The sequence below is a fragment of the Terribacillus saccharophilus genome (assembly GCF_002272745.1).
GTDB lineage: Bacteria > Bacillota > Bacilli > Bacillales > Amphibacillaceae > Terribacillus > Terribacillus saccharophilus_B.
In genome coordinates this window covers 1-47,144 of sequence record NZ_NPBD01000017.1, presented here as the reverse complement: position 1 = coordinate 47,144, position 47,144 = coordinate 1, and the positions used below count along the sequence as shown (strand labels likewise).

The 47,144-nt window shown below is 41.2% G+C and carries 51 protein-coding genes, 5 tRNA genes and 1 pseudogene; 38 read left to right on the top strand and 19 right to left on the bottom strand.

The genetic code is table 11. The features are described 5' to 3' along the window. Positions 1–59: 59 nt before the first annotated feature. Together CHH58_RS16170 and CHH58_RS16165 are read left to right on the top strand one after the other, a co-directional pair. Positions 60–134 (top strand) — tRNA-Asn (locus tag CHH58_RS16170). A 2-nt stretch (positions 135–136) separates the two neighbouring features. Beyond that, positions 137–209: transfer RNA gene (locus CHH58_RS16165), tRNA-Thr, on the top strand. A 107-nt stretch (positions 210–316) separates the two neighbouring features. Here the strand turns inward: CHH58_RS16165 and CHH58_RS16160 are convergent. The 4 genes from CHH58_RS16160 to CHH58_RS16145 all read right to left on the bottom strand — a co-directional run bounded on the left by CHH58_RS16160 (position 317) and on the right by CHH58_RS16145 (position 2,793). Next, positions 317–1,480 (bottom strand): tyrosine-type recombinase/integrase, encoded by a 1,164-nt coding sequence (locus tag CHH58_RS16160; protein WP_095262847.1) that lies wholly within the window; start codon positions 1,478–1,480, stop codon positions 317–319. Positions 1,481–1,494: 14 nt separating this feature from the next. Continuing rightward, positions 1,495–1,983, bottom strand: coding sequence for an ImmA/IrrE family metallo-endopeptidase (locus CHH58_RS16155; RefSeq protein ID WP_095262846.1), 489 nt, complete (start codon positions 1,981–1,983; stop codon positions 1,495–1,497). A 71-nt stretch (positions 1,984–2,054) separates the two neighbouring features. Continuing rightward, on the bottom strand, positions 2,055–2,429 hold the full coding sequence (locus CHH58_RS16150; protein ID WP_095262845.1) for a hypothetical protein: 375 nt from the start codon (positions 2,427–2,429) through the stop codon (positions 2,055–2,057). 1 nt (position 2,430) lies between these two features. After that, on the bottom strand, positions 2,431–2,793 hold the full coding sequence (locus CHH58_RS16145) for a helix-turn-helix domain-containing protein (protein ID WP_283162825.1): 363 nt from the start codon (positions 2,791–2,793) through the stop codon (positions 2,431–2,433). Between CHH58_RS16145 and CHH58_RS16140 the strand changes: the two genes are divergently transcribed. Then, complete coding sequence (locus tag CHH58_RS16140; RefSeq protein WP_095262843.1) at positions 2,788–3,291, top strand: Holliday junction resolvase RecU; 504 nt, start codon at positions 2,788–2,790, stop codon at positions 3,289–3,291. The two genes, CHH58_RS16145 and CHH58_RS16140, sit on opposite strands and share 6 nt — an antisense overlap. Positions 3,292–3,307: 16 nt before the next feature. Here the strand turns inward: CHH58_RS16140 and CHH58_RS16135 are convergent, their stop codons facing one another. Continuing rightward, positions 3,308–3,685: a hypothetical protein gene (locus CHH58_RS16135; protein WP_095262842.1), complete on the bottom strand. Its 378-nt coding sequence runs from the start codon at positions 3,683–3,685 to the stop codon at positions 3,308–3,310. 97 nt (positions 3,686–3,782) lie between these two features. Here CHH58_RS16135 and CHH58_RS16130 point away from each other — a divergent pair, with 97 nt between their 5' ends. From CHH58_RS16130 to CHH58_RS16110, 5 genes are all read left to right on the top strand, one after another. Beyond that, positions 3,783–3,989, top strand: a complete 207-nt coding sequence (locus tag CHH58_RS16130) for an XtrA/YqaO family protein (RefSeq protein ID WP_095262841.1) — start codon at positions 3,783–3,785, stop codon at positions 3,987–3,989. An 83-nt stretch (positions 3,990–4,072) separates the two neighbouring features. Then, positions 4,073–5,059: a DUF6731 family protein gene (locus CHH58_RS16125; protein ID WP_095262840.1), complete on the top strand. Its 987-nt coding sequence runs from the start codon at positions 4,073–4,075 to the stop codon at positions 5,057–5,059. A 50-nt stretch (positions 5,060–5,109) separates the two neighbouring features. Further along, complete coding sequence (locus CHH58_RS16120) at positions 5,110–5,748, top strand: hypothetical protein (protein ID WP_095262839.1); 639 nt, start codon at positions 5,110–5,112, stop codon at positions 5,746–5,748. Positions 5,749–5,794: 46 nt separating this feature from the next. Further along, a complete protein-coding gene (locus tag CHH58_RS16115) occupies positions 5,795–6,178 on the top strand; it encodes an ArpU family phage packaging/lysis transcriptional regulator (RefSeq protein WP_095262838.1) in 384 nt (127 codons plus the stop codon). 144 nt (positions 6,179–6,322) lie between these two features. Further along, positions 6,323–6,628 (top strand): hypothetical protein, encoded by a 306-nt coding sequence (locus CHH58_RS16110; protein WP_095262837.1) that lies wholly within the window; start codon positions 6,323–6,325, stop codon positions 6,626–6,628. Positions 6,629–6,705: 77 nt separating this feature from the next. On the opposite strand, the gene CHH58_RS16105 is transcribed toward CHH58_RS16110, so the two are convergent. Next, positions 6,706–7,299, bottom strand: a complete 594-nt coding sequence (locus CHH58_RS16105) for a hypothetical protein (RefSeq protein ID WP_095262836.1) — start codon at positions 7,297–7,299, stop codon at positions 6,706–6,708. 541 nt (positions 7,300–7,840) lie between these two features. Here CHH58_RS16105 and CHH58_RS18500 point away from each other — a divergent pair. The 12 genes and pseudogenes from CHH58_RS18500 to CHH58_RS16050 all read left to right on the top strand — a co-directional run bounded on the left by CHH58_RS18500 (position 7,841) and on the right by CHH58_RS16050 (position 16,392). Next, on the top strand, positions 7,841–8,008 hold the full coding sequence (locus CHH58_RS18500) for a hypothetical protein (RefSeq protein ID WP_170937668.1): 168 nt from the start codon (positions 7,841–7,843) through the stop codon (positions 8,006–8,008). A gap of 45 nt (positions 8,009–8,053) precedes the next feature. Continuing rightward, on the top strand, positions 8,054–8,527 hold the full coding sequence (locus tag CHH58_RS16100) for a hypothetical protein (protein ID WP_095262835.1): 474 nt from the start codon (positions 8,054–8,056) through the stop codon (positions 8,525–8,527). A 173-nt stretch (positions 8,528–8,700) separates the two neighbouring features. Further along, on the top strand, positions 8,701–9,438 hold the full coding sequence (locus CHH58_RS16095) for a hypothetical protein (RefSeq protein ID WP_095262834.1): 738 nt from the start codon (positions 8,701–8,703) through the stop codon (positions 9,436–9,438). Positions 9,439–9,519: 81 nt separating this feature from the next. Next, positions 9,520–10,389 carry a phage terminase small subunit gene (terS, locus tag CHH58_RS16090; RefSeq protein WP_095262833.1) on the top strand — a complete coding sequence of 290 codons (870 nt, stop codon included), beginning with the start codon at positions 9,520–9,522 and terminating at the stop codon, positions 10,387–10,389. Then, the gene (locus tag CHH58_RS16085) at positions 10,386–11,693 is read left to right on the top strand and encodes a PBSX family phage terminase large subunit (protein ID WP_095262832.1); all 1,308 of its coding nucleotides are present in this window, start codon (positions 10,386–10,388) and stop codon (positions 11,691–11,693) included. Before terS ends, CHH58_RS16085 begins: the two co-directional genes overlap by 4 nt. A gap of 6 nt (positions 11,694–11,699) precedes the next feature. After that, positions 11,700–12,602 (top strand): annotated as a pseudogene (locus CHH58_RS16080) (phage portal protein); the annotation flags it as partial. Positions 12,603–12,919: 317 nt separating this feature from the next. Next, entirely contained in the window at positions 12,920–14,029 is a 1,110-nt protein-coding gene (locus CHH58_RS16075) for a pyocin knob domain-containing protein (protein WP_095262830.1), read from the top strand. A 3-nt stretch (positions 14,030–14,032) separates the two neighbouring features. Next, a complete protein-coding gene (locus CHH58_RS16070) occupies positions 14,033–14,521 on the top strand; it encodes a hypothetical protein (RefSeq protein ID WP_095262829.1) in 489 nt (162 codons plus the stop codon). Between the two features lie 2 nt (positions 14,522–14,523). Continuing rightward, complete coding sequence (locus CHH58_RS16065; RefSeq protein WP_430980850.1) at positions 14,524–14,691, top strand: XkdX family protein; 168 nt, start codon at positions 14,524–14,526, stop codon at positions 14,689–14,691. 60 nt (positions 14,692–14,751) lie between these two features. After that, positions 14,752–15,294, top strand: coding sequence for a phage holin family protein (locus tag CHH58_RS16060; protein ID WP_095262828.1), 543 nt, complete (start codon positions 14,752–14,754; stop codon positions 15,292–15,294). Between the two features lie 2 nt (positions 15,295–15,296). Beyond that, complete coding sequence (locus CHH58_RS16055) at positions 15,297–15,566, top strand: holin (protein WP_095262827.1); 270 nt, start codon at positions 15,297–15,299, stop codon at positions 15,564–15,566. Between the two features lie 40 nt (positions 15,567–15,606). Next, entirely contained in the window at positions 15,607–16,392 is a 786-nt protein-coding gene (locus CHH58_RS16050; protein ID WP_170937667.1) for an N-acetylmuramoyl-L-alanine amidase, read from the top strand. A gap of 32 nt (positions 16,393–16,424) precedes the next feature. On the opposite strand, the gene CHH58_RS16045 is transcribed toward CHH58_RS16050, so the two are convergent. After that, positions 16,425–17,126 (bottom strand): YiiX/YebB-like N1pC/P60 family cysteine hydrolase, encoded by a 702-nt coding sequence (locus CHH58_RS16045; RefSeq protein ID WP_095262826.1) that lies wholly within the window; start codon positions 17,124–17,126, stop codon positions 16,425–16,427. A 129-nt stretch (positions 17,127–17,255) separates the two neighbouring features. Between CHH58_RS16045 and CHH58_RS16040 the strand changes: the two genes are divergently transcribed. Next, positions 17,256–17,618, top strand: coding sequence for a DUF3139 domain-containing protein (locus tag CHH58_RS16040; RefSeq protein WP_095262825.1), 363 nt, complete (start codon positions 17,256–17,258; stop codon positions 17,616–17,618). 47 nt (positions 17,619–17,665) lie between these two features. Here CHH58_RS16040 and CHH58_RS16035 read toward each other — a convergent pair whose 3' ends face one another. Further along, positions 17,666–17,905: a hypothetical protein gene (locus CHH58_RS16035; protein ID WP_095262824.1), complete on the bottom strand. Its 240-nt coding sequence runs from the start codon at positions 17,903–17,905 to the stop codon at positions 17,666–17,668. Positions 17,906–18,216: 311 nt separating this feature from the next. Between CHH58_RS16035 and CHH58_RS16030 the strand changes: the two genes are divergently transcribed. The 5 genes from CHH58_RS16030 (at position 18,217) to CHH58_RS16015 (ending at position 20,320) form a co-directional block, all read left to right on the top strand. Beyond that, positions 18,217–18,561, top strand: coding sequence for a hypothetical protein (locus CHH58_RS16030; protein ID WP_095262823.1), 345 nt, complete (start codon positions 18,217–18,219; stop codon positions 18,559–18,561). Next, positions 18,561–19,277: a hypothetical protein gene (locus tag CHH58_RS16025; RefSeq protein WP_095262822.1), complete on the top strand. Its 717-nt coding sequence runs from the start codon at positions 18,561–18,563 to the stop codon at positions 19,275–19,277. The genes CHH58_RS16030 and CHH58_RS16025 overlap by 1 nt, the downstream gene beginning before the upstream one ends. Before the next feature lie 112 nt (positions 19,278–19,389). After that, positions 19,390–19,662, top strand: a complete 273-nt coding sequence (locus CHH58_RS16020; protein ID WP_095262821.1) for a hypothetical protein — start codon at positions 19,390–19,392, stop codon at positions 19,660–19,662. 121 nt (positions 19,663–19,783) lie between these two features. Further along, on the top strand, positions 19,784–19,918 hold the full coding sequence (locus CHH58_RS18810) for a hypothetical protein (RefSeq protein ID WP_255220718.1): 135 nt from the start codon (positions 19,784–19,786) through the stop codon (positions 19,916–19,918). A gap of 186 nt (positions 19,919–20,104) precedes the next feature. Next, positions 20,105–20,320, top strand: coding sequence for a hypothetical protein (locus CHH58_RS16015; RefSeq protein ID WP_095262820.1), 216 nt, complete (start codon positions 20,105–20,107; stop codon positions 20,318–20,320). Between the two features lie 318 nt (positions 20,321–20,638). Here the strand turns inward: CHH58_RS16015 and CHH58_RS16010 are convergent, their stop codons facing one another. Together CHH58_RS16010 and CHH58_RS16005 are read right to left on the bottom strand one after the other, a co-directional pair. Next, on the bottom strand, positions 20,639–21,361 hold the full coding sequence (locus CHH58_RS16010) for an SDR family oxidoreductase (RefSeq protein WP_095228310.1): 723 nt from the start codon (positions 21,359–21,361) through the stop codon (positions 20,639–20,641). A 55-nt stretch (positions 21,362–21,416) separates the two neighbouring features. Further along, a complete protein-coding gene (locus tag CHH58_RS16005) occupies positions 21,417–21,665 on the bottom strand; it encodes an Atu4866 domain-containing protein (protein WP_095228312.1) in 249 nt (82 codons plus the stop codon). A gap of 129 nt (positions 21,666–21,794) precedes the next feature. Here CHH58_RS16005 and CHH58_RS16000 point away from each other — a divergent pair, with 129 nt between their 5' ends. Further along, on the top strand, positions 21,795–22,706 hold the full coding sequence (locus tag CHH58_RS16000; RefSeq protein WP_095228314.1) for an AraC family transcriptional regulator: 912 nt from the start codon (positions 21,795–21,797) through the stop codon (positions 22,704–22,706). Between the two features lie 46 nt (positions 22,707–22,752). On the opposite strand, the gene CHH58_RS15995 is transcribed toward CHH58_RS16000, so the two are convergent. The 3 genes from CHH58_RS15995 to CHH58_RS15985 are packed head-to-tail and all read right to left on the bottom strand — an operon-like array spanning position 22,753 to position 26,066. Continuing rightward, positions 22,753–24,390 (bottom strand): FAD-dependent oxidoreductase, encoded by a 1,638-nt coding sequence (locus CHH58_RS15995; RefSeq protein ID WP_095262819.1) that lies wholly within the window; start codon positions 24,388–24,390, stop codon positions 22,753–22,755. 13 nt (positions 24,391–24,403) lie between these two features. Beyond that, positions 24,404–25,702 carry an arsenic transporter gene (locus tag CHH58_RS15990; RefSeq protein WP_095235134.1) on the bottom strand — a complete coding sequence of 433 codons (1,299 nt, stop codon included), beginning with the start codon at positions 25,700–25,702 and terminating at the stop codon, positions 24,404–24,406. A 19-nt stretch (positions 25,703–25,721) separates the two neighbouring features. After that, a complete protein-coding gene (locus CHH58_RS15985) occupies positions 25,722–26,066 on the bottom strand; it encodes an ArsR/SmtB family transcription factor (protein ID WP_095262818.1) in 345 nt (114 codons plus the stop codon). A gap of 118 nt (positions 26,067–26,184) precedes the next feature. Between CHH58_RS15985 and CHH58_RS15980 the strand changes: the two genes are divergently transcribed. Beyond that, a complete protein-coding gene (locus CHH58_RS15980; protein WP_095228322.1) occupies positions 26,185–26,397 on the top strand; it encodes a hypothetical protein in 213 nt (70 codons plus the stop codon). A 150-nt stretch (positions 26,398–26,547) separates the two neighbouring features. Continuing rightward, positions 26,548–27,264 (top strand): YebC/PmpR family DNA-binding transcriptional regulator, encoded by a 717-nt coding sequence (locus CHH58_RS15975; RefSeq protein ID WP_095228324.1) that lies wholly within the window; start codon positions 26,548–26,550, stop codon positions 27,262–27,264. Positions 27,265–27,310: 46 nt separating this feature from the next. On the opposite strand, the gene CHH58_RS15970 is transcribed toward CHH58_RS15975, so the two are convergent. From CHH58_RS15970 to CHH58_RS15955, 4 genes are all read right to left on the bottom strand, one after another. After that, positions 27,311–28,756, bottom strand: a complete 1,446-nt coding sequence (locus CHH58_RS15970) for an SLC13 family permease (protein ID WP_095262848.1) — start codon at positions 28,754–28,756, stop codon at positions 27,311–27,313. Continuing rightward, positions 28,734–29,939, bottom strand: a complete 1,206-nt coding sequence (locus tag CHH58_RS15965) for a glycerate kinase family protein (protein ID WP_095228346.1) — start codon at positions 29,937–29,939, stop codon at positions 28,734–28,736. The genes CHH58_RS15970 and CHH58_RS15965 overlap by 23 nt, the downstream gene beginning before the upstream one ends. A gap of 332 nt (positions 29,940–30,271) precedes the next feature. Then, positions 30,272–31,018: an SDR family NAD(P)-dependent oxidoreductase gene (locus tag CHH58_RS15960; protein WP_170937666.1), complete on the bottom strand. Its 747-nt coding sequence runs from the start codon at positions 31,016–31,018 to the stop codon at positions 30,272–30,274. Positions 31,019–31,295: 277 nt separating this feature from the next. After that, complete coding sequence (locus tag CHH58_RS15955) at positions 31,296–32,960, bottom strand: sigma-54-dependent Fis family transcriptional regulator (protein WP_095262816.1); 1,665 nt, start codon at positions 32,958–32,960, stop codon at positions 31,296–31,298. A gap of 227 nt (positions 32,961–33,187) precedes the next feature. Between CHH58_RS15955 and dapA the strand changes: the two genes are divergently transcribed. From dapA to CHH58_RS15925, 6 genes are all read left to right on the top strand, one after another. Continuing rightward, positions 33,188–34,075: a 4-hydroxy-tetrahydrodipicolinate synthase gene (gene dapA, locus CHH58_RS15950; protein ID WP_095235142.1), complete on the top strand. Its 888-nt coding sequence runs from the start codon at positions 33,188–33,190 to the stop codon at positions 34,073–34,075. A gap of 20 nt (positions 34,076–34,095) precedes the next feature. Next, the gene (locus tag CHH58_RS15945; RefSeq protein ID WP_095228334.1) at positions 34,096–35,262 is read left to right on the top strand and encodes an iron-containing alcohol dehydrogenase; all 1,167 of its coding nucleotides are present in this window, start codon (positions 34,096–34,098) and stop codon (positions 35,260–35,262) included. A 14-nt stretch (positions 35,263–35,276) separates the two neighbouring features. Then, positions 35,277–36,569, top strand: coding sequence for a four-carbon acid sugar kinase family protein (locus CHH58_RS15940; protein WP_095233721.1), 1,293 nt, complete (start codon positions 35,277–35,279; stop codon positions 36,567–36,569). Next, positions 36,547–37,539, top strand: a complete 993-nt coding sequence (gene pdxA, locus CHH58_RS15935; RefSeq protein WP_095262815.1) for a 4-hydroxythreonine-4-phosphate dehydrogenase PdxA — start codon at positions 36,547–36,549, stop codon at positions 37,537–37,539. Before CHH58_RS15940 ends, pdxA begins: the two co-directional genes overlap by 23 nt. Before the next feature lie 328 nt (positions 37,540–37,867). Continuing rightward, the gene (locus CHH58_RS15930; protein ID WP_095262814.1) at positions 37,868–39,232 is read left to right on the top strand and encodes an Nramp family divalent metal transporter; all 1,365 of its coding nucleotides are present in this window, start codon (positions 37,868–37,870) and stop codon (positions 39,230–39,232) included. 542 nt (positions 39,233–39,774) lie between these two features. After that, complete coding sequence (locus CHH58_RS15925) at positions 39,775–44,097, top strand: S8 family serine peptidase (protein ID WP_095262813.1); 4,323 nt, start codon at positions 39,775–39,777, stop codon at positions 44,095–44,097. A gap of 199 nt (positions 44,098–44,296) precedes the next feature. On the opposite strand, the gene CHH58_RS15920 is transcribed toward CHH58_RS15925, so the two are convergent. After that, a complete protein-coding gene (locus CHH58_RS15920) occupies positions 44,297–44,842 on the bottom strand; it encodes a DUF4334 domain-containing protein (RefSeq protein ID WP_095262812.1) in 546 nt (181 codons plus the stop codon). A gap of 250 nt (positions 44,843–45,092) precedes the next feature. After that, the gene (locus CHH58_RS15915; protein WP_095262811.1) at positions 45,093–46,481 is read right to left on the bottom strand and encodes an NAD-dependent succinate-semialdehyde dehydrogenase; all 1,389 of its coding nucleotides are present in this window, start codon (positions 46,479–46,481) and stop codon (positions 45,093–45,095) included. Between the two features lie 330 nt (positions 46,482–46,811). On the opposite strand from CHH58_RS15915, the gene CHH58_RS15910 reads away from it, so the two are divergent. The 3 genes from CHH58_RS15910 (at position 46,812) to CHH58_RS15900 (ending at position 47,137) form a co-directional block, all read left to right on the top strand. Beyond that, positions 46,812–46,883, top strand: a tRNA-Glu gene (locus CHH58_RS15910). Positions 46,884–46,890: 7 nt separating this feature from the next. Beyond that, a tRNA-Val gene (locus CHH58_RS15905) sits at positions 46,891–46,966 on the top strand. Positions 46,967–47,061: 95 nt separating this feature from the next. After that, positions 47,062–47,137: transfer RNA gene (locus CHH58_RS15900), tRNA-Thr, on the top strand. Positions 47,138–47,144: the final 7 nt, after the last annotated feature.

Genomic DNA, 47,144 nt, shown 5'->3' with positions numbered 1-47,144 from the left:
CCCCGTGAGAGTAGGACACTGCCAGGCAGTTCTTTTTTTGTATACATATTTATTACTTTTCCACAGTAGCTCAGTGGTAGAGCTATCGGCTGTTAACCGATCGGTCGCAGGTTCGAATCCTGCCTGTGGAGCCATTGCTTCCTTAGCTCAGTCGGTAGAGCACCACCATGGTAAGGTGGGGGTCAGCGGTTCAAGTCCGCTAGGAAGCTTAAAAGAAAAACCCCGGAAACTCAGTGTTTCTGGGGTTTTTTCATGTGTTCTTTTATAATCAAGGTGGTGCATTGGAGCAAGCAACCGACCATACAACCGACCAAACTCAAGATTTGTGTGCGCGGACGTCCAAAAATGCGTTTCCTGTATCCTTCTCCATCTTCTTTGTAACATGAGCGTAAGTGTTCATTGTAGTCTTGTAATCCTTGTGACCCAACCGCTCTTGGATAGCCTTCATGTTAAAACCTTTGCTCAGTAAATAAGTAGCCGAGGAGTGGCGGAGGTCATGGAAGGAAATCTTTTTCAATTCATATTTGTTAACTATCCTCCGCCAGAATTGAGAAACTGTATGGGGTGCGTAAGGTGTTCCATCAATATGAGCGAATAGTAGATTCACTACCTTGCCATTAACGTCTCTATATCCCTTGTACTCATCACGAATTTGCATTATTTCTTTCTTACGTTCTCTGCGGTATTCGTGAATTTCTTTCATTGTTATCTCATCAAAAGTGACTGTACGTTCTTCCTCATTCTTAGTGGACTTAATACGAAGCCCGTGTTGTTTTGTGTACTGTACAGAGCGGCTAATGTAGATACAATTATTCTCAAAGTCAATATCTTCATCCATATCGATGCCCATTACTTCACCACGCCGCAGCCCCCCAGTTAAGGCTAAAGTAATCATTAGTTTCTGGCGCTTATTCACGTTATTTTTCTCAAGCAAGTCAAAGATATAAGCAATTTCCTCAGAATCATAAACCTCTTTTTTACGGGGCCGAATCTTAGGCTTAGGAACATCAAGTGACACGTCTTTACTAATGTAGTCGTACTTAACAGCATATTTAAAGATGCTGCGTATACATCTATGTCGTCTCTCGATTCCATATTGCCCATCACCGCGTTTTATACCTTCATCTAAGAAACGAATGATATCTCTCGCTTTTATATCCTTTACAGTAGCCTTTTTAAATTGAGGTAATATGTGAGCCTCAAAGACATATTCATATCCCTCTTGGGTAAGCGGATCAAGAGTAGCAGGCGCATATTCCTTCTTCCAGTTTTCATAAAGGGTACCGAACTTAATATTATCATTATCAAAATAATTCTCATCTGAAAATTCAACTTCCAGACGAGCAGCTATTTTCTTTGCTTCTCGTTCACCTTTACAAGGCAGGGTTCTATATTTTCTCAAACGTCTTCCGAGTGAATTATATCCTAATTCGATACAAAATTCGAAATATCCAGGTCTTATGGGTCTATATGTTGCCATATTGTATCTCCTTTCTAGCAATAAGCAAATAAGTGCGCCTTTTTTTTATTTAAAAAATCTATGTATCTTTTTTCTGCAAACTTATAATCCACTTTAAAGAGATTAGCTAAATAAAAGATTGTCTCTTTAAATGTTGGCAAGGGATCAATTTGTAATAGCATGAAACTTGGCATACAAAAGTGATACATGAACCGGTTAGCATCCATTTCTTGATACTCTCTGAACAAATAATGCATTCTATTCTGATCTCCGACGTGTTTTAATGTATGCCTTAGCTCATGAGCAAAGGTTGTCCAGACCTCTTCCAATGTCATGCCCTCCTGTAAGAATATTGTTCTTAACCCCTTAATATTTATATTTCTACTTTCTCCAGGCCAGTAATCAATCCAGATATCAAAGTATCGAGGTATTTCCACCATATTTATATCTGTTGGTTCCCTAAATCCAAGTCTTTGGTATATCTTCTGAACCTCTTCTTCAAGATGTGAGTAATAATAAACCATAAGTGCCCCCTAGCTAAAAAAAGAGAATGTATGTTCGTTTTCTGGCTAAAAATAAAAACCACAAGTGGTCTTTATCTATGTACTCCTCTATCCTTTTCTTGCCAATCTTCTTTAGCGTGATCATAGCTCATACCGTTTAAACCGCCAAAAATGATTAGAGATATAACGAAAGTAATAACTGCTCCTATAATGCCTGTGCCTATGAAGAATAGACCGGCGATAGCTATCGAAGTTGCAATAGTAAGTATAAATGCAGCAATTAAACGAGCTTTCCTTAGTGTGTGGATGGTCACTAAGAAAATAAAAACTATGATAGATGCAATCCAATGCCCAACTGGAACCATGGAAAATGCTGATACGAATAGGATTTGAAGAACTAACCATCCTCCCGCATTTCTGCGATTTTCATGTTGTTCAATACCTTTTCTCACTTCTTTAGCATTCATATTATTCCTCCTGCTTGCCTTGGCCATTGCGTGGCTGCCGCTGTCCGGGTTTCCTGCCCTTTTGTTTTTGCATGACGTACTCAATAAAGTTGAGCACCTCTTCCTTGCTTTCCTGGTCCATGCCATTCAAGCTTCTCATAGCATATTGGAAATCAGGATCATTATAAGCTTGTTCAGCTTGTTTTTTAATGGGGTCCTCTTTTCCTGTAATTAAATAATCTGTAGTTACATTATAAAGTTCTGCGATTCTAGCAAGCATATCTTTATCGGGCTCTCTAGTACTGTATTCCCAGTTAGCATAAGTGGAGACTGTCTTGATATTTAATTTTTTAGCTACCGTGGTCTTAGACCAACCTGAATGGATTTCGAGAACGTGCTGGAATATACAAACAACTTATATCAGACCAAAGGTAAGGCGTTAATCAATAAACGACCAACCCCTATGACGATCATACGCAATGCAGGTCCTGGTAAGTACGTATGTGTGTTTGCTGATAAGAGTACGGTTGATTATGACGGGACTTACAAAGGTCGTTCAATTGTCTTTGAAGCAAAGTCAGTGAAGATGAAGAAGAGTTTTCCGTTGAGTAATGTAACTCATTCTCAAGTTAAATATCTTGAAGCGGCAGAATCAGCAGGAGCAATTAGTTTCCTGATTGTTGAAATGACAATTACTCGTGAGGTCTTCTATATTCCGAATAAGATGCTGCAGCATTACATAAAGCAGGCAGCGAAAGGCGGACGGAAATCGATCCCTATCGATGAAATGCAGGTTTATGGATATGGCGTGAAGAGTACTAATGGAGTGCCGCTGGACTATCTTTCGGTAGTTGACCAATTATTAGCTGCTGGTGCAGCTTAAAAAAAGACCGGCATGATTATAACCATGCCGGCAAATTTTGTGGAACTGGCAGGTTCGTAAAGACCTCCATTAGGATATCTGTTGTAATCTGCTTCAGTTCTGCTGAGGTATATGTAATCTCTTCACTTTGATGACGAGACATCCATTTGAAGGTCGTGTAATCAGCCTCTCTGCGAACCACAGTTACGTTTAATCGATGCTTTGAGTACAATTCCTCGCGAACACCGTTAAACATGGCTTGTAGGCTCTCTATGGCTAAATCTAAACGAGCTAAATGGAATCTTTTAAGTTTGAAAGGTTGAGTTTGGAATTCAATGATATCTAGTTTAGTCACCTTTATTGCATATGGTATGCAAATGTACTGTTGGACCAAGTTTTCCATTCCTTTATCCATACTATCACCGCCTTTGTGTGATAATTATATTACGAACATACGTTCTTGTATATGGCAGGAATTTGTATTAAAATGAAACATCTAGGAGGTAACTCAGTTGAGGTTAAAACAAATAGACATTAATTTGAGACACGGAGCAATGAGCTTGGATATACCAGCTAAATATGGTGGAATTCCTTTCTGTATTATTTATGGATCTGGAAAAGCAAAAATCCTTGAGTTGCCGGCACATGGAGAAACAAAGATTATTACTCACCAAGGGAAACTTAAAAGAGTTAGGTTTGAGGAGGGGGAAGATTTCTAAGATAATATTTCCATTGTTACCTTATATTAGTCTGATAGTTGTGGTACTTTATAAGTAATTACTATCAGGAGGAAGATTCAAATATGAGTATATCGATTCAATTTTACAATGTATTTATTACACATAACGGTTTAAAGACCGATATTTCTATAAGCGATTATATAGATCAAATCAGAGATTTAGATGAAGAAGACAGGTACAAGGAAGGTAGGAAAAGTTCGTATTCATTATTGTACATGGCACAGCCTGATCCCAATGATTTCAACACCTTTGATGATCGTAAGGTAACCTTTGGAGATTATAGAGAAAGAAAACCTTTTTTAGGTAACCGCAGAACTGACAGAATTGATGACATTACAGATGATGTTGTGGAATTGACCTCTGCTGTTTTTATACCTAGGAGTTTTCAAATGGTAGTACAATATAATCATTTTGGAGCACGTTCAAATAACATTGAAGAATATCTATCGAAGTTTTTGCCACGAGACGATGAGCAAAATAGTTGGGGTATAGAGGTAATTGAAATCTCAACCAGTAATGCCATGAATAAAATTAGACGGACTAACAGAATTAAAAGTGTTGAAGTCACTTTAAATATTAGATCAGAAGAGATGCGGAATATTATTGCAAATATGGATGAGGAAGAGATGGGATTAATAGAAACTCTACAGTACAATGCATTTGGGGTAAGTAGGGAATACAACGCTAGTACTGCTAGTTTTAGTTTTGGTCAAGGTAGATATCGCAACGATACTATGGATACTGCGGCCTTAATTCAAATACTTGAGGATTTAGATTTTGAAAGCGAAGCATATGCAGCTATATATGTCGATTATGTAAATCCGGATACCAATAAGCCTGAAAAAGTGAACTTAAAGAATGAGGGCGTTCTAAAAAGAGAAATTCTTGATGATCCTTTACTTGATTTGACTGCCCATGAGATCATAGCTGACACCATATCAGATAGCTATTATCAACAATGGCAAAGGCTTGGACGACATTTTTATCAAGGATATGAATTAGTTCCTGTAGATTTTCCAGGTATATATGTACCTGAATTGTTACGGTAAATTTTATATAGGGAGGAGGAAAGACTCTGACCGGTAAAAAGTTTTTATTTATGATTGTGGAAAAATTTCTAGCATGGTTACTTGTCATCTTATTCAGTGCAACTTGGACTGTTAGTCTTTTTTGGGATACTAGCTTCATCGGAAAATTCCATGAATATACAAATGAGACTTGGATGCCAGAGATTTTATCAAAAGATTCAGCAATAGTAACAATTGCTACAGTATTTATAGGTATATATTTTACAATCTATACTCTATTAGGTAGCACTCAATCTGACTCAGCTGTAGCAGTTCTTACAGAAAAGAATTTTGGAACACTACTAAAAATACTAGGTAATGCTTTCGTAAGCTCCTTTTTATATGTATTCCTGTCATTGTTTAGCAGCACGCTATACAAACACTTTGAGGATATAACTTCCTTTGTAGTTATAAATCTATTAATATTCTTATTAAGTAGTGCATTGCAATTTGGTATTGTAATATATTATATATTTAAAGCAGATCTCAAAAATGTAAAAAATAGAATTACTGAACAAGAAAAAAAAGACAAAGAAATGGATAAGCTTAGGGTAGAATTGCAAATATTTCTAAGGAAACAAAAAGAGAAAGAAGCTAAAGAACGAGCTGAAAAGATGTCTCAGAAATTAAAGAATGATAGTTCTACCAGCAAACTGGAGGACACTGAATGACGCATTAGCGTTGTTTGGTGTCCTTTTTTAGTTAGGGGGATAAGAAATGAATGCTAAGCAACTGACACTCCTTCCGGAGATAGATGAAAAAGAAGTACAGCAGATTGTAATAAAAGAGCTAAAAGCGTATCGGGCCTTGAAGGTTCAGATTCAGAATAGGAGAGAGCAGCAAGAGGAAGGCGTAGTGGGATTGTTTCCATCTTTGAGGCATTCGGATCGACTAAATGAGATTAAGGTGCGACAGGTGGAGCGGGCGCTGGAGGGATCTTTGGATTTTATTGAGAGGCAGATAGTTGAAATGAAGTATCTTAATCCAGAGCAAATTAAGGATATAGAAATCTACTTAGAATTAAGAATTAAGAAGAATAAATACTATAATTTAAAAAGGATAGCATTAAATAAATTGGCAACTAGTCTCTTAATCATATAACACTTTAATATATAAAATATGGTTTTCATAAGAAGGAAAATATGGTAAAAATGATATATACTCTGTTGAGTATTATATCAGCTAGTGTCATTCTAATATAATTACGATACAGTAAATTAAATAATTCTAAGATGGAGCATTGATATGAAAAAGAAAATAATAATACCTGTTATTATAATAGTGATACTATTAATTCCAACAACCATATGGGGATATATCTCATTCAAGAAGAACAGCGTTGAGGACTCCGTGCACGATTATCTAATTGATAGCGGAAAACAAGAAAGCGACATAGTTGAACTAGAGCCTTTTGTTGCGAATTTAAGCGGCAATAAAAATTACATGGTTTCTGTTAAAATCAAAGGCGACGAGAAAACTTATTTTTATTACAAGAATGAATCGGGAGATGTTATTCTAGAATCAACTAAAACTGGGGATCATGTAGAGTAATAGGTCAAAAATAAGATGCGATAAAAGATAAACCGTATGAAAAGGACTTAATCCATTTTCATACGGTTTGTTTATTTTTAGAATTTCTTATCAACCCATGTAAAGCCAACGTGCTTGAGTACTTGCTCACTTTGAAAGTCATAAGGCATCCAAACTGTTGGTCTATACCATGTTAATTTACCTTGAGAAGTTACATTTGCTTGTTTGAATTCTAAACCTGCTTTGTAGTATGAGTACCAAACAAGTTCACTACAATATGTTTTGCTGATATTTGTTAAGCCGCCAGTAGGAACGACGCTGTAAGGAATGTTCCGCCCATAGAAATAATTCATTGCAGCGTCTACAGCTTTTTGACCAACTTTAGCATTTGGAGGTCTAATAACTTTTATTCTATTTTTATACCTACTTTTAAATTTGTCTACTGATATAGTTTCCGGATAGGGCTCAGTTTTCCATCCTGAAGTATGCATGAGTCCACCACCACCGAGATAAATAGCTACATGCCCTGTTATACCATCGTAACTTGTCGCGTCAGTAATGAAAATATCACCTGGTTGATATGTTGCGGCATCTGCTGAATCTACGTTAAACAGACCAATTCCTAAGACGATAATAAGTGCAGAAATCAAAATCCTTGACAATTTCTTCAATTTTTCCTTACCTACTTCCATAATTTATTTTAAATACCAAACAATTGTATTATTGGTATATTTGAAAGTAAACGTATTTTTTTGTCTTATTTTGTAGAAGCAAGAAGAATGTTTTCGACAAAATTCGATGAATAAATAGAAATTAAATTCTGAAATCTTTAGCTAAGGTTTTTTTTTCGTATAAGTAAACAAAAAAGGTGCCAAACTGGGTGCCTTTTTATTTTTGTAAAGCAAGTAACATTTTCTCAGGGGCAAAAAGTCCTCTGGGAGAAGCGCCTTTCCCTTATCAAGACGTACTCGCCTGATTTTGCACGACTGTGAAGGATGCCTGGTTAACGAGGGGAGCATCTGGAGTTGGGAGCGCGCGGCCAGCTTGACTGGTCACCGATTATTCGGTTAGTTGCGATTAAATCAGTCGGGGATTGAATTGTTGATTCTGCATTTCCTTTGAATCATGAATTGACTTCTCAATCTCAGCCTTTCCTCTCGGTGAATTGGGTCGGTCAATAACAAACAAGCATTTAGCATAAGGTGGTGCTTAAAAAATAAAAGGGGAAAGACGATGGCAAAAATAAGAGACATTATGGCTGCCAAGTTGAATGTGCAGTCGGATAAGGAGTTCGCTGCTCAAGCTGCTACAGATCGTAAGCGGCGTGAAGTCGAGGAAATGATGGGTGTAAGACGTGAAACCTATCAGCGGGTTGGTAGACGAGTTCGTAGAAAAAGATAATTAATTTATTGTATCTCTTACCGATAAAAAGGTAGGAGGGATTATATGATTACAGTTAAAACAGCAAAAAGATATGCTAATGCAAGGGCAGAAGCAAACAAGCAATTGGACGAATACGTTAGAAGTTTTGAAAAGTATTTTAAAGATGAAAAATACAATTATTATGAAATAATTTGTATGATTGAAAATCATGTTAAGGCATTTGATAAAAAGGAATCTGCACCTGGTTTAGTTTCTTTATTACTTTCGTTTATAGCTGCTGTATGCGCATCTGCATTTACCCGTTACTTTTTTGACCCAGATAATCCACAGAGTGCTATAAATTTATTGGGCGTCTTTTCGGACCAACCCATTTTAAGCAGTATTATTTATTCCTTTATTTTAGGCTTAGGTATTGGGGTGGTTATAGTTCCATTCTATTTACTATGGTGGAAATGGGATGGAAGCATGAGGCATGAAATATATAAACGAAATATATTACTCGAGATATTAGAAGAGAAGAAAAAGCTTCACTGCTAAATTTGGAGGTCCATGCTATACTGGGAGGCAGGACGGAGCGGCATGTGCTTCTCTACCTATGCCCTTCGGGCTTTCAATTCCAAAACATAAAATCATTACAAGAGCATCTACATTTGTAGGTGCTTTTTTAGTATCAAAACCGATATCGATTCAGATAAGATGGACGTAGGAGGGTGATTGTCATAGAGAATTGGAAAAAGGCAGTAATCATTACTTTTTATACAGTACTTGCTGTAATTGGTTTTGCTGCTATCATGACTGCTGTAGTAGCGATGTTTATGGTTCTTGATTTAGGTGAGAGAGAGTATATTTCAGCATTTATTGGACTTGCAGGTGCCATTATTGGTGGGCTCATAACTTTAGTGGGTGTGTATTTGACGATAAGGCATACAGATAAAAATCGGGAGAAAGATAATCTGCCAAAAAAAATTTACCGCTTGGAAAAAGCTGCAGATATTCTTAAAAAAGTACATAGAGATTTACATGAGTATGAGGGCTCGAAGAACAGATTCTTACTTGATTTTGACAAAGTGAAATTAAGTGTCCAGATAACAGATAAATATACTTATTTATCTCAGGATATATTTGTAGAACTGAGAGAAGAACTTGTATTTGTTGATTCAAATTCTTATAAGAAAATGTTGGTAACAAAAAATTATGTAAACGAAACGGGTTTTTTAATTACTAGATTAAAGAACTCTTTAGCTGACTTACGCGAATGGGCATATCAAAAATATGAACATAATATATATGATCGTTATCATAATGATGATATTGAGATTATTAAAGAAAAAGTAGCGCATGTTAATAGTATAGAGAAACAAATTACCAAACAAATAAAAAACGAGTTTCTATCTCTAAGTGATAATTTAAGGCATACTCACGAGAAGTTAATTAAAGAGATTGACTGAGCACCCTAGCGGGTGTTTTTTTATTGTATATAGAAACAAACTCAAACTTAATTCATTTGATGGGGGTGGGTGATGATGTAGATGGCTAGACCTCGTAATCCAAAGCGGGATGAAGCCTTCCGCTTATGGAAAGAAAGCAATGGAACCAAGGCTTTGAAAGAGATTGCTGTCGAACTGGATGTCGGTGATTCACAGATCAGAAAGTGGAAGAACCAAGACAGCTGGGAAGATCAGTTGAATGGTAACGTTACTATTGAATCGAATGGTAACGTTACTAAACGAGGCGCTCCGAAAGGGAGCAAAAATGCAAGGGGAAATAAAGGGGGCAAAGCTCCGCCTGGTAATCAAAATGCCAAAGGAAATAAAGGCGGGGCAGCTCCTGCAGGAAACAAGAATGCGCTTGTCACTGGTGAGTATGAATCCATCTATGGAGATGTGCTGTCAGAAGATGAACAAGCGCTTTTTGGCGTGGTCGATACTACGCCTCTTAATCAGGTCGATGAAGAGATCAGATTACTTTCTATTCGTGAGCGGCGTATGCTGAAGCGGATAGCTGATATGACCGCGGGCCTATCCGAAGTAGAGAAGCGCATTTTAAAAGAGCGTATTGTCACGAAAGAGCCAGTGGTTGTACATGATGAAGAGACGGGGCACCAGAAAACCGTTGTTACAAAAGTGCCACAGATGGTTGTAACTCAAGAAGAGGAGCAATCTTATCGGCGCATTGATGACGTGCTAAAGCTGGAAGAGGCTTTGACACGAATACAGTCTGCCAAGCAGAAAGCTATCAAGACCAAGCATGAGATTGAAACATTGTATGAACATCGTCGATATATGGATGTCCAACGTTTGGAGCTCGATAAGAAGAAAGCTAATCAGAAAGATAACGACGGGGAACCAATTCAAATTCTTATCCGCCGCAAAGAAAAGCGCGGGGGTGGGAAGAAATGACGGTAGCCGAGAAAGAGGTCAATCCGCACTTTGAGGATTTTCTTTTTGATTGGAATCAAAAGTTTCAATTTCTTGTAGGTGGATATGGCAGCAGTAAGAGTTACCATGTGGCCTTAAAAATCATCATGAAGCTCTTGGAGGAGAAGCGTACTGCATTAGTGATGCGGGAAGTTTACGATACTCATCGCGACTCTACTTATTCTCTATTAGAGGAGATTGTAGAGGGTCTGGACCTGTCCGACCATATTAAATTCAGTACGTCTCCTATGAAGGTGAAATTCCCGAATGGTAGTCGAATTATCTTTAAAGGTATGGACAAGCCAGCCAAATTGAAGTCAGTGAATAATGTCTCGCTGATATGGGTGGAAGAAGCTTCCGAAGTAAAGTACACCGGATTCAAAGAGCTAATTGGCCGCTTGCGGCATCCAACACTGAAGCTCCATATGATCCTGTCGACAAACCCTGTTGGAGAAGATAACTGGACATTCACTCACTTCTTTAAAGACGAATTGAATAAACGATTTGTTTTAGATGCTGAGCAGCTGTATGAAGAAAAATCAGTTGTTGTAGGTGACACCTTCTATCATTATTCGACTGCTGATGACAATTTGTTTCTTCCGCTTGATTATATTAATCAGCTGGAAGAACTAAAGGATTATGATCCTGACCTGTACCGCATTGCGCGGCTAGGTCGTTTTGGCATTAACGGAAAACGCGTATTGCCACAATTTGCAGTGCAAGAGCATCAAAAGGTTATGCGCTCAATATTGGATATTGATAATCCAATTAAGAAAGTCGGCATGGACTTTGGTTTTGTCGACTCTTATAACGCTGTTCTTCGAATGGCGATTGATCCTAAGAAGCTGTATTTATACATCTACTGGGAATATTACGACCGCGATAAGACGGATGACGTAACTGTTGAAGAACTAAAGGAATTCAAAGAGTCACAGGAGCGAATCAAAGCGGACTCTGCAGAGCCAAAGACTATACGATATTTTAGAGATCAAGGCTTCGACATGGTTGGCGCTCATAAGTTTAAAGGATCGCGCTTGCAGTACACCAAGAAGGTGAAGCGATTCAGAAAGATTATCTGCTCTGATAGATGTACCAACACTATCTTCGAGCTGAAGGACCTAACTTATGCTGTAGACAAACAAGGTAATATCATTGAGGATGAGTTTAAAATCGATCCACACACATTCTCAGCTATTTGGTACGGTCTGGATGACTACGAAGTCGCTGACCTTAAAGAACAAGCGAAAGAGAAGGCAAGGACACGCCCTAGACGGGAGAGGAGGTAAGCGTTCGTGACACAACAAAAAATGAAAGCCAGGGTCATAAAAGCGGAAGCTCCTTCCCAGACGACCAAGCAGATGTATGACGACCCGTTCATCGATATCTATGAAAATGGTGACATCCTGCAACCGCCATATAACCTAAAAGAATTGAAGGGTATTGGTGAGTACTCGACCATCCTGCAACAATGTATTGAGGCGTACAAGATTAATATTCTTGGCTTTGGTTTCGAGCCGCGTTATCTGTTTGATTACAATGCTCAAGACACTTCATCTGAACGAAAGAAGAAGGCGGATGAAGAGTGGACACAGCTAACAGAGTTCATGCGTTATCTTCACTTTGATGAAGAAGCCGAAACTGTACTTGGATATGCTCTTGAAGACAGAGAGAAGATGGGCAATGGTTATGTGGAAGTTCTGAGAGATGGGACGAACAAGCCTGCTGGAATCGAGTTTGCGGATGGCCAGTATATGAGGGTTTGTAAGAAGACTGTTCCAGATTTAGTGCCCTATACTATTGTCCGAGATGGAAAGACATCGGTTATTCAGAGGTGGCGCTCTTTCCGTCGCTATGTACAAATGATTAATGGCAAGAAGGTCTACTTTAAAGAGTACGGCGACACTCGTATTATGGATAGTCGTACTGGAAAGTTTGATGACAATACCCCTGATAATCTACGAGCTACTGAAATCATTCACTTTAAGATTGGTTCAGGTGCATATGGTGTACCGCGATGGATTGGGCATATCGTCAATATATACGGCACACGTAAGGCGCAGGAATTAAATTACTTGTACTTCAAGCAGGGTCGTCATGTGCCGGCAGCTATTGTAGTGGAGAATGGCATGCTTTCTGCTGATTCCGAAGCGGAGCTGCAGAAGTATATGAATGGGCTCGAAGGCTCTGACAACGCACTGGGATACCCGACAGCGTTGGGGACGGTTGTTACTTTCAAACACAACCAAAACCGCGCTTTCCAATTCTTTACGGAAAAAGGCGGGCTGGTCTATTACCGAACAGCCGACGGGGCAGCCACAAATCAATGGAATCAATTTATAGCCCTGGAGACGGTACCAGGCGCCCAGGCAAAGGCTGACGCAAAGTTACGAACGACGCAGGACTGGCGAACATTATTTCCTCTACGACGAACCTAAACGACCTATACAAAACCGGATTCTATAGGGGCAGTAATATTACGAACGCCCCGACGCCAGGCTGGTACTTTTATATTGTGATTCAGCAAGGGGAAACCGAATCGCTGCAAATCGCGGTAAACTTCGGAACGCTCCGAACGTACAAGCGGTACTCGACATCTGCGGGCGTATGGGGCAACTGGAAAGAGGACGAGACGACAGAAGGCGCCCAGGCAAAGGCTAACGCAGTAAATACGCAGCAGGTAAACTCTATGCCTACAAAGTGGAAAACCGCCAGCGCGCTACCTGGAACTTATCCTATAGGGATTACGGAATTCAGCAGTGGAAACGACAACACATTCCCTGCTATGTATGCGTTGGTTACGACGATCCGGGCAGACAATGGTACCGCTACAGTTCAGTATTGTACCGCCTGGAACAACGCCAAAAGCCGGACATGGGTAAGGTCCGCCCGTGACGTAGAAAACGTCTGGCAGGAATGGGTCGAGCTGGAGACCACAGCGGGCGCTCAGGCAAAGGCGGACGCCGTAAAAGCCTACGTACAGCAGTACGGTCTAGGCGTAGCTGCTCGATCCGGTATAGATTGGAATGCTATAGCGACCACTGGGTTTTATGCGGGATCAACAAATGGACCTAGTGGCAATAGCACATATATCGGAATACACGTTCAACATGGGTCAGCCTATGCGTACCAAGAAGTAGGGAGAAACGGAATTTACTACAAGAGAACGAGAGAAAACGGAGAGTGGACAAAATGGGAGCAGACAGAAACTGTTTCCGGTTCAGCAAGCAGAGTCCTGACAGCAAGAGATGAAGCGATTAGCCGCGCGGTAGCTCAAGCTAAGTCCTATACAGATGAGAAAAATGATTATGAAGTGTATTGGACAAATGCGACTTGGAGAAGCGGGCATAGCGGCGATTTACAATGGTGCATCAAAGCTGGATTCTTGGTTGTTAAAGGCATGTGGAATAACACGGGAGAAACAGGAATTCAAATTGCCAGTGTACCTGCAGCGCCGAAATATCGCACTTATATTAATGCACCAACAATCGGTAGTTATGGTGAGGTAAGGGTGACCTTAGGAAACGATGGTGTAATAACCGTGGATGGATTAAATGCAAACAATAATGCTTCCGTAACAAGATTAGAAATATTGTTTGTTATTCCAGTGGAGTCAAGGGGGTAAAGCATGAGGATAATCTATCTTTATGATGCACAAAAAGTACTGGTAAGATCAAAGCTTTGGGATGAAGACAAAGACTTGCCTGTAAATGCCACAGATATTGAACCGCCACAACCGGATAAGGCTCCGTGGTGGGAGGAGTTACAGGTTCCATTTTTAAAACTAACTTTCGATGAGGAAAAGCAGGAGTGGTACGAAGCTGCTACTGATGACGAAATTATAAGTTTTCATAAAGAGCGAGAGGATAGAATTGCTAATCAAAAATCTCAACCATCTGACGAGGATTTATTAGGTCAGGCTCTTGCTGAAGAAAAAATGAGAAGTCTTGAATTGCAACAGTCTACTGATGAGCTTGGTAGACAACTAGCGGAAGAGAAGTTGAAGAATCTAGCAAAAGATGAAGTATTGCAGCAGCAAGAACTATCTATCCAGGCAATCGGTCAGGAGCTGACCTTAATGAAATATGACAAGCTTATCAGTGAAGGGAGCAAATAAAGATGATCAATTTTTGGATTAGCGCCTTATTCAAAGCCTGGGCGACTCCAGCAATGGTAAAGAGGGCATATGAGTATAAGGATTGTAGCAAAGATGATCTGCGCACGGGTGTTGAGCGCGAAATGGTGCAGAAAGAGCAATACAAATACATTACTGGCGAAGACTACTGATCCGATTATGAACGGATCCTTTTTTATTGGAGGGGGGAATCAAATTGAAGGAGGCATTTGATGAACAGAACGGGGGTAGCCGGCTTGAAAGGCATATTAGCTTCATTCACTAGTTTTTTCGTATATATCATGGGTTTGGTGAATGAGGTGATAGTTGTACTGATTTTCTTCATGATGTTGGATTTCGTGACAGGGATGTTCAGGGCATATATGACAAAAACACTAAACAGCACACTTGGTTTAGCAGGCATTTTCAAAAAGATAGGCATTTTGATTATTATCACTGTTGCAGGTGGAATAGAATACATCTTCATATCCATGGGACAGGACCCAAAAGGACTCGTACTGTTAGCAGTAACGAGTTTTTTTGTTGTCAATGAAGGCTTGTCCGTTTTGGAAAATTGCGCACAGCTGGGGCTTCCAATACCGCCAATTCTGTTTAATGCATTAGAAAAATTGCATCGTGATCCGAGCGGCAAAGAAGCATCTCTTGAAAGAGATCCGATGCTAGACAACTTGGATAAGAAAGAGCTAATAAAAGAGAACAAGCAGCTTCAGCAGGAAGTAATTAAAGAGAAAAGTTCACTGAAGGGGGGTGAATAAAAATGGAAGAAGTAATGACTTTTGCGACAATCATTAGCCCAATTGTTCTAGCTTTGGTACAAATGGTCAAAAAGACAGCACCTGTTAACAATCGTTACTTGCCGCTTATCAGCTTGCTTGTAGGGATGCTGGTTGGTTTTATTTCTGAACCTTTCACACCATTAGATACAGTGTTGCGTTTGTGGGCAGGCGGATTTGCCGGACTTGCGGGAGCTGGTTTGTTCTCGTTAGGTAAGAAAACTATAGCGAAAAAAGATGAAAAGGCTGCCTAAGTACAGCCTTTTAAATTTAACTAAAAGGAGAAGATTTATTATGGTAAAAGTTTATATTGATCCAGGACATGGCGGAACTGATCCAGGAGCACAAGGAAATGGATTAAAAGAAAAAGACATCACACTTAAAGTAGGGAAAATGGTAAACGAGCGCCTGGACGCAAGCGGGTTTGAGACACGAATGTCACGAACTGGAGATACGTTCCCTTCTCTATCTGCTCGTACAAACGACGCAAATAAATGGGGAGCCGACTTCTTTATGAGTATTCACGTTAACGCTGGCGGTGGCGAAGGATACGAGGATTATCGCTATATCAAGCTTTCCGCTTCTTCAGCTACTGGAAAGCAACAGGCTATTCTGCACAAGCACATGAAGGCGAAATCAGCTAAATTTGGTATGAAGGATCGCGGTGCAAAATCCGCAAACTTCCATGTATTACGAGAAACAAATATGAGCGCTGCACTAACTGAACTAGGATTCATTGATTCTAGCAAAGATGCAAAAAATCTAAAAGACAGCTCTTTCCTATCACAAATGGCTTGGGGGATCGTGGATGCTCTATGTGAAATCTACGGAAAGAAACCGACAGCCCCTGGCTCCGATGCTGACAAAGGTGTTATCGGTAAACTGGTTGTTGTGAAGGACAACTCCGATGGCTGGCTATGGACCTATAAAAGCGCCAACTGGAATGACAAGGCGGTCAAAGTAAAACCTGGCGAAGCATTCACAATAACAAAAGAACTGACTGTGAGAGGATCCAAAATGTATCAAATCAAATCGGGTTTGTATATCACTGCTTCCAGCAAATACGTTGAAGTAAGATAGAAAAAAGCCCTCTGTTTTCCAGAGGGCAATCCTTACATAAAGAATTCTTTTTTCACAACATATGGTTTATAGTTGCTATAGAACAAGTTTGGTAGTACATAAGGATGCACCATTCTTTCAAGTGGAGTTTTCATGACTTTTTTAGCACCTGTACCATAATAAAAGGCCTGCCAAACTATTTTAGAACAATATGTAGGGCTCTTAGAATAAAGGCTAGTATTAATTTGATATCCAGGATTTCGATTACTATCAAAGTAATTTGCACGTGCCCACTTAGCTGCAGCTGAAGCAACACTGTAATCACTTACTCTGTAAACGTTTGTCTTATTGTAACGTGTTCTCCATTGATATAATGTTGTAATTGTTACCTCGTGGCCCTTGCCACGAATCTCTAAAATCTTTCCAGGGGCAACCATGATTCCTGCGTGTCCAGTGATTCCGCTCGCCTGAGTATCGTTAGTGATAAGAATATCACCAGTAACACCCGTATAACCTTCTAAGGACTGAGTGCCTAACATTTGCGGTAGATCACTATCATCTAAGACTGCACTATTAAATTCGTCAAACATCTCATAATCTACATCGTCACCATAAACGCCTTCTTGCTGTAATTGATTAAACTCTTCTTCTGATACTGGATTTCCCGTTTGAGCATTTGCGCTTGTGCCTGTAATTAATGGTATCAATGAAAAGACTACTAATAAGGCCGCAATTAATCTAAACAGAAACTTCATACAATCACCTCTTTCGTTTTGATATATTGAGATTACCAAATAAATATCTATTTGGGTTGATTTGGTATATTTATTTACTTAATCTTCACTAATTGTATATTTGTTTAATAATTGTAAAGGAGTGGAAATTTGAGTAAGAAAATGATGATTATAACTGGTCTTGTAGTTTTATTAATTCTTGGAGGAGGTTCATTTATTGCTGTCTCAGCATATGGAGCCCCGTGGGTCGCGAAAGATGCTGAAACTGCACTAAATAAACAATTCGCTGAGAAAGGTATAGATGAGGAACAAATCCAATCTAAAGAACATTCCTATAGTGCGAAGTTTGGAAAGCATTCTATTTATGTAAGATTTAAAGAGGAGTCTAATTTAAGATATGAGTACCTATATCGAAAAGACGAGAAAAGAATGATACTTACGGAGATTCTGGACACTAAAGATAATAATAATCCAGTAAGTGAAGGCAAAACTGATTCAATCTATAACAACTAAAATCATGCAAAAAAGCCCCTTTCCTTGATCGGTTAGGGGCTTTTTTATTAAAGTGAAGGAACAATATTCTGGCGGTGTACAACCATTAAATCGTTCCTAAACAGATCCTCAAAATTAAAAATCTCGGTTGGCGTGAATTTTCGAAGCATAGGATGCTTTGGGGTTAGTTCTGGGAATGGGATATCGTCTTCTTCGGAGAACACCCACTCAAGTAAATGATCCTTTGCAATCTCATTTCTGACTTTTACATACTCCCCATACATTTCAAATCTGATTAGTTCTGTCATTTCCTCTCCCTCTTTAGCATCTATATATCGTAAGGAATTACTGAAAGGTGTTGTCTTGTACACAATAAATTCCTTTTACTTATAAAAGTGATGATTATGCTAATTAAATTCAAGAAGAATTTAAAATTGAATAAAATATTATGGGTAATTATTACTGGTAAATGAGTATATTTTCCTGCAAATATTTATGAAAAATTTCTAAATTTATGCAGGAACAAAAGATTTGGTGTAGAATAAAAGGGTAATACACCTTTATATATAAAGGTGTATTACGGTATTTTAGTAAATCTGATAAGAAAGTGGTGTAGTATATGTCCCACAAATCAGTTAATTTTAAATATAAGTTTCCTGAACAATACAATCCAGCTTACACAAATGGTGTTTATGGAGGGTATAGCCCTAACGGTGAGATGATTTTAAATTTTTATTTTGAAAGGCAACCAATTCCTTACTCTGAACATATTACTGTAGATGAAGAATTTAATGTTGTGGAATCAGTAGTTGAACCTAAAACTCATAATTCCAATGTAATTCGTTTCATCGAATCGGGTATTATCATGAGTCATGAAACTGCAAAGAAACTTCATAAATTTCTAGAAGAAGAAATTAAAAGTCAAGAAAAGTTTATGAAGGAAAACGAGGATGGTGAATTATAATGCTAGCATCGCAAATCATGCCTCTTCCAAGCAGTACAAAGAGTAAATTCACAAAAGAAACAAAAGATTCTAGATCAACTTTTCCTGTTGTTTATCCAAAGCAGCTAATTGAAGAATTTAATTCTAGCTATGTTTGGAGCACTCCAGATTTAGTTGAACATAAGATTGAATCTTCTTTGAGATCTTTGCTTATCAAAGAAACCCTTCAAAGCCATGCAGAGGTAACATCTTTAATTGAGAAGTATAAAAAATTGAATGATGAAATAAATCGTTATACGGCTACCTATAACGATATTTTGGGTATTAGTGCAGGTTTTTTCAAAAACCCTGATAATCCTTCAATAACCCTTGAACAGGCTAGAGAATTTGCGAGGAATGAACAAAAGAAACACGAAAATGTACAACTTATAAATTCTTTTAGGAATTTAAAATATGATTGGAATAACAATGGTGCTGAACCCTTCAGGTCTGGATTACTCGATATAACTATAGATCTTGTCAAGAGGTTAGATGTGCAGCCTGATGTGTTTCCAACGGCGAGAGATAGTATTCAATTTGAATATGAAGATGACGAAATTTACCTTGAGTTTGAGATTTTTGAAGATCGAGCTGAAATTTTTGTTGATAACAATGGGAATGAGTATGAAGAAGTAATAGAGAACCCCCGTGATTATAAAGAATTTAATAGGATTATAAAGCGCCTTGTTAAATTCTAAGATTGAACGTCATGAACTACTCTATAGGGCGGTCAGAAGCAATCCAAGACAATGGAAGCCTGAAGCAAATAGACCGTCATCAGCACTATTTAAGGATTCTAAAGGAGTTTCCATGGACCGAGATGGGGGTAGGAGTCCTAGAGAAATAATAGAATCTTATGTAGAAAGATTTCCTGATTTAAAAGCAGGTGTCTCTATAGGAGCAGATTTTTGTTATGATATAGATGTGAAGATTCGATATGCACCAATTGAAGACAATGAATTTCACTGTGAACTATACCGTTCAGAAGAAAAAGCTGAATTGACTAAGAGTGTACTAAAGCAACTAGCCAAAAATTGTGAAGTATATATGAAAGATGAAAATAGAGATTACAGTGAACAATAAAAACCACCTTTCCTTAACGGGAGGTGGTTTTTTATTGTGGAATCACCTGTAAATAAGCAATTAAATGTTTACAATGTAAACAATCAATGTTATAATTAATATATAGAAAGGAGGAGATAAGATGGATGTTGAAAAAGTACTAATGATAACTGCGATAGTCAACTTAAGCATTGCACTCCTAAACTTGACTACCGCAGTCGTTCAAAAAGCACCTAAAGCTAAGAAAAAAAAATCCAAAGCTAAAGGCAAGAAGTAAGAGAGAGGGGAGCGGCAACTCCCCTTACTCACTATAATTATAACAGCTTCTGGATAAAATAAAAAACCGATGAAGGTTAGGAGGATTACTTATGTTAGCATTGACAATCATAACGACTGCTATTGCATTTATTACTGCAGTTGCTTCACTTGTTTTATCCATTAAGAATAGAAAAGGTGCATAAGTATGAAAAGAGAATTGCCAAAGCTTTATTCAAAGGCGGACCTTGCTCGACGATGGGGAGCGACCAGACAAGTGGTTAACAACTGGGAAAATCGACACAATGATTTTCCGGATCCCGTCATGCATGTTCATGACGGATCCCTTCCTCTCTATCTTCACGAGGATATAACTAAATATGAAGAGAAGCGAGAGCTTGTAGTGCATGAAGAAAAAGGATAAAACTGACTGACCAACCGACCAACCGACCGCCCAAACCGCCCGGGCGACCGTCCAAAGCCACAAGAAAACTCACCAAAGTGAATCAAAGTAGCCTATTAACCGCTATATAAAGCCTATAATGACAACATTCATCCGAATCCTCCCTAATGGTGCCGTACAGGACATGAACCATGGTAAGGTGGGGGTCAGCGGTTCAAGTCCGCTAGGAAGCTTAGAAAAAAAGTATTAGAGTTTAATTACTCTAATACTTTTTTTGATTCTATAGCTATTTAAGAGCCCTATCTTACTAAGAAGGAACTTTTCTACAATCTAAGATGATTAAGAGGGTCTTACAATCAATTCACTCACATCGATCTCTGTAGGCTGTGAAATTGCATAAAGAATAGCTTGTGCAATAGCAGAAGCAGGAATAGCTTGCCGCCGATACTCGACCATAGCTTCGCTCGCTTGTTTATCGGTAATATGATCAGCCAATTCTGATTCCGTTACACCGGGAGAAATTAGAGTGGAACGAATGTTATTTGGTGCTTCCTGTCGTAAACCTTCCGTGATTGCGCGGACCGCATATTTGGTTGCGCAATAGACTGCTGCTGTTGGGGTTACTTCGTATGCGCCTATAGAAGCTATATTAATAATATGTCCGCTTTGCTGTTCCTTCATCAGAGGTAATGCAGCACCAATACCATGGAGGACACCTCGGATATTCACATCAATCATACGATTCCATTCATCGATTTTCAGAGCTTCCAATTTAGATAGTGGCATTACACCAGCATTATTTACAATAACATCAATTTTTCCGTATGACTCTGTAATTTCTTGTACTGTATACTGCATTTGTTCAAAGTCTGTAACATCCAACTGCTTATAATCGGCTGTATATCCTTTTTGACGGAGAGTGGATACAACTGTTTCTAACTTATCTCTTCTGCGGGCTGCCGCAATCACAACAGCACCATTTTCAGCTAACAATTCTACGGTTGCTGCACCGATACCACTGCTTCCTCCGGTGACAAGAACAACTTTATTCTTTATACTCATGCTTGTATCTTCCTTTCAAATATAATTTTGATAGGAGACTCTTTGCGTGACCACATTAGCCATGGTCACGATATAGAATCATCCCTGCGTGATATAAAATTCCGTTACGAAAATCTCCATCAGCTGTGAATCCAGTATCATCTTGATATTCAATGTGGTCATCTATTATCTGATAGTTACCTGTATATGCGCCTTCGACATTACCGCGAGCTTCAACATAGCGTCCTTCGGCCAGTAGTTCATGCCTGATATACCGATCTTTAGTGACCCAAAGTCCAGCATAAGAATGATTAGTAGTCTTCAAACAATATCAACTCCTTTTTCTGATCTACTATTAGTATCAAGGAAAGTGAACATGGGGCGGTAGCCGGCATCTCTTTAATTCTTGCCCTATCCTCCAAGACAATGAGTTCTACAAAGGAGGATGTATTCCATGTCGTCAGAAGTGCAATTGCAATTGAGAGAAGACGAGCTTACAAAGCTGGTCTCAAGATTTACAACCAAGGATGGTACAAATCTTACTCGTATCTCTGGTCTGGAATTTATTCGATCTGTAAAGCCGCTGGAGCCTGTACATACAATGCATGAACCTGCGTTGTGCATTGTTTTGCAAGGAAGAAAATTGGTATCTGTTAATGGGGAAGAATTCTTTTATCGAAAGGGCGATTACTTAGTCGTAGCAGTTGATCTGCCAGTTATCGGAGAAATTTTAGAGGCAAGTGAAACGGAACCATATTTATGTCTACGATTGAATTTTAATTTACTGCAAATAGCAGAGGTTTCAAAAGAGTATAAGCAGCACGCCACCAATAAAGGTATTTCTGAAAGAGGCATATTTGTAGATCAGACAGATGAAGTTATTGTGGAGGCGTTAATCAGACTCGTGAAACTACTGCATACCCCTGAAGATACGGAAGTACTTGCACCTCTTATTATCAAAGAAATCCTTTACCGTATCATGCAGGGAAAGCATGGTGACAGAGTAAAAAACCTCGCTGCCAAAGGGAGCAAGTTATCTGAAGTAGCAGCTGCTCTAAATTATTTAAAGAAGTATTTTTCTAGAGAAATAAAAATAGATGAATTGGCTAAACAAGTAAACCTTAGCCCGTCAGCTTTATACCATCATTTTAAACAAGTTACAACCATGACTCCTATTCAATACCAAAGGGCATTACGGCTTCAAGAAGCAAGGCGGTTAATTATTGGGGAAGATATAAGAGTAGCTGATGCAGCCTTTAAAGTTGGATATGAAAGTCCTTCTTATTTCAATCGGGAGTACAGAAAAATGTTTGGCAAGCCGCCAGGATTAGATCGAAAAGAGAATCTAAAGTTATATAATACGTAGTTCATTCAAAGTAAAAAGCCGCATACAAACGTATGCGGCTTTTTGCTCATTTTCTGTATTTCTGATAGTTCTTATTCCCGCCAGAGAGATTATACACTTCTTCAAATCCCATGTTACGCAGAAAATTTTGTGCAGCATTGCCTGTCACGCCACTGTTACAGTAGCAGAGGGTCGGCTTTTTCGGGTCGAGTTCTTTCGCTTTCTCCCTTAGAACTGCTAAAGGAATGCTGACAGCTTCAGACACATGGGAAGTGTCATATTGAGCTTTAGCCCGTGTATCGATAATCTGGAAGTCCTCGCCTTGTTCCAGCCTATGCTGCAGCTCTTTTGGGGTAAGCAGCTTATTATGCTTCTTTATGGCATTATCGAGTGCCATACCAGTGTACATGACAGGATCCTTTGTCGTGCTGAATGGCGGGGCATAAGCTAGATCGAGATGGAACAGGTCTTCTGCTTTGGCTCCGAAGGTCATAGCAGTGACAAAGACGTCAATACGCTTGTCGACGCCTTCCTCTCCGACTGCCTGGATGCCAAGCAGTCGGCCGGTTTCTCGGTCAGCAATTGCTTTAATGGTGATTTCCTTGCCACCCAGATAAGCAGCGCGAGCGGGCTTGATATTATGCAAAGTCTCGATATCATAACCATGTGCAAGAGCTTCTTGTTCGTTCATGCCGGTCTGCCCGACAGCTAATTCGAATACACGGACAATGCCGGTGCCAAGAATACCTCGGTGAGTAGAAGTGCCTCCGGTAATGACGTCACCAGCTATGCGTCCCATCTTATTAGCGGTGGAACCAAGGGGGCGGTAGAGCGGTTTACCAGTGATGACGGAAAAGCTTTCTGCCACATCTCCGACTGCATATACATCCGGCAAATTGGTTTGCATTTTTTCATTTACTGCAATTGCTCCGGTTTCTCCAATTTTGACGCCAATCTTATCAGCTAAAGCTGTATTCGGCTGAACTCCAACAGCCAGGAAGACTATATCAGATGCAAGTGTATCTCCGCTAGAGGTAATGACGTCTGTATTGGTAATACGAACAGCTTTTTGTCCGAGCCGCAATTTTACACCATGTGCTTCCAAAGTATCTGCCACATGGTCAGCTATATCTTTATCCAGATGTTTCATTACCTGATTGCTGCGCTGGAGTATGGTTACTTCAATTCCTAGATGAGTGAGCTGTTCAGCCATTTCCAATCCAATATAACCAGCGCCGATAATAGTAGCTGTTTTCGGCTTGCGGGATTCGATGAACTGCTCGATTGCACCAGCATGCTGGATCGTACGAACTTGAAAGACATGCTCGAGCTCTGTGCCTTCTATGTCTGGTGTTAACGGACTAGCACCAGTAGCGAAGACGAGAACGTCATACGTGTCCGTCACTGTTTCTTTTGTATCCAACTTTTTAATAGTTAAGGTTTTAGTAGCATGATCTATATCAATTACTTCATGTCTTGTTTGAATGGATACATTATAGCGTTTCTTGAACCAAGCAGGGTCACGTGGATTCAGTGTCTTCAGATCCTCGACTTCATCGCCGACAAAATAAGGAATTCCGCAGACGCTGTAGGATATATCATAATCTCTGTCATAAATGCGTATATCAGCCTCTTCGTTGTTTCGGCGTGCTTTTGCTGCTACCGAGGTACCAGCTGCGACGGATCCTATTATACGGATTTTCATTTTTATCTCTCCTTTAATGGATGATAGCTAACCAAATATAAAGTCCTGTGAGTGTTATAAACAGCGTTGGTATAGTTAATATGATTCCTGTCTTAAAGTACGTTCCCCACGATATTCTGACACCTTTCTGGGAAAGGACGTGGAGCCATAGCAGCGTTGCCAGTGAGCCGATCGGTGTGATTTTCGGACCAAGATCAGAACCGACCACGTTTGCATAAATGAGGGCTTCCCGTATAGCTCCGGAAGTGGACGTCTGGGATATCGCAATCGCATCAATCATAACGGTTGGCATATTATTCATGACCGAAGACAGAATGGCTGCGATAAAGCCCATACCGATTGTTCCGATGAACATACCTTGGTCTGCGACATATTGGATCGCATCTGCGAGTATATCTGTAAGGCCTGCATTCCGCAATCCGTAGACAACCACATACATACCGATAGAAAAGAAGACGATATTCCACGGTGCACCTTTCACAACTGCTCTCGTTTCAACGGATGGGCTACGTCGTGCAATAAACAGGAAGAAGATTGCAATTGCTCCAGCTACAAAGGAGACTGGGATATGGAAAAACTCACAGATTATGTAGCCGATTACTAGTAGAGCTAGTACATACCAAGATAGTTTAAACATTTTCTGGTCTTTAATAGCCGAAGATGGCTGTTTCACATAACTTACTTCATAGCTTTTCGGTATACGGTTTCGGAAAAATAAGTAGAGCACAAGGATGCTCGCACCAAGTGAAATCAAATTTGGAATGATCATACGCGAAGCATATTCCAGAAAAGTGATGTTAAAGAAATCGGCTGATACAATGTTTACAAGATTACTTACAATCAGCGGCAGCGACGTTGTATCGGCTATAAACCCGCTCGCAATGATAAACGGAAAGACAAGTGTTTCGTCAAAGCGCAGTGCACGAACCATCGCCAGCACGATCGGTGTCAAAATTAACGCTGCACCATCATTTGCGAAGAAAGCAGATACGACAGCTCCTAATAGACATACGTAAACGAACATCTTCACGCCGTTTCCTTTAGCAGCAGCTGCCATATGTAAAGCGGCCCATTCGAAGAAACCAATGCTATCCAATATTAGTGAAATCAAAATGATGGCAACAAACGCCAAGGTGGCGTTCCAGACGATGCTGGTCACTTCCCAGACGTCTGTAAAATCTACGACGCCAGCTAGTAAAGCAAGAACCGCTCCACCACAGGCTGTCCAGCCGATATTTAGATTCTTCGGCTGCCAGATGATAAGTATAAGTGTGATAAGAAAGATGGTGCAGGCTAGAACAGTTGTCAACATGTGTATTAAAACTCCCTACTCAACAAGTAATTGATTCTGCTTTGGTTCGCAGCTTGACGAGCTGTTCGTCATTTTCGTCGAGCTGGCCGAGAATTTTCTCCACCAAAGCGTGTTGTTCACAAGTCTCATTAAAACGATAGTAGCGCCATTGCCCGCGTCTTTCTTCGTAAACAAGACCTGCTTTTTTATATTTACGCAAGTGCTGACTGATTGCCGGCTGGCTGACTTCGAACATGTCTACCAGTTCACAGACACAATACTCCTTTTCGATCAGTAATTTCATTAGCAGCAGACGTGTGGGATCATGAAGGATCTTTAAAGTCTCTGTGAGCTTTTCAGTAGATAAAGCAGCTGTTTCTGTCATCAAAACTCCTCCTTCTGAAACTAGTATATAAGCAAATTGTTATATAAAGCAATTGTTATATACTTATAATAGACAGAGAAGTAGCGTGACATCCTCAGATTAGAAGGGAGAGTAATCTATGATTCTGAATAAAGGCGGTAAGCTAAGCAGTGCATACTTTTTATCTTATTTAGAGCTTGTTGCAAGCTTCAGACAATGCAGTGCAGCAGAAGTTTATGACATTGTTTTTGAAAGGCTATTTGACCGGGATAAAGCAAAACTTGGTCCAGCTAGCTTTCAAGCATTCGAAACAGCATATGAGCAATTCAGTAAAAAGCCGGAATCCTTATGAGGATTCTGGCATTTATTCATAAAGGGCCTCTTTTGCCACCCAGCTCCTTAAGTGCCTCAGTTTTAGTACACAGCATTTTGCGCTATAATGGTAATAGCAATCATTATTTCACACACAGTTTTAAAATAGATTGAAAGAGAGTGTTCAACAATGGGACGTAAATGGAACAATATCAAAGAGAAGAAAGCTTCGAAGGATGCCAATACTAGCCGGATCTATGCCAAATTCGGCCGGGAGATCTATGTAGTTGCCAAACAAGGCGAGCCGGATCCGGAAGCCAATCAGGCATTGAAGTTTGTCTTGGAGCGTGCGAAGACGTACAACGTACCGAAAGCGATCATCGATCGTGCAATCGAGAAAGCTAAAGGCGGCGGCGAAGAGAACTACGACGAAATGCGCTACGAAGGTTTCGGGCCGAGCGGCTCTATGATTATTGTTGATGCATTGACAAACAATGTGAACCGTACAGCTCCTGAGGTTCGTGCTGCATTTAGTAAAAATGGCGGAAACATGGGTGTCAGCGGATCTGTTGCATATATGTTTGATGCGACAGCAGTCGTCGGTATCGAAGGCAAGTCCTCAGATGACGTATTGGAGATCCTGATGGAAGCTGATGTCGATGCACGTGACATCATCGAAGAAGACGATGCGGTCATCGTTTATGCAGAGCCTGATCAGTTCCACGTTGTACAGGAAGCTCTTAAGCAAGCTGGAATCGAAGAGTTCTCTGTTGCTGAGCTTTCTATGCTGGCACAGAATGACATCATCCTTGATGCAGAGGCACAGGAGCAATTCGAGAAGCTTATCGATGCTCTTGAAGATCTAGAAGATGTCCAGCAGGTATATCATAATGTCGATTTAGGCTAAAGTGAAAAAAGCAGTGCCACCGTGGCACTGCTTTTTTCATCTCATCTTATAGAGATAATCCCGTCCATTTCCAATAAGTAAAATAAAACAATAGGATAACAAGTACATAAATCGGCATGAGCACAAGACTTATCTTAAGTAAATTTTTAGCGTCGTAAGTGCTATCACCTTCTTCATAATAGAGAAGCAGTGCTTTAGAACTGACAGGGAATGTAACACAGTAATTCATTCCTATTAAACTTAAAAACACGATAGTATCAAGTTCTACACCGATAGACTGTCCAAAAAGGATGAAACTTGGTATAAAGACGATGGCACGTGTTGTATGTGAAGTGATATATAAATGACTGGTAACGGTTACGATGGAAAGCAGCAGAACAATCTTCCATTCTGAAGCTCCTGCGAATAAATGCAAGTAATGCATCACTTCTTCTTCCATCCAGCCGACAACGCCCGTATCCATTAATACTTTCCCAAGAGCTGTAGCGGCCGCCACAAATAAAAGCAAGTTCCATGAAATGGCCTTTATACCTTGTTTCCAGCTGATCACGCCATAGCGAGGTATCATAAATAACAATGCACCAATCATAGTGACAAATGCAATATCGTACCCATGGATATTCTCAGTAACCCATCCAATAATCAAACCAACAAGTATGATAATTGTCTTTTTCTCTATCTTTTTTATAGATGTGTCCTTTTGCGCATTTTTAATAGAAAGTACATCGCTGCTATCTGACGTTATGTGCTTCGGCCATAAAGTTAATTTTACAATATACATTGTTATGAAAGTGATAACGATTGTAAAAGGCACTCCCCATATCAGCCATTGCATGAATGAGATCGATTGGTCCGTTGTACTTTCTAGTAATCCTACACCAATTAAATGGGAACCAGCACCTATTAAAGTTGCTGAAGTGCTCATTAAAATGATAACTGGAGCTAAAATAGCTAAAAATTCTTTTTCCTTACTTGAAAAGTGAGTACCTAGTTGCTTGATAATTGGCATGGATAGGGCAGCCCTTCCTGAAGTGGAAGGGATAAAAAGCGCCGTTAATCCTAATGCAAGAGTAAAACCGCGTATCAAGGAATGTTTCGATTTAGCCCGATACAGGATAGCATGGCTGAACCGTTCAGCAAGTCCTGATTCTTTAATGCTCTCACCAATCACAAATGCCCCGAGCATCAACCATACAACTTCTTCACTGAATGATTGATAAAGCAGTTGAGGTTCGCCTGCATTCATAAATATGATAAAAGCTATAAGCGAAACAGCAACATATCCAGCGGGTATCTTTGTCGTGATCCAAAGTGTCATTGCGGACAAGAAAGTAAAAAGCGATACTTTTGCGGCATAATCCATATCTGTCATAATGACAAACAAGAGGATAAACGCATGAATAATACCAATAAAACGTGCGTTGCCAGGGATTTCTTTAGTCCGTTTGCCGAGGTGCTTTTTACTTCTTCTATAACGGTTCACTTGTTCCATGAGATTGGATCCTTTCTTTCGAGATCCTTTGGTCTGCTAATGCCACACCTATTGTGATTTGGCGCAGGATACATTCTACACTCTCTTTGATCCATCGAGGTGCTTTCGATATAGCTTTCTCTAAGGTGACGGGGTATTGGATGATACTTACGTATGCATCGATACCTGCTTTGTAATTGTTTTCGGCTCCGCGTCCAATTGTGCCCGTAATCGCTATGACAGGTATATTGTATCTTTTTGCGATCCGTGCAACTTCACAAGGAATTTTTCCATCAGGTGTCTGGAAATCAATACTGCCTTCACCGGTTATAACGAGGTCCGCGTCGGCTATTTTTTCTTCAATCTGAATATAGTTTTTAATCAAGTCAAACCGGGGGTGCAGCTTTGCGCCTGTAAATGCAAGAAGTCCTGCTCCCAGCCCTCCTGATGCACCACTCCCTGGTGCATGGCGAACGACCATACCTGTAGATTCCTCAATTAGTGTAGCGTAATGATCAAGTGAAGCTGAAAGGGCATCAACTTGCTCGGCTGTTGCTCCTTTTTGTGGTCCAAAAACTCTCGCCACGCCACGGTCACCACACAATATATTCTTCCAGTTGCAAGCAACATCAATAGAAACGTCATTCAATCTGTCGGGTAGGGCAGACGTGTCTATTGATATCGCTTTCATTAAATCCGTGACAGACCTTATAGCAAGACGATTCTGCTTTTCATCCAGGAATACAGCACCAAGAGCTTCGGCCATACCTGCGCCGCCGTCAGACGTACCAGAATCACCGCAGCCAATAATTATCTTATTGACCTGTTTGTCTAAAGCATCAAGAATTAATTCGCCCACGCCATATGTGGTTGTTTGCAGCGGATTCCTCAAGTCTGTTGGTACTAGCTTCAAGCCAGCAACAGCAGCCATTTCTATCACTGCTGTGCGTGTTTCTCCCTCTTGAAAAATACCATAATGGCTATCGATCTTCTTCCATACAGGTCCAGTAACAGTCTTATGGATTAACTCACCGTTCTTGATCTTGACAATAGCTTTTGCAAAGCCTTCTCCTCCATCTATCATAGGAAGTATCTCTGTCTGGATAAAAGGTTCGAACTTTTTTGCACCTGCTCCCATTGCAACAGCCACTTCTTCTGCATCAAGACATTCTTTAAAACCTGAGGGAATCATAATAACCTTCATCATCTTTTTCCTCCAATATATTTTTAATACTGCTATCATAGCTTTCAAAAAGGTGTATTCACTGTGAAGTACGTTAAGGTTAGATTAGAGATTGATGAATATTCAGAAAAAACGAGTGATGTGTTTGCGCAGAGGGAGGGGAGAAGTAAGTATATAGAGGATTTGAATCAAAAACCAGCAAAGAGCAGAGATTTTCATAACGAAATCCTGCTCTTTACTAATTAAAATTATACAATTCCGGATTAGTATATAGTGCATTTGTTACAAGAGAATAGATACGTGTATCATTTACGTCCAGGCCAGGGCTGGAAAGCTGATTGTACATAAAACAGTTATCGCATAAGTGTGCCGCCATTCACATGGATAGATTGCCCGGTGATAAATGTTGCTTGATCCGAAGCTAAGAAAAGGGCCATTTCGGCAACGTCAGATGTATCTCCTAATCTTTTCAATGGAACCCCATTAATGACTTTTTCTCTGTATGTATCATCCCACTGTTCGGTCATATCTGTTTCAATGGGACCAGGACAGATAGCATTGACCCGTATGTTATGACATGCCATCTCATAGGCAAGGTGCATGGTCAGATAATTAAGTGCTGCCTTGGAGGCACCATAGGCAGGAGTAGCGTTCTTATGTGGTGTGTTTGCAGTTGTAGAACTGATATTTATAATCACACCTTGCTTATTCTCTATCATAAAAGGCAATACGGACTGGCTGGTTAAAAAAGCGCTGGTCAAGTTCGTTCTAATAACATTCTCCCAATCGTTCAGGGTGGTTTGGAGAGTAGGTGTACGGGTGTTCATACCTGCATTATTAACTAAGACATCAACCCTCTGAAACTTAGCGTTAATTATTTCTTTGATTTGATTTACGGTCTCAGGGCTGCTAGCGTCACCTGATACAATTGAACATGTGCTGCCTTCATTTTGAATGTCATTCTGAAGGGCCGCCAATCGTTCTCTGTTACGACCGTTCACAATGAGTGATGCCCCATGCCGAGCAAAGGTTAAGGCAATTTCTCTTCCGATTCCTTTTGTAGCACCAGTGACTACGACAACTTTGTTATGGAATGACAAAATAATCCCTCCTATGTTATAAGTAAAACGAATACACGTTTTAAAAATAAACATGCATTACATGTTCTCATAGTTAGTTCATGATTTAATAATGCATATGTTGCTAAAGTAAACAAATAAATATATGCTCATTGTAAGCGCTTCATCCGAGAGTTGCAATCAGATAATGAAGAATGTGTTATGAATATGTAGGAAGTTGAAATATTTAAGAATGGATTCCGATTCGATAAAAAAACACTAATCTTATCCTCATGAAGAGGAGTAAGATCAGTGTTTTTTATTGGATTTCTTTTAATCTACGCCATAAGGTAGTACGGTTAATTCCTAATCTTTCTGCTGTTTTTGAGTTATTCTTCTTTTCTTCCAGCCATACTGCTTGGATGATTTGAGTTTCAATTTCGGCCAATGTTCCAGTAATGTCGATCTCTGTTTTACTTTGAGCCTGAAGTTCCTCTAGAATGTCTGCAATTGTATTTTCTTGGATATAAGCTGTCTCTTCCTTCCGTACAGCTTTTTTGATGATGCTGCTCAGCTCAGTAATGTTTAATTCGAAAGAGTTTGATTCAAGAAGCTGTCCGGCACCTTGACTGATGCCTGCGATTTGTACACCATATTCACCATTAAAACTTGAAATAAACAAGCGGATAAGATTTAGAATATCTTCTTTGCGTTCTCGCAATGGCGGGAGATGGAGTGTCTTGTATTTTGCAGGAATCCTTTCTGATGTCTTATTGTTCATAGCAAGGATAATGCGAAATGAAACTTTCTCCTTAATTTGTATCTCAATCCATTCCTTGGTGTCTGCCTCCATCCTATCAGCATTCACTACATAAAGTGTACCTCCATCTTTCAGTATTATTGCCAGGTAAGGAAGTAATGTAATTGGAAATGTTGCTCCATCTATCCGGAGAAAGGCATTATCATCGTTAGCATGAATATATCTAGCCAGGCTCTCTTTTCCAGTGCCATTTTCACCAATAATGACGATAGGAGTGGATTGCCCACGCAATGCTTCAGCCTGTTCGATAGCCAGTTGCACTTCTTCATGGTTAGAGCTTAAATAAACAGAAGCATTGGGATCGGCCACTAAGGAGATGGACGGCAGCGAATTAGAAGGCGCTTCCTGTTCCTGTAATTCAATAACTACTTGCTGTGAGCTCAACTGACGTCCGTTTAATCGGTAAAATCTGTTTTTGTACACCACTTCAAATAGAACTTGTTGTAATTGAAAAATTGCAACAGCTATTTTTCTTATGAAAGACAATGGAATCGGTAAGGGTTGAGTTGAGAGTGTACGAAGCTGTAAATATTCATCTGCTATGATCGTATGCTGATGTAAATCTTGGACGATATGTGCATACGTATCTCTTTCTTTTTTTATTTTTTCCACAGTACGGTACGTTTCTTCTGCCTGGCGAAAGGCATTTATGACACTTTCTTTTCCAGAAGTCAATAAAAGGCCATGCATTCCTATTTTTTCTGCTAATTGTACGGTAATTACATCTCCGATAACAAAGGAATAATTCTCTTCTTTCAATAATCTTAGCTGATTTTCAATATGATGCTCATCATCTATGGCATAAATATCAAGATTTACATCGATTAACTGACTGATACTCGATACTGCATTAGCTATAGCGGGGAAACCGACAAAGGCGACTCTATTCTCTGTATCTTTAATCAGCGTGATGATACGAAGCAGGTCATAACCGGACACTTCTATATTTATAACCGGGATTGTAACATGATGCTTAATTCGTTCAGCAGTCCCACCTCGGCTAATGATGATGTCAGTGCCTTGCTTCTCAGCTTCTATTGCAATCTTAACCCCTTCTTGTAAATCACCTTGTACTATATCGATGTTGCCAAATTCTTTTTGGGTGGCAACTTCTTGAATTAATTCTCTTAGACCGGCATAAGGAGCTATGGCTGTAATCTTCATTTCTTTCACCTCAGTGTAATTAAACGCTTTACTTGTACGTTACCACATTCATTAAAAATCTAAAAACCTTTTCTAATCCATTATATTCTTCAACAAAGTAATTTTGTTTCAATATGAAACAAAAAACATTAAATTTCTTATAATTAACTATAAATTATTATAATTGGTTGATTTATGAAACGTATTAGGGTATGATTTATGAAAGCGCGTACAATGGAGGAGAGATAATGAATTTAACCGGAATTTGGCCAGCAATGGTTACACCTTTTTCAGCAGATCAACGTATCAACAAAGAAGCTATACAGAAATTGACTAATTATCTTATAGAAGCTGGTGTTCATGGATTGTTTGCCTTAGGTACAAATGGCGAATTTCATATGCTGGACCGAAATGAAAAGCTGACAGTTGCCGGGGAAATTATTCGAGCAGCTAATGGAAGAGTACCAGTAATGGTTGGAACAGGAGGGAATTCAACAAAGGAAGTGATTGAACTATCCCGAGATATGGAAGCTTTGGGAGCAGATGCGCTCTCCATCATCACGCCATATTTTGTCTCACCTGATCAATCGGAACTTGCTGTTCATTACGAAACGATTGCCAGTGCAGTTACTATCCCTGTGATGCTGTACAATATCCCATCGAAGACAGGAATGACGATAGAGGCTCAGACGGTGGCCAGATTAGCGAAGCACCCGAACATTCTTGGTATCAAAGACAGCAGCGGAAATTTTGATAATATCCAAGCTTATATTGATGTTTCTAAAAATGAAGAATTTGCAGTGTTTGCTGGAACAGATTCGCTAATCCTTCAAACATTGCGTGCAGGAGGGCAAGGAGCAGTAGCGGCTACAGCTAATGTTCTCCCGGATAAAGTGCTGGCTATTTACCATGGATTCCAGGATAACGATGAGCAGCAAGCAGAAGAAGCACAGTCCAGTTTACAGCCTTTACGGGACACTTTTGGGCTTGGGGCCATTCCAAGTTCCCTAAAGAAAGCTGTGGAGTTAGTCGGAATTCCGGTAGGACCGCCACGACTTCCAGTCACCGAAGCAAATGGAGAAGTACTGCAGCAGATTAAGAACATGATGCAAGAATACAACATACACACTCGTTAAACGAAAAAGGAGAGAGCAAATTGTCTATTTATAAATTCCAAACAGCAGATCATATTGTTGCAGGTCGTGAAGTAATCGATAACATTAGCGAGCATTTATCATTACTAAATCTGCCGGTTAAGCAAGCGTTATTAATCACGCAGCCCGCATTGGTTGATACAGGTGCAGCGGAAAAGGTAGAGCAGGCCTTGGGAGCTGTGGGTATAACTGTCGATCGTACAACCGATGTAGAGCCAGAACCTACACTTGAAAATATAGAAAGAGTTTTTTCTGAAACTGTCGGAGTTAAAGATTATGATGTACTAATCGGGCTTGGCGGAGGAAGTATTCTTGATACAACAAAACTGCTATCCGTTCTAAAGACCAATGATACTGCCTTGGAGCATTTACTTGGAACTGACCTGGTTGAAAAGGCAGGAACGCCAACTATTCTAATTCCAACCACTTCAGGAACCGGAGCAGAAGTGACGCCAAATGCAATTGTCACATTACCTGAACAGGAGCTAAAGATCGGTGTTGTAAGCAGACATTTGCTTCCGAATCTTGTATTAATTGATCCAACATTAACAACTGGTCTTCCGAAACCAATCACAGCTGCAACTGGGATGGATGCATTCACTCATGCTTTGGAATCTTATATTTCCAATAAAGCTAATCCGATAAGTGATATGTTTGCGCTGGAATCAATTCGATTGATTACTGCTAATATTGTTACTGCTTACCAAGATGGTGCTGATTTGGATGCCAGAGAGAAGATGCTCATTGGCTCGATGTATGGCGGGATGGCATTAACAGCGGCAGGTACGGCAGCAGTGCATGCAATGGCTTATCCTTTAGGCGGCAAATACAAGATAGCGCACGGTGTGGCAAATTCCATGCTGCTTCCTCATGTTACGCAGTTCAATATGGATGCTATGGTTGATCGACTGGCATCTGTAGCTGAGCCTATGGGTATTGATGCAAAACATCTATCCAGTGAAGAAGCAGCTCAGGCAGTAGTCGATAAAATTAAGGAACTGACAACTGTCTTGGAAATACCTCAGGATTTAAGAGAATATGGCGTAGAAGAAGATAGCATCGAATCAATGGCAGTTGCTGCTCTAGAAGTTAAACGATTGATGGACAATAATCCAAAGACATTGGATAAAGAAGATGTAAAGTCTATTTATCGCAAGCTATTAGTCTGAAAGCGGGAATAGCTATGAAAAAGATAGCGATTATTGCGGACGACCTAACTGGTGCGAGTGATTGCGGGGCGATGCTGCTTCCATATGCAGTAGAAGTAGAGGTGCTATTAGATGGTAAGATCAAAGAGATAGCTAGCAATCATGCGGTGGTAATAAATACGGACAGTCGGTCACTTCCCTCGGCAGTAGCTTATAGCAAGATTGCTAAAGCTGCTGAAGGGGTTGCATTGACAGCACCAGATATCATATATAAAAAAATAGATTCCACGATGAGAGGAAATGTAGGGCAGGAGCTAGATGCCCTATATGATGTATTGAAGCCAGACGTTATCCTGTTGGCTCCTGGTCTTCCGTCACAGGGCAGGGTAGTCAAAGCAGGTATTCATTACCTGCATGGTATCCCTCTGGCTGAAACGGAAGCTGCCAAGGATCCAAAAACACCAGTAAAACATTCTGATATCAAGCAGTTAGTTTCCTCTCAAAGCAAGCATCGGATCCACCATCTAAGCGTAGAGGAAATCAGATCTGGCTATGAGAAAAGAGTGGAACAGCTGTTAACAGCTGTTTCAATGGGAGCTAAGATTATTACAGCTGATTCAGAAGATGATGATGATCTTCGTTTGCTTAGTGAAGCTGCTGTAGCTACCAAACTAAATGTCATCTATGCGGGATCAGCAGGGCTGATGGAATATCTTCCAACTGCACATGGATTAGAGCGAAAGGTAGTTTCTCCATCTCTTGACCTTATGGAGGAGACTGTATTATTGGTTGTAGGCAGTGTGAGTCCAGTTGGGCGTAAACAGCTAAACTGGTTAATGGAATCGGATGATAGCGTTCAATTTTTGGAAGTTGATCCTGTTATGCTGCTTCAAGACAATCTCGAGGATTCAAATGAGTGGAAGATAGTAATGGAAGAGGCTCAAGATGCACATGCAGCTGGGAAACATATTGTGCTGTTTTCTTCTTCCGAGAAGCCGGTCGCATCCGATGAGGAAGAAGCTATTCGAAATAGTAATAAGATTGCCCAGAACTTAGGAGTAGTGGCTGCGGCAATGGTTAACCGAATGAAAATCTCGAGATTATTCCTTACTGGCGGGGATACAGCTATTCGGGTTATGGAAGCACTCCAAGCAGATTCTTTTCATATTTTGGGCCAAGTAGAGGCTGGAGTTCCAATTGGGCAGCTTAATGGAACAGAAATAATCGCTGTCACGAAAGCCGGAAGTTTTGGATCACAGAAAGTTATGGGGAACGCATTGGAATTGCTTAAAGGAGTAGATAAAGTTGAAGCCAACTATCGGAATTAGTATGGGTGACGCGGCTGGAATCGGCCCGGAGATTATCGTTAAGGCTTTGCAGCACAAAGAGGTTTATCAGCAAGGAAATCCCTTAGTAATCGGAGATCTCAGCATCCTGAAGAGAGCGGCCGAAGTCGTTGGTGCAGATTTGGAATTTCATACCGTCAAAACTGTTGGTGCATGTCGATTTGAGCATGGCGTAATAGATGTGATGGATCTGCAGTTGCTTCCAGAAGATCTGGAACAGGGCGTTGTCTCCAAAGAAGCCGGGAATGCAGCATTTCATTATTTAAGTAAGGCAATTGAGCTTGGCAAGGAAGGGCAGTTAGCAGCTATTTGTACTGCTCCTTTAAATAAAGAGGCGCTTCATTTGGGTGGGCATAGATACCCTGGTCATACCGAGATTCTTGCAGAACTTACCGGAACCAAGGACTATTCTATGATGCTCTCCTCACCCAAGCTTCGCGTCATTCATTTAACAACACATATTGGTTTGTTAGATGCAATATCCGCCATTAACCCGGAGCGGACATATACAGTTATTAAACTTGCGTATGAGACGTTAACAAAAGCGGGATACGATAAGCCGCGTATTGCAGTGTGCGGTATCAACCCGCATGCGGGGGAAAACGGTTTGTTTGGAAATGGGGAAGAAGAGGAGAAACTGACACCAGCCATTGCCAAAGCGCAGCAGGAAGGGATTGATGTCAGTGGTCCGCACCCGGCAGATACACTATTCTTCCGAGCAGTCAGAGGGGACTTTGATATCGTAGTTGCCTGTTATCATGACCAAGGGCATGTCCCAATTAAAGTACTAGGATTAGAGGAAGGGGTTAACATAACGGTTGGTTTAAACGGCGGACTGGTGAGAACCTCAGTCGATCATGGAACAGCATTTGATATTGCTGGAAAGAACATTGCGGATGAACGCAGCATGCTTGCTGCTTTGAAAGCAGCTGCTGATTTAGCACCGAAATAATTTATTGCTTGATGAACAGGGGAAATCCAGCTATTGGGCAAGGATATTCGGATTAGATCTGAATGAAAAGCGATAGGAATTTTCGAAACTGGACAGATAGGCTAGGAAGCTACCAAGTGTGCAAAGTGATTCACCGTGGTAATCCTAGCCTATGCTCTTTTCAGATAAGCAATTCGGAGCGGATTACGGAAAAGGAATTAGTGATGATGAAGGCGCCTGTGTTTCTTTTGAATTCCTTGTATGGAACAAGCACATATTACGATGCACCTTAGATGATTAATAGCTTGTTATATTTTGTAAGCGTTATCATAATAAGGGGGTTAAGTTAATGAGTAAGAGCTTGAAGGATTTGAAGAATAGTGAAGTACCTGTCAGGGAGAGGAACGAAGCACCATCTGCATTACCTAAAACGTTTATGGAATACATGCGAAGTCTAGGACCAGGACTTGTACTGGCGATGACTTTCCTTGGTACTGGAGATTTGGTCAGTTCTACAGTTTCGGGTGCAAACTATGGATATGCGCTTCTATGGACATTGGTCGTCGCGCTGGCTGCTCGTTATTTCATGGTTTCAGCGGTAGCAAAGTATAAATTGCAGAACCGTCATGGAGATACTTCGATTCTGCAAGGATTTCAACGCGTGTGGAGCGGGTTTCCTTTACTTCTGGGTGTTGCAATCTTGTTCCTTGGAATTGTCATTCAGATGAGCTTCCTTCGTGCATGTGCTGTTGCACTTTATAATTTGTTTGGGGGATTCGGCGGAGAGACTTGGGGTGTCTTCCTCTTTAGTTTAGTGGTTGTCGGTCTTACGTTCTTATTATTGATTAATCCAAACCAATATAAGCTATTGGAGATGCTGGCTCGTTTTGCTTCTGTAGCAATTATTGCAGCGTTCGTTTTTGCCCTGTTCCGAATCGGTTCATTCGATGTCATCGGGTTCTTTAAGGGATTGACATTCGATATGCCGCCAAACCAAGGGCCTTTCAATGCCATATTCATCGCAGTTGCTACTATAGGAGCAATTGGCGGATCAGCCGTAAATCTGCTGTATCCTTATTTTATGGAGGATAAAGGCTGGGATAAACCGAAATACCGGAAGATACAGCAATTGGACCTAATTACGGGAATGCTGCCGCTCTTGGTAATCAATGTGCTTTTCTGGGTAGTAGCTGCGGAAGTATTCTATGGAACTGGCATACCAGTCAGCAACGAGAATGACTTGGCGCTTATGATGGAATTGGCTGTTGGTTCAGCTGGTCCGACGATGCTTTGGGTCTGCCTGTTCCTAGCGGCTTTCACAAGTTTCCCAGCTCAAGCTCGCGGCTTTACTTTGCTGATGCTTAATGGCTTCCATCTATCTGCAAAGAAGAATTATAAGAAGACAGATGAAGATCCCAAATTCCGCTACCTATCTATTGGCCTGTTTCTTCTTCTTCCGATTCTTATATCGATCCCTGGAGCGCCGGACTTGGTACTGCTGAATGTATTCGGCACCAGTGTCATTACTGCTTTGATCCTGCCGCCGATTGTTGTTGGATTGGTATTGATGACAAGCAGCCGGAAATATATGATGGAGGGTTACAAAAATAGATGGTGGGAGACAGGAATCCTAGTAATAATTGCTGTTATTGGAATCTGGTCGACGGTGGAAATCATTCGTAATTTTGTCGATCAGATAAGTAAATTCATTTAAAAAAGAATCCGGTATTTACCGGATTCTTTTTTTATATGTCATAAGTCTTGTGAAGGATATGAATAAGAGGGTTAAAAGCCCTTTTATTAGAGAGAATAGCTGCCGAAGTAGGGAAAACGACAAAAGGGGTATTATATGTATATATTTCCCATGTTTCTTGAGTTCAAGTTCTCAACTGAAGGTTAGAGCTATTATAGATGAGATTAAAAGAGCTAAGTTTCGCAGCTTTCGAATAAAAAAGCAACATGAATGTGTACTGTACTTGCTAGATTTAAATCTTTTGACCTGAGTATAAGGTTTTGATTGCTCGTTTGATTATTAAATAAGTGTTAAATTAACAGAAAATTATTACTATTATCATGCAGGAAATCTACACATCTATGCATATGCTCCTCTTTTCTCCCGATGCTCTTCCCGTAACCGACATAATCTCGTAATCTATCTATAACATCTGAGCGATATTACATAATCTGTCATTTTAGAAGGCGGAGGTGGATAAGGTTACCGGGCAAGACCATATCAGGAAAAAGGAGAATGAGAAGATGCAGAAACGTATGGCAAAATGGCTCAGTATTCTGGCAGTCGGTGTTTTTCTCTTGTCATTGCTTTCTCCTACAGTTTCACGAGCACAGTCTTCTGAGAGAACTTCTGTAAAAGCGAGTGAGGGTGTAGCTGCGAAGGTGGACAAAGATGTTACGTCACAGTTCAAAGCGGATGAGCAGGTGACGTATCTTGTTAAGCTGAAGGAACAGGCGGATACGAAGAAGGCTGCAGAGACTGCAGTCGAGAAGGCAAAGAAGCAGTCTGCCAGTTTGTCTGCTAAGGAAGAGAAGCGTATCCAAAATTCAGCTGTTGTCAGCGATTTGCGGGTGACGGCAGATGCAACTCAAGCGAATTTGCTTGATTACTTGAAGCAGGCAAAAGACAAGGGCGTTGTTAAGGATTATGACTCTTACTATATCGTCAATGCATTGAAGGTTACCAGCTCCAAAGAGGTGATGGATGAGATAGCTGCTTCTGAGGAAGTAGAGAAAATCCTACCGAACAGAGAGCGGAAAATTCTCGAGCCAGCAAAGGCAGAAGAAAAGAAAGTCGCTGCTTTGGCTGAGGAAGTCGAAGCATGGGGCGTAGAAAGGGTCGGAGCACCTGCGGTATGGCAGGAAACCGGCTTGGATGGGACTGGTGTCGTCATCGGTGGACTGGATACTGGTGTGCAGTATGACCATCCTGCGTTACTTGAAAAATACCGGGGCTATAATCCAGCGGATCCGGATAATGTTTCCCATGAATTCAACTGGTATGATGCAGTCGACGGGGAAGCAGTACCGTATGATGACTTGGATCACGGTACACATACAATCGGTACAGCTGTTGGTGCGGAACCTGATGGCTCTCAGGATATTGGGGTTGCACCAGGTGCAAAATGGATTGCGGTAAAAGCTTTCCATCCTGATACCGGACAGGGGCAAACAACGGATGCTATTCTGCTTGATGCGGCGGAATGGATGCTTGCACCAAAGGATGAAGAAGGCAACCCTCATCCGGAGCAGGCGCCTGACATCGTCAATAACTCTTGGGGCGGCGGACCAGGCCTGGATGAATGGTACCGTGAAGTTGTGCAGACATGGCGCAATGCTGGTATCGTACCGGTGTTTTCTGCTGGAAATGACGGAGATGGAGACGCGACAGTGTCGGCACCTTCCAACTATCCAGAGTCGATTTCTGTAGCAGCAACGGATAGCCAAGATGGATTGGCCAGCTTCTCATCTCGCGGTCCTTCTCCATATGATGGAGAAATCAAGCCCGATATTGCGGCTCCTGGAGTGAACGTCTATTCTGCGGTAAGCGGCAGTGATTACAGTGCAGCATTCAGCGGCACATCGATGGCAGCACCACATATAAGCGGTGTTATCGCTTTGCTTCTGCAGGCGGATAGTTCGTTAACAGTCGATGAGATCGAGACGATATTGTACGATACAGCTGATCGTCAAACGAGCAGCGATTATCCGGATGAAATCAATGAAGGTTTCGGTCATGGTATTGTGAATGCTTATTTGGCAGTATCCACAATCGCAACTGGTGTCGGCGAAATCAATGGTAACGTCTATCAGGATGGCGAGGACGAAGAACCTGCTGTAATTACACATGAAGCAGTGTCAGAAGTGTATCAAGGTGTTGCCACTCCGCTCACAGCACAAGTGACGGATAACATCAGCGCAGACACAGTAACACTTCAATACAAAAAAGATGAGGGAGAATGGCAAACTGTTGAGGCAGCGCTTGTGGAAGGAAACGCAGCAAGCGGTACGTATCAAGCAGTGCTACCAGCTGAAGCGACAACAGGTGAAACACTCTCTTATAAATTTGTCGTGACCGACTTTGGCGGTAATACAACAGAGACGGATGCGTACGAAGTGGAGCTCATTGCACCACTGACAGTTGGCTATAGCCAGGACTTCGAAGAGGAGCCAGCAGGCTGGACATCATTTGGTAACCAGAATTCCTGGGAGTGGGGCTCCCCAGCTGCAGGTCCTGATGCAGCAGCTTCTGGCGAGAATGTATACGGAACAGGTGCTTATCCAAACAATGCGGATGCAACTTTGCTAGCACCGCCGGTAGCAGTACCAGAGGATGGAGAAGCGTACTTGCAGTTCCAAACATGGTTCGACTTGGAAAGCCGTTATGATTATGGCCATGTGGTTGTATCGACGGACAAAGAGAACTGGGAGCAGGTAGGCTCGTATAATGGAGCAAATGGCGCTTGGGCTGCTGAACAAATCGATTTGGGTGATTATGCCGGTCAAACAGTTTATGTCGGTTTCCATTTGGAGACAGACGGCAGCATCAGTAAACAAGGCTGGTATATCGATGATGTATCCATCTCGGATTCTTCCAGCACCTCTGCTTCTATTATGAAAGGCACAAAGAAAGTGAAAGAGGACGCTAAGCAGACGAAGGATAGTGCAAAGAACAAGAAGAAGGTAGATGCCAAGAAGCTTGCTCCAACACCAATCCAAAATGTACAAGGTCCAACATTGCCGGATGGACAAGCAGATCCATCTGACATCAGCCCAACTGCATTGCCGGTTGATGCAACAGTGACAGTACAGGAAACAGGTCGGAGTGTACAGACGGACTCAGCAGACGGAAGCTACCGCTTACTGCAGGCTGCGGGTGATGTAACGTTGGAGGCTTCTGCTTACGGATTCCACTCCAGCACAGCACCAGTTACCGTAACAGAGGGATCTGCAGTTACACAGAATTTCACACTTGATCCTATTGCGGAAGGAACAGTTTCGGGTACTGTGACAAATGCGCAAACAGGTGAACCGGTAGCTGGAGCTAATGTATATGTGATCGAGGATGCAGCCATCCAGCCAGTACAAACCGATGAAAGCGGGGCGTATACGCTGACTGCTTATGAGGGGACATACACGCTTAAAATCACGGCACCATCCTTTAAAGGAACAGAATTTGAAGTGACAGTGAATGCAGATGAATCAACAGAACAAAACGCTGAGCTGGAGCCGTTCATCGGATTCGCTGGAGAAATCGGCTATGACGATGGGACTGGTGAGAATGCACATGCCTTCTACGACGCCGGAAATGGCTGGGCAGTTAAATTCACGCTGGCGGAAGGCCAATCTTCTGCACAAGTGACAGGCGGCTTGTTCCGTTTCTGGGATGAAAGCTTCCCGACACCAGGCGGCACGAACTTTGCAGTTGAAATCTACGACGATTCCGGTGAAGACGGTGCACCGGGTAAGAAGCTCGCCGGGCCAATTACTGGGGAAGCACTCCGGAATGGAGAATGGACTCAGGTTGATTTGGCCGGAGAAGGTGTTGTAGTCGATTCTGATTTCTATATTCTTTATGTCCAAACAGATCCGAATCCGAACACGCCTGCATTGGCAACAGATGAAGACGGAGAATTTTCCGGCCGCAGCTGGCAGAATGTAGGCGGGGAGTGGAGCCCTGTTCCAGAAGAAGATGGCAACTATATGATCCGTGCTCTTGTTGACTATGAAGCACAGGCACCGGTCATCACCTCGCCTGCACCAGACACAGTCACGAAAGAAGACAGTGTGACGGTGGAAGGGACAGCTGCAGCTGGTGGTACAGTAGAAATCAGCAATAACGGTGAGGTTGCTGCGTCAGTTGAAGCATCGGATGAAGGAACCTTTGCAGCGGAAGTAGGGCTGGCAGAAGGTGAAAACATTCTGACCGCTGTCACAAAGCTGGAAAATGGCAGTACAGCACCATCTGAAGCTGTGACAATCATCCGGGACCAAACGGCGCCGGAATTAACGATCACAGCACCTGAAGATGGCAGCAAGACAAATAAGGAGACGGTGACTGTTACAGGAACAGCGTCTGATGATTATTTGAACAAGCTGACAATCAACGGTGCAAAAACAGATGTGAAAGAAGATGGGACGTTCTCCAAGCGTATTCTATTGGATGAAGGTGTAAATGAGATTAAAGTAGTTGCAACAGATCAAGCGGGAAATAAAGCGAAGCAGGTTATTGAGCTTGAAGCTGATTACACGGCTCCTGAGCTGGAAAATGTGAAACCGGATCAGGATGCAGAAGTGCAGCCTGGAGAAACAGTTGTCATCTCCTTTGAATCAGAGCCTGGTTTGGAGGATGCGACCTTCTACTTGAAAGCACCGCTGACGAATTTCCGGACAACATCACAAGCAACTGAGCTGCCGATGCGGGAAACAGAAGATGGTCTGTATGTAGGCTACTGGACAGCAACATCATCTGCGAAGCTTGATGGAGCAGATGTTGTTGTGAAAGCAACAGATGCATTCGGCAATGAAACGGAAGCAACTGCGGCTGGAAAAGTGTTTGTAGAATAATGAAGAAGAGGCTTTGGACTAAACTAAGATTGAAAAAATGAAGGATGGGGCTTCTCCGAGTTAACGGGGAAGCCCCATCCTTTTATGATTAATTGATTCTTCAATATCGTGAAAGACTTGAAAGCTACAGAGTGTTTCTACTATCTCGGAAGTGCAGCTGGTGATGATAACAATATTTTTCAAAATGGATGTAATCTGTTTATGCTTTTCTTAATATAAAGAAAAAGGTCTTATCTGATGATTGTTCTTTAATATCCATAATACCTAATAGGGTGTTTTCATCAATCTTTCTAAATATATCTATAATACCTTTATTATCGTAGATCATTGCTGAAGTAACTTTCCCTCTATGATTTACTTTACGTAACCTTGCTGCACTCTTATTCGTGTTTAAGATAGGTCGCAATATTGTCATAGATGGGGAGAGGATTTGCTTCGGTATGTTTTTCAAACTTTGCAAAAGAAGATTTAAAGGAAGTAAACTTGGACTAATAGTATAGAGAACACCATTACTTTTTTCGAAAATTAATGGGTGGACGTGTTCTTCATCGATAAATTCTTTTCCATACCAACCGGATGCTGTTAGAAGTCCCTCTAATGGATGCCCAGTTACGATTTCTTCGCCTTTCCACATGCCTATCATTTGTTCGGGTTCAACGATATCTAGCTGGTCATAAAAAGCGAAGGCCTCTGATTGTGAAGTACCATCACGTAATATTATGTTTAGAAATTCGATGTTTTCCATTTGTCCAACTCCCATAGGTTTAATTTTTCTAATCGCCTAATTTCATAGTAGCATAGGATTTATTTCTTACTAAATGAAGCACTGAATGATCGTTTTCGAAAGCAGTAGGGATGATTAAGGAGACGAAGGTGCCTTAGATGTAAGCTACTGTCCGTTATCGAAGAATCGAGATTGCGGAATGTTGTAGCCAAACTACGGCTGAAAGATATTTATAGAATAAAGAAGGACCCGTCACTGACGGGTCCTTCTTTTATATACCGATCGAGATATATTTTGTTTCCAAGTAAGGTTCAATTCCTTCGATTCCGCCTTCGCGGCCGACGCCGCTTTCCTTCATGCCGCCAAATGGAGCTTGTACGGCAGATGGACCGCCGTCGTTCCAGCCGACAATACCATATTTCAGGTTTTCGGCAATATACAGACCGCGGCGATAGTTTTCTGTAAAGAAGTAAGCTGCCAAGCCAAATGGCGTGTCATTGGCTAAACGGATTGCCTCATCGATTTCAGTATATGTTGTAATTGGAGCGACTGGCCCAAATGTTTCTTCATGCATGATGTCCATGTCATCCGTTACTTGATCAAGAACAGTCGGGTTGACAAAGAAGTAGCCTTTATCGGCATCTGCATTAAATGTGCCGCCGGCGAGGACTTTTGCACCTTTGGACTTAGCATCATCAATTTGAGCTACGATTTTATCAAAGCCTTTCTTATTGATGACAGGACCGATTGCTACGCCTTCTTCCGTACCTTGGCCCACCTTCATTTCGGATACTGCTTTAGTGAATGCTGCTGTAAATTCATCTTTAATAGATTCATGGACGAGCAATCTGTTGGCACAGACACATGTTTGGCCCGCGTTCCGGAATTTTGATGCTAATGCATGCTTCACAGCGCGGTCGATATCAGCGTATTCATCGACAATAAGGGGAGCATGTCCGCCAAGCTCCATGGATACATGCTTCACACTATCAGCGCTCTGTTTCATGAGCAGCTTGCCGACAGGGGTAGAGCCGGTAAACGAAATCTTTCTAATATGAGGGTGCTCGGTGAAAATCTTTCCGACTGTTTCTCCATCAGCATTTACATATTGAATGACATCTTCTGGAATTCCGGCTTCATGCGCCAGTTCGACTAAACGAATGGCTGTCAGTGGTGTGTCTGGTGCTGGTTTGATAATGAATGTACAGCCTGCCGCTAGTGCGGGAGCTGCCTTTCTTGTAATCATTGCTGCTGGGAAATTCCAAGGCGTGATTGCTGCTACTGGACCGACAGCTTCACGGGTCACCAGCATACGCTTATCAGTGGTGGAAGCAGGGATAGTACGGCCGTATACGCGTTTTGCTTCTTCTGCAAACCATTCGATATAGCCAGCTGCATATAATACTTCGCCTTCAGATTCTTTAAGCGGCTTGCCGTTTTCCGCTGTCATCAAGGCAGCAAGTTCTGTTTTGTTTTCAATCATCTTATCATGCCAAGCACGGAGAAGCTTACTGCGCTCCGTTGCAGAAGTTCTGGACCAGGAATGGAAGGCTTGATGGATTTTTTCTATTTTATCGTTTATTGCTTCTTCTGAATCAATTGCTACTTTTTCGATTAATTCGCCGGTGGCTGGATTCGTTACATCGAATGTTTCTGTCATGTCGAATGCCCCTTTTCTTGTTTATTTCATAGGAAAAGCATAACAAGTAATTTTTCTATCAGACAAAAAAATTGCTCATATTTTATTGCGTTCATGTTTATATTCCTGTTTTGAGAGGAAAATATGCAAGAAGAATAGATGTTATTAAAATAGCTGTAAACGTTGATATAACAGGGTTTTTACCAAGTGGAAGAGGGGGTCATTTGCAGGCTAGTTATCTGAATTAAAAGAAATCAAGAAAGTGGGTTTACAAAGCCTTGCATTCCTGTATATAATAACTCTTGTCAGTTTCGAGTTACGAAAAACGCAACGATGAAAAACAGACATCCTGGCCCGTTGGTCAAGCGGTTAAGACACCGCCCTTTCACGGCGGTATCACGGGTTCGAATCCCGTACGGGTCATAAAGCTGGAGGATTAGCTCAGCTGGGAGAGCATCTGCCTTACAAGCAGAGGGTCGGCGGTTCGAGCCCGTCATCCTCCACCACTTGTTTTAAAAAAGTTAACAAAATGTGTTGACAAGTTATCTGAATGATGATATGATATCATTCGTGACGTTCGAGTCAATAAATTAAATAGCTTGCCGGTCTAGCTCAATTGGTAGAGCAACTGACTTGTAATCAGTAGGTTGGGGGTTCAAGTCCTCTGGCCGGCACCACTCATGA

What these genes read in the sequence shown, in the direction of transcription:
- CHH58_RS16160 (WP_095262847.1), bottom strand. Translation starts at nt 1,480, where the DNA reads ATGGCAACATATAGACCCATAAGACCTGGATATTTCGAATTTTGTATC.
- CHH58_RS16155 (WP_095262846.1), bottom strand. Translation starts at nt 1,983, where the DNA reads ATGGTTTATTATTACTCACATCTTGAAGAAGAGGTTCAGAAGATATAC.
- CHH58_RS16150 (WP_095262845.1), bottom strand. Translation starts at nt 2,429, where the DNA reads ATGAATGCTAAAGAAGTGAGAAAAGGTATTGAACAACATGAAAATCGC.
- CHH58_RS16140 (WP_095262843.1), top strand. Translation starts at nt 2,788, where the DNA reads ATGGATTTCGAGAACGTGCTGGAATATACAAACAACTTATATCAGACC.
- CHH58_RS16135 (WP_095262842.1), bottom strand. Translation starts at nt 3,685, where the DNA reads ATGGATAAAGGAATGGAAAACTTGGTCCAACAGTACATTTGCATACCA.
- CHH58_RS16125 (WP_095262840.1), top strand. Translation starts at nt 4,073, where the DNA reads ATGAGTATATCGATTCAATTTTACAATGTATTTATTACACATAACGGT.
- CHH58_RS16120 (WP_095262839.1), top strand. Translation starts at nt 5,110, where the DNA reads ATGATTGTGGAAAAATTTCTAGCATGGTTACTTGTCATCTTATTCAGT.
- CHH58_RS16115 (WP_095262838.1), top strand. Translation starts at nt 5,795, where the DNA reads ATGAATGCTAAGCAACTGACACTCCTTCCGGAGATAGATGAAAAAGAA.
- CHH58_RS16110 (WP_095262837.1), top strand. Translation starts at nt 6,323, where the DNA reads ATGAAAAAGAAAATAATAATACCTGTTATTATAATAGTGATACTATTA.
- CHH58_RS16105 (WP_095262836.1), bottom strand. Translation starts at nt 7,299, where the DNA reads ATGGAAGTAGGTAAGGAAAAATTGAAGAAATTGTCAAGGATTTTGATT.
- CHH58_RS18500 (WP_170937668.1), top strand. Translation starts at nt 7,841, where the DNA reads ATGGCAAAAATAAGAGACATTATGGCTGCCAAGTTGAATGTGCAGTCG.
- CHH58_RS16100 (WP_095262835.1), top strand. Translation starts at nt 8,054, where the DNA reads ATGATTACAGTTAAAACAGCAAAAAGATATGCTAATGCAAGGGCAGAA.
- terS (WP_095262833.1), top strand. Translation starts at nt 9,520, where the DNA reads ATGGCTAGACCTCGTAATCCAAAGCGGGATGAAGCCTTCCGCTTATGG.
- CHH58_RS16085 (WP_095262832.1), top strand. Translation starts at nt 10,386, where the DNA reads ATGACGGTAGCCGAGAAAGAGGTCAATCCGCACTTTGAGGATTTTCTT.
- CHH58_RS16070 (WP_095262829.1), top strand. Translation starts at nt 14,033, where the DNA reads ATGAGGATAATCTATCTTTATGATGCACAAAAAGTACTGGTAAGATCA.
- CHH58_RS16065 (WP_430980850.1), top strand. Translation starts at nt 14,524, where the DNA reads ATGATCAATTTTTGGATTAGCGCCTTATTCAAAGCCTGGGCGACTCCA.
- CHH58_RS16060 (WP_095262828.1), top strand. Translation starts at nt 14,752, where the DNA reads ATGAACAGAACGGGGGTAGCCGGCTTGAAAGGCATATTAGCTTCATTC.
- CHH58_RS16055 (WP_095262827.1), top strand. Translation starts at nt 15,297, where the DNA reads ATGGAAGAAGTAATGACTTTTGCGACAATCATTAGCCCAATTGTTCTA.
- CHH58_RS16050 (WP_170937667.1), top strand. Translation starts at nt 15,607, where the DNA reads ATGGTAAAAGTTTATATTGATCCAGGACATGGCGGAACTGATCCAGGA.
- CHH58_RS16045 (WP_095262826.1), bottom strand. Translation starts at nt 17,126, where the DNA reads ATGAAGTTTCTGTTTAGATTAATTGCGGCCTTATTAGTAGTCTTTTCA.
- CHH58_RS16035 (WP_095262824.1), bottom strand. Translation starts at nt 17,905, where the DNA reads ATGACAGAACTAATCAGATTTGAAATGTATGGGGAGTATGTAAAAGTC.
- CHH58_RS16030 (WP_095262823.1), top strand. Translation starts at nt 18,217, where the DNA reads ATGTCCCACAAATCAGTTAATTTTAAATATAAGTTTCCTGAACAATAC.
- CHH58_RS16025 (WP_095262822.1), top strand. Translation starts at nt 18,561, where the DNA reads ATGCTAGCATCGCAAATCATGCCTCTTCCAAGCAGTACAAAGAGTAAA.
- CHH58_RS16020 (WP_095262821.1), top strand. Translation starts at nt 19,390, where the DNA reads ATGGACCGAGATGGGGGTAGGAGTCCTAGAGAAATAATAGAATCTTAT.
- CHH58_RS18810 (WP_255220718.1), top strand. Translation starts at nt 19,784, where the DNA reads ATGGATGTTGAAAAAGTACTAATGATAACTGCGATAGTCAACTTAAGC.
- CHH58_RS16015 (WP_095262820.1), top strand. Translation starts at nt 20,105, where the DNA reads ATGAAAAGAGAATTGCCAAAGCTTTATTCAAAGGCGGACCTTGCTCGA.
- CHH58_RS16010 (WP_095228310.1), bottom strand. Translation starts at nt 21,361, where the DNA reads ATGAGTATAAAGAATAAAGTTGTTCTTGTCACCGGAGGAAGCAGTGGT.
- CHH58_RS16000 (WP_095228314.1), top strand. Translation starts at nt 21,795, where the DNA reads ATGTCGTCAGAAGTGCAATTGCAATTGAGAGAAGACGAGCTTACAAAG.
- CHH58_RS15995 (WP_095262819.1), bottom strand. Translation starts at nt 24,390, where the DNA reads ATGAAAATCCGTATAATAGGATCCGTCGCAGCTGGTACCTCGGTAGCA.
- CHH58_RS15990 (WP_095235134.1), bottom strand. Translation starts at nt 25,702, where the DNA reads ATGTTGACAACTGTTCTAGCCTGCACCATCTTTCTTATCACACTTATA.
- CHH58_RS15985 (WP_095262818.1), bottom strand. Translation starts at nt 26,066, where the DNA reads ATGACAGAAACAGCTGCTTTATCTACTGAAAAGCTCACAGAGACTTTA.
- CHH58_RS15980 (WP_095228322.1), top strand. Translation starts at nt 26,185, where the DNA reads ATGATTCTGAATAAAGGCGGTAAGCTAAGCAGTGCATACTTTTTATCT.
- CHH58_RS15975 (WP_095228324.1), top strand. Translation starts at nt 26,548, where the DNA reads ATGGGACGTAAATGGAACAATATCAAAGAGAAGAAAGCTTCGAAGGAT.
- CHH58_RS15970 (WP_095262848.1), bottom strand. Translation starts at nt 28,756, where the DNA reads ATGGAACAAGTGAACCGTTATAGAAGAAGTAAAAAGCACCTCGGCAAA.
- CHH58_RS15965 (WP_095228346.1), bottom strand. Translation starts at nt 29,939, where the DNA reads ATGAAGGTTATTATGATTCCCTCAGGTTTTAAAGAATGTCTTGATGCA.
- CHH58_RS15955 (WP_095262816.1), bottom strand. Translation starts at nt 32,960, where the DNA reads ATGAAGATTACAGCCATAGCTCCTTATGCCGGTCTAAGAGAATTAATT.
- dapA (WP_095235142.1), top strand. Translation starts at nt 33,188, where the DNA reads ATGAATTTAACCGGAATTTGGCCAGCAATGGTTACACCTTTTTCAGCA.
- CHH58_RS15940 (WP_095233721.1), top strand. Translation starts at nt 35,277, where the DNA reads ATGAAAAAGATAGCGATTATTGCGGACGACCTAACTGGTGCGAGTGAT.
- CHH58_RS15930 (WP_095262814.1), top strand. Translation starts at nt 37,868, where the DNA reads ATGAGTAAGAGCTTGAAGGATTTGAAGAATAGTGAAGTACCTGTCAGG.
- CHH58_RS15925 (WP_095262813.1), top strand. Translation starts at nt 39,775, where the DNA reads ATGCAGAAACGTATGGCAAAATGGCTCAGTATTCTGGCAGTCGGTGTT.
- CHH58_RS15920 (WP_095262812.1), bottom strand. Translation starts at nt 44,842, where the DNA reads ATGGAAAACATCGAATTTCTAAACATAATATTACGTGATGGTACTTCA.
- CHH58_RS15915 (WP_095262811.1), bottom strand. Translation starts at nt 46,481, where the DNA reads ATGACAGAAACATTCGATGTAACGAATCCAGCCACCGGCGAATTAATC.